A 56,894-nucleotide genomic window follows, 5' to 3' on the forward strand; every position below is an offset into this window, starting at 1 on the left:
GCGCGAAGCACCTGTGTTCGCGCTATTGGCTGTCCCGTGCGTTGTGGTGCTGGCCGCCGATGACGAGCCGAGCCTACTGAATGGGCACTGCGCACAACAGCCTTTCATGCGTGCCACCTGCGTGATCAAGGTTGAACGCAGATCGAAGCGTGCACAGGTTTTTTCATAAAAGTATAAAATTCAATCAACTCTATCAGAAGAAAATCTATGATCGTAAGAAACTTTGAATACTTGCTTGCTTTGCACCGTGAAGGCCATTTTGGCAACGCGGCAAAAAGCTGCAATGTTTCTCAGCCGACACTCTCCGCGGGCATCAAGCAATTGGAGGAAGACATGGGTGTCGAGATCGTGCGTCATGGCCGACGCTACGACGGGCTCACTTCTGAAGGAATGCGCGTACTGTCTTGGGCTCAGCAGATGTATGACGACTGCAAAGGACTGGAGCGAGAAATCTCCGCACTACGGCGGGGTATAGAGGGGAAATTCCGGCTAGGGATACTCCCAGGAACTGCCGGCGTAGCACCCACATTAAGCATCGCCCTTGCCGAAAAAACACCTTTACTTCAACAATCAATTCTGGTCTCCGGCGCTTCTTCCCTGCTGCAGGCGATTCGAGAAAACAATCTGGATATCGCACTCATGCATTTGGAGGATATTCCAGGGGAAGACTTCGATACTCACCTTCTGTACCGTGAACGCATTTTCCTTTTTCACGCCGCTAGAACACAGCAACCCCGAAGCACAACGTGGGACCATGTTCTTAATAGACAACTGTGCCTGCTGAACTCGGCAGTACCTGAATCCATTCAAGATAGACTGACGCAATGTACCGCACAGACTATTCGCACTGATTCAATTGACGTGCTATCGGCACACGTGGCGACAGGAAAATATTCGGCAGTTCTTCCGCAATCTCTCGCCGGCCAACTCGCACACATTCCGAATCTCCACGCAATCGGTATCAGTGGACCAATGTCACACTCAAATGTCGGATTCGTTGCTGGGAAAAATGCGTTCGAGGCACCGTCATCGCACGCATTGCTCGAAATGGTGCACACCCCAGAACTGGCCGCCGCTCTTCAATCCGTTATATCGATCCATCGTCGGTTCCAGCCCAAAGCAGACTCATCCCAAAGCCCCTTGAAATAGCGAGTCTCGAAGAGCAACGCTGTATTGCTTCAACCAGGCAAAGATGGCAGGCACGCCGTGTGCGCCGCTAACAGGCGCCACGTGCTGAGCAACCCATCGAAGGCCACCAGGTCTAGGGGCAACACGGGCGACAGGAGTACCTGCTGCATGCGGCCTCCTCATGTCTCGCTGGGTCAAGCTGACTATTCCTAGATCAAGCTAGGAGGCGCGATGTAGTGATGATCGTTGTCCTCTCCCAGCTAGGAGACGAGCACGGCTCGACGAGCCCGTGTAGATAGATCGTGTCTATCTGCACATAGATTATTCCAGTTTGACCACTTCTGAGCTTGATCCGATGCTGTCAAGACCGCAGAAGGAGACGCGGCCAACGGCTAGGCAGTACCACGATCGTTCTTCTTGACAGCGGTAAGTCTCGTTTCCCACTTCGATTTAGAAGATGGAAACATTAACGCACAGAGGTGACGAAATGACTCCGACCGGTAACCGAATCGTGACTTTCGAGAAGCCCTTGGAAATGAAGGTCAACACCTTCAAATTTCCAGAGCTGATAACCCCTCAAGGGAAAAGTGCACCCCACGGCGCTATCCTCAAAATAGTTACCACAAATATCTGTGGCAGCGACCTTCACATTTATCGCGGTTCGTTTGCTGTTCCCAAGGGAATGACCATGGGCCATGAAATGACCGGCGAAGTGATCGAAGTGGGATCAGACGTCGAAGTCGTGAAGAAGGGCGACATCGTTTCCGTCCCCTTCAATGTGGGTTGTGGGCGTTGCTACAACTGCAAGCATATGCGCTCCGATGTATGCGAGAACACCAACCCCGAAATCGACTGCGGAGCCTACGGGTTCAACCTCGGTGGCTGGACGGGGGGCCAAGGTGATTATCTCTTCGTACCGTATGCGGATTTCAATCTCCTGCGCTTTCCTGACAAGGATGCCGCCATGGAAAAGATCCGCGACCTGACCCTTCTCTCTGACGTACTACCCACAGCTTTCCATGGGTTCGCTGGCCCTGATTGGCCAGCCGCACCGGCCTACGTCGTCGGCGAAAACATCCTGATCTTCGGTGCCGGGCCGGTCGGCAGAGCGGGTGCCGCCTGCGCCAGACTTCTGGGTGCAGGCGCCATCATCGTTGCCGATTACATTCAAGAGCGGCTGGACCTTCTCAAGCCACACGGCGTGGAAACCATCAACCTTTCCGACGGCGTGCCGATCGAGGAACATCTCGAACGCATTACCGGGCACAGGGAGGTGGATCGCGTCATCGACTATGTTGGTGTGGACTGCCGCGGGTTTGGCGCGGAGGCTGACAAGATCGTGGAGAGCGCTGTTACCAACGCAATGCTCAAATATGTCCGCTTCGGCGGAATGACCAGCACGGTCGGTGTGTACTGCGCAAACCCGATCTCGAAAGACCCGAAAGCCAAGAAAGGCCATATGGATCTGGAATGGTCCAACGCCTGGATCAAGTCGCCGCGAATGTCGGCTGGTCAATCCCCGACGGCCAATTACAACCACGCGTTAATGCGGGCGATACTGAACGATCGCATGCCTTACCTTTCGCCGATGATGAACACTAAGTTCATCAAGCTCGAAGACGCGCCCGCCGCGTACAAAGAGTTCGACGCGGGTTCTGCATACAAGTACGTCATCGACCCGCATGGTTCAGTGCGGCAGTAAGTATCCGGCGCGGGCTACGCATCAGGATGTCTCACACTTTCTGGTGAGAGACATTCTGGCTCCTCTAGTCTCCGGCCAGCAACTGAAGCCGGCGAATATTTTCGCCGGCATTTGTCTGCTGCCCCAAGGCGTTGTGATTTTGACGGGGTGCTTGCCTTGGCTCGGGCCAGGAGCAGAACCTCAGCAATCCGCAGGTGATGATCAACCGCAGGCGTGTTCGAGCGCCTGGTTCGCAATCGGTCAAGGGTCGGACGGAGAAGATGCGCGGCATCCATTGATGTGCGTGGCTGAACATAGCCTTCGCCTGATCCTGACCACCCCACGGACTTGATCAGTCTCGCCTGGTGTTGTGCCGGCCTCGGGCCATCGCACGATCAGCCCAGCCCTGGCTCATTTAGCCAGAAGTTTCCAAAGACGTGGCCGAACTCGCCGCCGCCGAAATGGCAGTCACTTCTATAGGGAGATAGCACAGTGTTGGATAAGTCGGAACGGGAGGGTGGCCTATGGAGCTGCGCCATCTTCGCTGCTTCGTAGTTCTTGCTGAGGAGCTACATTTCACGCGGGCGGCTGAGCGCTTGCATATCGAACAACCACCGCTATCACGAGCCATCAAGGAACTTGAGGACGAGTTGGGCGTAGTGCTCTTCGACCGAAACCGACGAGGAACAGTTCTGACGGCGGCGGGTGCGGTCTTCTTGCAAGATGTACGCCGTCTATTCACTGTGCTGGAACAGGCTCGTGAAAATGCCAAGGCTGTGGCATCGGGCTTGCGCGGTAGCCTGCGCATCGCAGTATCAGATGGAGCTATCGATCCACGACTGTCGGCATTTCTGGCTCGTTGTCGCGCCGAGGAGCCGGAGATCGAAATACGCTTGTCAGAAGTGCCTCTGGCAGAGCAAGTGCGCGGTTTGCGCTCGGGCGACTTCATGATCGGGTTCGCGCACACGGCCGATGTCGGCGACGGTATCGCTGCCGAGGCAATCTGGCACGACCCGCTGGTGATTGCTGTGCCAGCTCGGCACTCATTGCTCACCTACAAGGAGGTGCCACTTCAAGAACTCCAAGGCCATCCACTTGTCCTGTGCGACCCGCAGGTATGCGAGGGTTATTGCCGCGAACTCAAGCGGCTGCTCAACACGTTGGAGCACAAGCTGAATGTTGTCGAGGAAGTATCCTCACTGGACATGATGCTCACCTTGGTCGGCGCCGGCTACGGCATCGGCTTCATGACGGCGACCAAGATTCCCATCTCTCAACGGCCGGATGTGGTGATCCGCCCCTTGGCGATGGATTCTGCCGTGATCACGACCTACCTGCTTCGGCCCGACGGCAGCAATTTATCGGCTTCGGTAGAGCGATTTGTCGTTCGCCTACGCGACTCATCGGACGGTTGACGGAGCCTGGCAAGCCAGACACTCAGGGATCGGTGTCGGCACGCAGATTGCGTTCGGTCGCCGTCATCAGGTCAGCCGCGCTTATTCCGAGTGCCGTAGAAATTTTCAGTATGAGCGGAAGCGTGGGCACGTGCTCACCACGCTCGATCTTACCCATGTGAGAACGCGAAATGCTTGCCCGAGATGCGAACTCGTCTTGCGCGACTCCTTGAGCGACGCGCGCAGCGCGCACGGCCTGTCCGAAGGCTAACGCCGACTCGGATTCATACGTCGATGTGCCAGAAGGACGGCCTGGCTGAATTGTTGATTTCTGCATTAGCAGAAGCGTCAAACAATCTGCCACAATTAACCACGTTAAAGATAACGACGTTAAACTTCACTCTTTACTGCGACGCTGGTTTGCCTTTCTGGACAGATCGCTTATTGGGGGCCCTCATGCATGACGCCACCAGCCAGTTTTCCCATTTCAGGCTTGCTATCGCACCTGGAGTGCCATCCTCTTGCCTCATAACGCTTCTTGCCCTTCAGCGCGCAGAGGAGCCTGAAGTCACCATCGCGTTCTTTGAGACCTCGGGCGACGACCTGATGACGGGCCTTGAGGAAGGCCGCTACGACGCCGGAATCTCGCTTCGGAACGCTGGTGCTCCAGCCGTGAAAAGCCAGCCGCTCTGGGTCGAGAACGTGGCCGTTGCAATGCCGCTGGGGTCCCCCTTACTTGCCCAGGCGAAGATCACGCTTGCCGAGCTTCTGGACTATCCGGTGTTTCGCTGGCCGGCGGAGGCATGCCTACTGCTCGATCAGCGACTGTCTTCCCTTCCGTTGAGCCAACAGAGCGTGCAGCATGTGACTTCGTTCGAGATGATGGCGCTTTGGGTCACCGCTGGCTACGGTGTGGGGCTCTCGGCGCAATCGCGCATGGAGCGTGCCCATGCGTGGGGGATCACTATGCGACCGCTTTCAGACGGCCCCTACGAGATCGTGACATACCTGCAGCGGCCCCACGGACGAGCCAATGCTGTTTCTGAGCGGTTCGAGCACAGGGCAATGCTGGTTGCCAGGGATAGGGCGGCTTGCTCGAATATCCCATAGCCCGCTCTCGCCGAGGCTGCGTTCGGGTAATTACCGCGGCACGCACCTGTTAGCGCGCCAGTGATAGCGCTTCCATCTTTGGCAATATGATGAATTAACATGGTCTTTGGAGGCACGAATGGTTGGAAGTGGTTGGGACCGAGTACCAATTGACTCGCAAAGCATCGATGCGCCGCTGTCGCGCGCGGCGGTGTTTCTCACGTTGACGGTCGCCGAGGGCCACGAGGCCCTTCAGGCGGTCGCCGGCATCTTGGACGGGCTGGACGACCTGATCAAAACGGTGGGCTTCCGCGATCTCAACGGCCGGCTGTCGTGCATCACTGCGCTGGGATCGGCGCTATGGGACCGTTTCCAGACCGGGAAGCGCCCGAAGGAACTACGGCCCTTCGTGCCCATCGAGGGTGCCAAGCACACCGCGCCTGCCACGCCCGGCGACCTGTTCTTTCACATCCGTGCCGAACGTGAGGATCTCTGTTTTGAATTCGAGCGCCTGCTGCTGGACCAACTGGGCAGCAGCGTGACGGTGGCCGACGAGGTGGTCGGTTTTCGCTACTTCGACTCCCGCGACCTGCTTGGCTTTGTCGATGGCACGGCCAACCCGACCGGGCACGACATCGGCGCCTCGACGCTGGTCGGCAGTGAAGATCAGGCGTTCGCCGGCGGTAGCTACTTGGTGGTGCAGAAGTATCTGCACCAAATGCAGCCGTGGGCTCGGCTCGCCAAGGACGAGCAAGAGCGGATCATCGGCCGGGAGATCGTCAGCAATGTCGAATTGCCCGACGCGACGAGCGGCCAGAAATCGCACAAGACCCTCGCCACAATCGTGGACGACGACGGCACCGAGCACGACATCCTGCGCGACAACATGCCCTTCGGCCGCCCCGGCCAGGGCGAATATGGCACCTACTTCATCGGCTACTCCAGGCATCTGTGGGTGACGCAGAAGATGCTGGAGCGCATGTTCCTCGGCGATCCGCCAGGCATGCACGACCGCCTGCTCGATTTCTCGACGGCGCACACCGGCGCCGTGTTCTTCGCTCCCGCACCGCGCACGCTGAGCGAACTCGTGGAGGCGGTGCAAGCGTAATGCAGGGGCCACAAGGCCCCTGCAAGGTTTGAGAGCCCTATGCTCCGTCTAGAACTACTGCGCTATCCACCAGCCGACGAACGCTTTGCCGCACATCCTCGGGGATGGGGTAAGGGGCAATGGCCTCGGGCATATCCGCATGGTGCTGGTAGTCGCCCATGATGACCCGGATGATCGCCGGCACGTTGGTCGGCGTGACCGCATCAATGGCCGCGCGGTCCCCCAGGTCAGGGTGCGGCTGGGTCAGCATGCGGTACAGATCCCACGAATCCGCGTGCAGGCACTGGTTCATGAGCACCTGGGCCAGCTTGTGCTTGAGCGGCACCAGTTGCCAATCGGGAACACGCTGCCCCCGATTACCCAAACTGATGGACAGCAACTTGCCCGCTTTCAGTTCGCGGTTGATCTGGTCCTTGGACTTTCCAGCCAGCTTGCCGAACAGCGGGACCGGCAAGCTGCTTGGAGACTCGTAGATGGTCAGCATTTCCTCGCGCTCGCGCTGGATCGCGGACACTTCCGGCTCTGGGGCATGCGTCGGAGGCGGCGGCACCTGAGACAGCCGCTGGAACGTGATCCCGCCGCTGCTCGGGGTTACGACAATAGGCGTGGCCACGACGGGCGGGACGCCGGGAGGAGTGGGCTCGGCCATCGTGAGGGTCGCATCCATCGTTTCCTCCACTTCTGCCATTGCCGGCACCCCGTCGATACGGATGGTCAGGTGCGCGCTCGCGGCTTCCACTTCGCCCTGTTCGAGCAGGTCGAGCCGATCGGCCCAGTCCTGCATCATCCGACGGCGCGGCTCAACGTACTTGGCGTGGTTGTAGGACGAACTCACCTTATTGGGGTCGGAATGGGAAAGCTGCGCGTCCACCCAAATCTTCGGGTAGCCAATCTCGTTGAGCGCCGTCGAGATGGTGCCGCGGATGCCGTGGCCGGTCAGGCGCCCCTCATAGCCCATGAGCTGCACGGCCTTGTTGAGGGTGTTCTCGCTGATGCGCTTCTTGAGTTCGCTGCGGTGTGACAGCAGGTACCTCTGCGCCGGCCGCATCACCCCCAGAAGATAGCGCACGATCTCGATGGCCTGCAGGGATAGCGGCACGATATAGGGGGGCACATCCTGCGGCCGCTTCCCTGCCTTGCGCATTTCATCCTGGAGCTGCTTGACGATCTGCGGCGGGATGATCCACAAGCCCCTGTCGAGGTCGAACTGTTCGGGTTCGGCCAACCGCAGTTCGCCGGTGCGCACCCCGGTCAGGAACAGCAGCCGGACGCCAAGCTGGGTCTGCCAGCCACGGGGGTTGTAGAGCCGGAGCTTCTGGAGGAACTCGGGCATCTCGGGCAGGTGCAAGTAGGGGTTGTGGGCTACCGGGGGCTTGGGTTCGGCTACCACGTCCAGGTCTGCGGCCGGGTTGACCTCCAGCCCCTCGGCGATGACCAGGGCATAACGGAACATCTGGTTGAACCAGGTGCGGACCTTTTCCGCAGTAGTGAACGCCTTGCGCTTCTCGATCGCCGCCAGGACGCCCAGAAGCTGAGGGCGGCGAATGTCATAGATCGACATCTTCCCCAGAGTGGGCAGCACGTCTTTGTTAAAGATGCGCAGGATCTGGGAAAGCGTGCTCTGACGGCCTTCCTTGAGTTCCTTACGGCGATGCTCGACCCAAGCATCGAAGACGGTCTTGAAGGTGTATTCGCCCGCCAGCTTGGCCGCGTGCCGTTTCTGGTCGCGCTCGACCTGGGGATCGATCCCCCTGGCAAGCAGGGCCTGGGCCTTGTCTCGCTCGGTCCGGGCTTCACGCAGGCTGAGGGCAGGATAGCCGCCCAGGCACAGGCGCTTTTGCTTGCCCAGCCAGTAGTAGCGGAATTGCCATGACTTGCCGCCTGCGGCTGAGACCATCAGGCCCAGGCAGTCGTTGTCGGAGAGGGTGTAGCGTTTTCCGGTGGTCTTCGCCTGCCGGACGGTCAGATCAGAGAGCGCCATTTCGAGACTCCTAAGTAATGACTTAGGCCCTATGCTCGTCATGGTTCCCGCTCAGCCCCAGCAACTATCCGGTAGCCGCCCCACCCGTATTCTTGTGCCTTATTTGGTCACTCAAAAACGGTAGCTGTGGGTGGATTTCCGTGGCACTCGCTGGAATGAAAAAAGGAGCCGAAGCTCCTTTTTTCAATGACCTACAGACCCCAGTAGAAGTCTGTGGATCAAAATTTGGAGCGGGAGACGAGTCTCGAACTCGCGACCTCAACCTTGGCAAGGTTGCGCTCTACCAACTGAGCTACTCCCGCATGGCTGCAAACTATGCGTCAGCAGCGAAGAAACGAGATTCTATATGGCTTTTTTTGGTTGTGCAAGTCGTGCGTTTGTTTCGAACGTGGGCCGTAGTGTGGACTGACGGGAAGCAGGCAGCCAGCCGAGCAGCGCAGCACGGCATTTACGGCAACGCCTTCAACGATTTGGACGCTTCCACCGCATATTTGATCAGCTCCGCCTGGCCCTCGATATTGAGTTTGCGCTTGATATTGAGCCGGTGGGTTTCCACCGTGCGCACGGACAGATTCAAGGCCTGGGCAATTTGCTTGTTCGCGTGGCCATCGGCGATGTGGCGCAGTACGTCGCGCTCGCGCTGGGTGAGCAGCAGGGCGGGTGAGCTGGTGGTAGACAGGCTGACCGTCGCGGCTGCACTGAAATACATGCGGCCGCTCATGACGGCGTGGATGGCAGTGATGATTTCCTGGGCAGGCTCGTGTTTGAGCAGGTAGCCTCGCGCACCGGCTTTGGCCGCCTGAACGATGTATTCGCCGTTGTCGTGCATCGTCAGCACCAGGACGGCGATTTGCGGGTATTGCTCGTGTAATTGCGCAATGAGCGACAGGCCGCCCATGCCTGGCATGTTCAGATCCATCAGCACGAGGTGAGGCAAGGTGTCGCCCGTGGGATCCTGCGCCAGGCAGTCCTGGAGAAACGCCAGCGCGGCCAACGCATGTCCGGCCTCGCCGATGACTTTCAGGCCCGGTACGGTTTCGAGACGCAGCCGCAGGCCATCGCGTACCAGAGGGTGGTCGTCGATGAGCAGCAGGCGGATGGTCTTGGAGGTGTGGGGCATGTCAGGTTGTTATGTCCGCGCTGTCTGGGGCGAGCGCTGTAGCCGGAAGCGGCAGCCACGCTTGCAGGCGGGTGCCTTGGTTATCGGCGTGGCACGTTAACGTACCCGCCAATGCCGCCATGCGCTCGCGCATGTTGCGCAGACCGATTCCGAGTTGTGGATCTTGTTGCACGTTCGCGTAATCAAAACCTACGCCATTATCCGCGATCGTCAAGCTCAGGCCCCGTTTGGCATAGTCGAGTGTGATGTCCGCGCGGCTGGCATGGGCGTGCCGCAGGACATTGGTCAAGGCCTCTTGTGTGATGCGGAATAGGGCGGTGGCATGCGCCTCGGGTAATGGGCGCACGTCACCCGTGGTATGCAGTCGGACCTGCAACGGCGGGGAACCATCCTCGTGTGCAACGGCAAATTCACGGCCCAGGTGTTCTAGTGCAGCGGGCAGGCCCAGGTCGTCGAGCACCGTCGGACGCAGATTGTGGGAAATCCGCCGGACTTCGCCCACGGCTGTGTTCAACCGCTCGAGCGCGCCGGACAGGGGGCGATCGATCAGGGCCAGCGTGTGCGGATCGCCCGCTTGTGTTTGCAGACGGTCCCGCGCTGCCTCGAGTGACAGTTTGATCGACACCAGGATCTGACTGATGCCGTCATGCAATTCACGGGATAAGCGGGCGCGTTCGTCTTCTTGCGAATGCACGACGCGTCGCGCCATGAGTTGCAGCTTGGCGTCGGATTGGCGGTGGTCGCTGATGTTCAGTGCGAGACCGCAGGCCGTCACGCCCAGGATGGCGGCGGCCACGATACCGCCCACCCAGGCAAACATATTGCGGATATTGGCTTGGGCGGCAGCGTCTATGTGAGCCAGGGCCTGTTCGACGTCGTCCAGGTAGATGCCGGTACCCAGCATCCAGCCCCAGCGCTCCATGATCACGACGTAACCCAGTTTCTCGACCATTTGGCCGGTGGAGGGTTTTTCCCAAAGATACCGGACGGCCTCTCCCTGGTTGCCGCCATGGCGGGCAGCGGCCAGCAGGTTTTGGATAACGGGTTGGCCTCGCGTATCGCGTAGATCCCAGAGGTTTTGTCCCACCAGCTCGGGCTGACGCGGATGCATCAGATTTTTGCCGTGCAGATCGTAGATGAAGAAATAGCCATCGTGGCCAAACTCCATCTGTTCCAGCAAGGCGAGGGCGCGCGCCTGCGTGGCCGGGTCGTCGCCCGCGTTCTGCAGCGGCGCGACAGCGCTATAGGCGAGGCTGACATAGTGGCGCAGTTCGCTTTCTTTGCTGGATAGCCAGGCTTGTTCTACGACCTGCTTTTCACGTTGGGCGAGCTGCATCCCCTGCACGTAGACCGCAACGGAGATGGCGGCGACGGCAATAAGCAAGGGCACAACGGCCAAGAGCAGGATTTTCAGACGGAGTTTCATAGGTTGGCAAAAAACGCCATTGATGCGCTGCGGGACGTTCGCAACTCCTTTGTTCAGCTACGAATTTTGCTTTGCATTTTAAGTGGTTGTCTAACGATTGTTGCGGTGCGATACGTAATAGTACGTAGTCAATTTACGTAGTTTCTCGCTTGTTGAGGCGCAGGGTAATCGAAATACTACGGCCTGCGCTGCAAGGGCGCATGGCTGGCGTATCTGCCGGCCGCCAGACAACAACGAGTCTGCCCACCCGCAAGACATCGGCATGGCCGCGCTTTACCCAGGTGGAAGGCTAAGAGGAGCATAGTTTATGCATACCAGCAGTAGAGGACTGGGGAACCACCTGGTCTGGCTGGCGATTGCTGTGCTGGGCGCATTTGCGCTCGGTACGGTGGCGCTTTCCCGTGGCGAAACCATCAACGCGCTGTGGATCGTGATCGCAGCCGTCTGTGTGTATCTGATCGCCTATCGCTATTACAGCCGCTTCATCGCGACGAAGGTGCTGCAGTTGGACGCCACCCGCATGACGCCGGCGTGGAAATACAACGACGGGCTCGATTTTGTGCCCACCAACAAACATGTGCTGTTCGGCCACCACTTTGCCGCGATTGCCGGTGCAGGACCCTTGGTCGGGCCTGTGTTGGCGGCGCAAATGGGGTATCTGCCCGGCGTACTGTGGCTGCTGGCTGGCGTAGTGTTTGCCGGCGCAGTGCAGGATTTCATCGTGCTGTTCATCTCGACGCGGCGCGATGGCCGGTCCTTGGGAGATCTGGTCAAGGCCGAACTGGGCACGGTGCCGGGCGTGATCGCGCTGTTTGGCGCGTTCATGATCATGGTCATCATCCTGGCCGTCCTGGCATTGATCGTGGTCAAGGCTCTCACGCATTCGCCTTGGGGCACGTTCACCGTAGCCGCGACCATTCCCATTGCCTTGTTCATGGGCGTGTATTTGCGCTATCTGCGTCCGGGCCGGATCGGCGAAGTATCCATCATCGGTTTTGTGCTGTTGATGGCTGCCATTGTGTTCGGACAAGACGTGGCGGCGCATCCGATCTTGGCCACGTGGTTCGATTTTGATGGCAAGGGCCTGACCTGGATTCTCATCGGTTACGGTTTTGTGGCTTCGGTGCTGCCGGTGTGGTTGCTGCTGGCACCACGTGACTATCTGTCGACGTTCCTCAAAATCGGCACGATTGCCGGGCTGGCAATCGGTATTTTGATCGTTGCTCCCGAATTGAAAATGCCTGCGTTGACGAAATTTGTCGACGGCTCGGGTCCGGTGTGGTCGGGCAATCTGTTCCCGTTCCTGTTCATTACGATTGCTTGCGGCGCGGTATCTGGTTTTCACGCGCTGATCGCGTCGGGCACCACGCCCAAGCTGATCGAAAACGAAACGCAGGCTCGCTATATTGGCTATGGCGGCATGCTGATGGAGTCATTCGTCGCCATCATGGCGCTGGTGGCCGCCTGCGTGATCGAACCGGGTATTTACTACGCGATGAATAGCCCTGCGGCTGTGATCGGCACCACGCCTGAGCATGTTGCACAGGTGGTGTCGAGCTGGGGCTTCGTGGTCACGCCTGCCGATTTGATTCAGACGGCGAAAGACGTCGGCGAAAGCACGATCATTTCGCGCGCAGGTGGCGCCCCGACCCTGGCTGTAGGCATGGCGCACATCTTGCACCAGGTCATCGGCGGCCAGGCAATGATGGCATTCTGGTATCACTTTGCCATCCTGTTTGAAGCATTGTTTATTCTGACCGCGGTGGATGCAGGAACGCGTGCAGGCCGCTTCATGTTGCAAGACCTGTTGGGCACATTTGCGCCGTCGCTCAAGCGTACAGAGTCACTGCCCGCCAGTCTCATCGCGACCGGTTTGTGCGTAGCGGCTTGGGGCTATTTCCTATATCAGGGCGTGGTCGATCCGCTTGGCGGCATCAATACGCTGTGGCCGTTGTTTGGCATTGCCAACCAGATGCTGGCGGCGATTGCATTGACGTTGGGTACGGTGGTGCTGTTCAAGATGAAGCGCGACCGCTACGCGTGGGTGACAGTGGTGCCGACGTTGTGGTTATTGGCATGCACCTTGACCGCCGGCTGGCAGAAAATGTTCGATGCCGATCCCAGAGTGAGCTTCCTCGCGCACGCGGCAAAATACAACGCGGCCATCGCGCAAGGCCAAGTCCTGGCTCCGGCCAAGGACCTCGCCGAAATGAGTCGTGTCGTATTCAACGACTATGTCGACGCGGCGTTGTGCGGCATCTTCATGTTTGTCGTACTGAGCATCGTGGTGTTTGGCATTCGTTCCGTATTGCAAGCCCGTGCCAAAGGCGCGGCCACATCCCGCGAAACCCCGTACGAGCCGCTGCCTGCAGCGGCTGGCGGACATTGATCAACGGAGGGCGCCATATGTTGTTTACCAATCTGGGCGCCGCGACCGGCAAAGCCGGTCGCTATCTGGGCCAGACGTTGCGTTTGATGGTCGGCGTGCCCGATTATGAAAACTACGTCGAGCATATGCGGCGTACGCACCCCGACCAAACGCCGATGACGTACGAGGAGTTTTTCCGAGAGCGTCAGGATGCCCGTTATGGCGGTAAAAAACGTCTGGGATGTTGCTGAAGCGAAAGCCGGTGCCTGCCTTGACCGAAGGCGGCCCGGTTGCTGTGAACGACCGTGCTAGCCGGGCCGCAGGCAACCAGGACGCGCCCAGGCTGCTGTTAACATGTGAGCGCCCCAGGTTTTAGCGTTCTCTTGTATTCATGCCGGATTTCCCTCAGGCGTCATCCACCGCCACGTTAACGCCCGCCCGTCAGGATCTTACCCAGCTCAATACGCTGGGCTTGTCTGCGTGGGCGGACGCTTTTGTGACTTTGCGTTCAGTTGATCAATTGGATGCCTTGTCCGATCTGGCAGATCAGTATTCCCATTTGTTGGTCTTGGGTGGCGGCAGCAATATGGTGCTGCCCCCCAGGATCGAGAGCCTTGTCGCACATGTCGCCGTGACAGGCGTGCGCTTGATCGAGGCGCGGCCGGATGCCTGGATCATCGAGGCGGGAGCGGGCGAGAGCTGGCATGGTTTTGTGACCGCCTGTGTGGAACAAGGATGGGACGGGCTGGAAAACCTGGCATTGATTCCAGGCACAGTGGGCGCCGCACCGGTACAGAACATCGGCGCCTATGGCGTCGAGCTGGCGGATCGTTTTCAGGGACTGACAGCATGGAATGTCCGTCAGCGCCGTTTGGTAGACATGACCGCAGCCGACTGTCAGTTTGCCTATCGAGATAGCGTTTTCAAACACGGCGAGCCCGGCGAGTGGATCATCGTCGCGGTGCGCTTCGCGCTGCCACGCCCCTGGCAGGCCGTGCTCGAATATCCGGATTTGCAGCGTCATTTTGGACTGTCTGGTGGTTCTGCGAATTCTGGTGCATACGCGTCCGGCGCACCGACCGCACGCGACATTTTCGACGCTGTTTGCGACATTCGCCGCCAAAAACTCCCTGACCCCGCCGTCATCGGCAACGCAGGCAGTTTCTTCAAAAACCCGCTCGTCGACGCCACCGTTCGCGACGCCTTGCTGGCGCAACATCCAGGCCTCGTATCCTACCCACAGCCCGACGGACGCTACAAACTCGCCGCGGGTTGGCTGATCGATCAATGTGGATGGAAAGGCAAGCAACTCGGCGCCGCAGGCGTGCACGACAGGCAAGCCTTGGTCCTGGTGAACAAAGGCAGCGCCACTGCTGCCGACATCATGGCATTAGCTGCGGCGATCCAGCGTGACGTTTCAATGCGTTATCACATCGAGCTAGAACCCGAGCCCCTCGTCTGGCAATCCTAAGCGCTGAGGCCCAACCCGCGTCGCAAACCAAGCTCGAATGCGATCTGTCGGCGCGCCCGTAGGCGCCGACAGATCGCGGCCCTGCAGGATCTTCTTTTTAACAAGACAGGGCGCCTACGAAGCCTAAGCAAGAAACTCGTCCCAGCGATGCAACGAGCTGGAGACATTGCGAGTCGATGCGGGGCAGTGGCCGCGTTGGGGCGCCTCGGCGTCGAGCGAGGGAAACCGAAGGAGCGCAGCGACGAGGTTGACGAAGCGATGTCGGCCGCGCAGGCGGCCGACCGACGCCGCGAAGCCCCAACGCGGCCACTGCCCCGCATCGACGCCAAAAGAACCCAACGCTCCCGCAGATCAAGGCCACGTCAGAGGCAGCAAGCCTACAACCCCAACACCGCCTGCATATCAAACACCCCGCGCCCCTTGTCGCTCAAAAACCGCGCCGCCCGCAACGCCCCCTGAGCATAAGTCGCCCGGCTGCCGGATCGATGCGTGATCTCGATACGCTCACCGTCCCCGCAGAAATACACCGTATGGTCGCCAACAATATCCCCCCCCCGCACCACCGAAAACCCGATAGTGCCAGGCTGGCGCACACCCGTATCGCCATGTCGCGTCCAGGTCGCGACGTCAGGCAGCGCAACATCCCAAGCCGAGGCAACCGTCTCACCCATCTTGAGCGCAGTGCCTGACGGAGCATCGACCTTGTTGCGATGGTGCGCTTCGAACACCTCCACGTCATACCCGGAGTTCAGAATACGCGCAGCGACATCCAGCAGCTTGAGCGTCGCATTTACCCCCACGCTCATATTGGGCGCGAAAACGATGCCGATCTTTTGTGCCGCCACCTCAATGGCGGCGCGCCCGGCATCGTCAAAACCCGTCGTGCCGATCACGATTCGAGTGCCGTGTTGCACGCAAGCCTGCAGATGCGCCAACGTAGCTTCAGGGCGAGTGAAATCGATCAGGCAGTCAGCATTGGCCAACGCGTCAAGTTGATCCGTGATGGTGACGCCAGTCTCGCGGCCCAGAAACGCGCCCGCATCTTGCCCCAGGTCAGGAGAGCCTGCACGATCCAAGGCAACAGCGAGTGTGATATCCGAAGCATTCAGGACGGCTTCGATGAGCATGCGGCCCATACGGCCGCCTGCGCCTGCAATAGCGATACGCATGTTTTTTCCTCTGGCAACCGCGATCAACGCAGCGGCTCGGCGCCACCGGTGGCGGGATTGGACGAGCCCGTGCTTGGCGCATTCAATCGCAACTCGCGCTGGCGAGCGGCATCGCTGGATGTATCCTGCGGCGGTAATGTGTCTGATTCGGACATGCTCGGTGCACGAATGCCGCTGCCTGAGTCGGAGGCCGGCTGAGACGCCGTGTCCGGTTGCGAGACCGCCGTATCTGCGCCGTTGGCGCCATTTGCGGGCAGGGCGCCGCCCGGCGGCGTCCCCAGCGCGGGCAACTGTGCCGCATCAGCCGGGACAGCGGGTTGAATAGCCCCCTCGGCATTCTGGCGAGCGGTTTCGGCGTCGATCTGCTCGTCAATCTTTTCCTCGGGTTTACCCTCTGCATTCAGTTGGAACGGTTGCAGATCGGGCTGCTTGTCGCCTTCCCAGCGTACCAGGCGGTCATTGTCGAACCACACCGTGAACTTGCGTTCTTGAGGGTCGCCGTAGCCAGGCTTGAAGTAATACGGATAGTCCCAGCGATCCGCGTGCAAGACACTGGTCAACGTAGGGCTGCCTAATGCAAAGCGGACTTGCTCGCGCGTCATGCCAGGCTGCAGCAGGGCGACTTGCTCTTGAGTGATCCAATTGCCCTGCTGGACAGGAGCTTTGTAGGGGAAGCCCCATTTGTCGGAAGAGCAGCCCGCCATAACGGCTGCGACGGCGGTGGCTGCCAGTGCGGTTTTCAGGAACCGGGTCGGAATACGTGCAATGATGGACACCAAGCGCCCCTATCTGTGATTTAAAGCGGGTAAAACCGTTATCATAAAGGTTTCACAATGCGGTAGCTCCGTGGGCAGCGGAAAAAGGGCGGCGCGCTGCTTCAGTTTGTGCGCCGCAATTTCTGCCCTTGCCACCGCGGACAGAGAGCGATTACACCATGACAGACCAAAGCGAACTGAAAAACATGGGTTTGAAGGCGACTTTTCCTCGTCTAAAAATCCTGGATATCTTCCGCAAAGCAGACCAACGGCACCTGAGCGCCGAGGATGTTTATCGCGCACTGATCGGCGAAAACGTCGAAATCGGCCTGGCGACGGTTTATCGCGTGCTGACACAGTTCGAGCAGGCCGGCATCCTGAGCCGCAGCCAATTCGACAGCGGCAAGGCGGTTTTCGAACTGAATGACGGCGATCACCACGACCACCTGATCTGCACCAATTGTGGCAAGGTAGTCGAGTTTTCCGATCCCGACATTGAGAAACGTCAACACAAAGTGGCAAAAGACAACAATTTTGCCTTGGAAAGCCACGCCATGGTGCTGTACGGCATCTGCGGCGACTGCCAAAAAACCCGCTAGGGCTGATAGGCTCGTGGCGGCACGTCCGAGGCTCATCAGGCCTCGTGCCGCCGCCCCGTTGCCCGCGAGGTCGGTCAGCAATCGTTACGTATTGTTCTGACTGTACCGAGTGTGCCGGGCTGCCCGAAAATCAAAACGCCCCCATGCAAGGGGGCATTTTCCGTCGATCGACTTAGCGCGCTGCTTGTTCGGCCAAACCACCCAGCATTTCGCGCGCGTGATCGCGCGTCGTCGCCGTGATCTTGATGCCGCCTAGCATGCGGGCAATTTCCTCGACGCGTTGATCGGCGTCCAATTCGGCAATCTGCGATCGCGTGGTGCCTGCCGTTTCTTTTTTGCTGACCCGATATTGCGCATTACCGCAGGCGGCGACCTGCGGCAGATGGGTGACGCACAAAACTTGATGGCGTTCGCCGAGCTCCTTGAGCAGTTGCCCGACGACCTCCGCAACGGCGCCGCCCACACCACTGTCGACTTCGTCAAAAATCAAAGTGGGCACGCGTGCCGCACGGCTGGCGATGACGGATAGCGCCAGAGATATCCGGGAGAGTTCGCCCCCCGATGCGACTTTGCCCAACGGACGCGGTGTGGTGCCGGCATGGCCGGCCACCAGAAATTCGACTTGGTCGCTGCCCTGTGCCGAGGGGGCGCCTGCGGTGACGATCGGCTCGAATCGGCCGCCTTGCATGGCGAGCGTCTGCATGGCCTGGGTGACTTGTTTGCCCAGGCTTTTGGCGACTTTGGCACGCGCTGCGGACAGTTGTTTGGCCGCGGCGAGATATTGCGTTTCGGCTGTTTCGGCGCGCGCGCGCAAGGCGTCTATATCGGCTGCGGCTTGCAGGTCGGCCAACTGGGCATGCACACTGTCGCGCAGCGCCGGCAAGGCCTCTGGATCGGTTTTGAACTTGCGCGCCATTTCAAACACCACGCTCATCCGGGTGTCGACTTGGGCCAGGCGTTGAGGATCGAGTTCGACGCGGCTGACGTAGTTGTTGAGATCCGAGACGGCTTCGGCCATGGCAATGCGCGCGGATTCGATTTCGTCGGCGACGCCTTGCAACCCGGCGTCGTGACGCAGCATGTTCTGCAGGCGATGCTGAGCCGTATTCAGACGATGGAGGGCCGAGTCGTCTTCGCCGTCGAGCGCCTCCAGGATCTGTCCAGCGCCGTCCAGCAAGGCTTGGGCATGGGCCAGGCGCGATTGTTCGGATTGCAGGCTGTCCCATTCGTCAGCCTGCAGCGCCAATTGGTCGAGCTCGTCGGCTTGCCATTGCAGGCGCTCGCGCTCGGCGGCAAGCCCTGCAGCGTCTTTTTCGGCCAGTTCCAATTGGCGGGCGACTGCCCGCCAGGCTTTCCATGTCTGAGCGACGGCTTGGCGCAGCTCGGCATGGCCGCCATGGGCGTCCAGCAGATCTCGCTGCGCATCCGGGCGCATGAGGCTTTGGTGTGCATGCTGCCCATGGATATCCACCAGGCTGTCGCCCAGCTCGCGTAATTGCGTCAGTGTGGCCGGCATACCGTTGATATAGCCGCGGCTGCGGCCTTGTGCATCCACGACGCGGCGCAACGCGAGCTCGTCTCCGTTGTCCAGGTCACGCTCCGTCAGCCAACTGCGCAGTGTTGCCGACGTATCAAACATGGCGGTGATATCTGCGCGAGCCGCCCCCTCGCGCAGGACGCTCGCGTCGGCGCGCCCGCCCAGTGCCAGGGCCAGGGCATCGATCAAAATGGATTTTCCGGCGCCGGTTTCGCCCGAAAAAACGGTAAAACCCGAGCCGAAATGAATCTCGGCCTGTTCGACGATGACAAAATCGCGAATATGCAGGGTGCGCAACATAGGTGATAGTCGGTACGGTTATTCCACGCTGTCAGACGCCTGAGGCATCAGATTCCAATGCAGCTTGCGGCGCAGGGTCGAAAAGAAGCTGTAGCCCTCCGGGTGCACAAAGCGGATCGTGTGCGGCGCACGCTGTACGGAAATACGATCGCCCGGCTGCAAATCGGACCATGTCTGCATGTCGAAATGCACGCTCGCGCCGGTTTCGACGCGGCCGATGGCTGTCAACGTCATGCTGAGTACTCCAGTGCCCGGGATGACGATCGGACGGTTGGACAGCGTCTGCGGCGCCACGGGCACCAGCACCATGGCGTCCAGGCCCGGATGCAAAATCGGACCATTGGCAGACAATGCATAGGCCGTGGATCCCGTCGGCGTGGCGATGATGAGGCCGTCGGCGCGTTGCGCATACATGAAGGCCCCGTCCACTTCGACACGGACCTCGATCATGCCGCCGCGTCCGGCGCGGTTGAGCACCACATCGTTCAGGGCAGGCGCGGTGTACATCAATTGATCACCACGCCAGACACAGCCCTCCAGGAGCATGCGGTCTTCGGCGCGATAATTGCCCTCGATGATGCGGGCCAGGGCGTTTTGCGATTCCTGTACGGGGATGTCGGTGATGAAACCGAGCCGGCCATGGTTGATGCCCACGATCGACAAGCCAAACGGGGCGAGCGTACGCGCGGCGCCCAGCACGGTGCCGTCGCCGCCCATGACGACGGCCAAGGAGGCGGTTTCGCCAATTTCTTTCAGGGTGGCTACGGGATAATCGCGCAGGCCTGTGTTCTGTGCAGTGTCTGCGTCGATCAATACCTGCCGGCCGGCTTTGATCAGCATTTCTGCCAGGGTGCGCAGCGGCGCGTCCAGGCCCGTATCCTGGTGTCTGCCAATCAGGGCAACAATGGGAAAATGCATGGCGAAAAGGACCGATAATCAATAGGAACGGCACATTGGCCGGGTCGATTCGCCGATTATATGGGGCGGCTTATCCGGCTGCAGGACAAAAATCGCCCATTTCTGAAAGTTTCCCTACAATAGCCCTCATGGATGATCGCGCCCGCGCATTACTTAAAGCCCTGATAGAACGTCACATTGCCGATGGACAACCGGTAGGGTCGCGCACGCTATCCAAGGTCTTTGATTTGTCGCCCGCCACGATACGCAATGTCATGGCGGACCTCGAGGACATGGGGCTCATACACAGTCCGCACACGTCGGCAGGCCGCGTGCCTACGCCGCGGGGCTATCGCATGTTTGTCGACTCGCTGCTGGCGGTGCAGCCGTACGAGTTTCAACCACAGCAATTCGGCGAGGCCGCCTTGACGGCCACCGAGCCTTCGCGGGCGGTCAACGCCGCGGCGGCGCTGTTGTCCAATCTGACGCAGTTCGCGGGCGTGGTGTTGACACCCAAACGTGCACAGGTATTTCGTCAAATTGAATTCATCCGCTTGTCGGGCAAACGGGTGTTGCTCATCATCGTCACGCCCGACGGCGATGTCCAGAACCGGATCTTGACCGTGCAGCGCGACTATTCCGAGGCCGAGCTCCTCGAGGCCGGGAATTTCTTCAACGTGCATTTCGCCGGTAAATCCTTCAATGCGGTGCGCCGTACATTGACGACCGAGCTGGCACAATTGCGTGAAGACATTTCGCGTCTGATGCAGGCTGCCGTCGAGGCCGGGGCTGAGGCAGCCGAGGATGGCGACGATGTGATTATTTCGGGTGAACGCAAGCTGCTCGACGTGACGGATATCGCATCCGATATGGATCGGCTGCGCAAAATGTTCTCCTTGTTCGAAAAGAAAACCGATTTGCTGCAATTGCTGGATACTTCCAGCCGTGCCCAAGGGGTGCAGATCTATATCGGCGGCGAGTCGCAGTTACTGCCCATGGAAGAAGTATCCGTGATCACCGCTCCGTATGGGGTTGACGGCAGGGTGATCGGCACCTTGGGGGTCATCGGACCCACCCGCATGTCCTACGAGCGCGTCATTCCTATTGTCGACATTACGGCGCGCCTGCTGTCCAACGCATTCAGCCATAATCATTAAGATTCAGCCGGATCATTGAGCCGGCTCTCCGGCAGCTTGGTTCTTGAGAGGTATTTCGTGTTTCTGCGCTTGTTCAAGTATTTATGGCCTGAGCGTTACCTGCCTGAACCCCCCCAGACGGATCCTTTCGATGACAATCCCGCGCCGCGAGACGCAGGGCCTGTCGGTGTCCTGCTGGTCAATCTGGGGACCCCGGCCAGTCCGACGCCGCGCGATATACGCCGTTACCTGGCGGAGTTTTTGTCCGATTCCCGTGTGATCGAGATTCCTCGCTATTTGTGGCTGCCGATCTTGCATTGCCTGGTGCTGGCCAGGCGCCCGAGCCGTTTGCAGCCGCGCTATGCGGGAATCTGGATGGAGGAAGGCTCGCCTTTGATGGTGTATAGCCGCCGTCAGGCCGAGGGCGTGCAGCGTGTGCTGCAGACGCGTGGCCGGGATGTACGGGTGGAGCTTGCCATGCGTTACGGCGAGCCGTCTATCGAGCAGGCCATTACGCGATTGCGGCAGCAGGGTTGCCAGCGCATCTTGACCGTCCCGCTGTACCCTCAGTATGCCGCCAGCACGACAGCGACTGTCGTGGATGCCGTCACGGGACATGTGGCCAAATTGCGGGATCAGCCTGAGCTGCGATTTATCAAGCGTTTTCATCAAGACGCAGGATACCTGGATGCGTTGGCGCGTCAGATCTCGGACTATTGGCAGACGAATGGCCGCCCGCAGAAACTGGTCATGAGTTTTCACGGCTTGCCTCGTTATTCGGTCGAATTGGGTGATCCGTATTACCGTGATTGCCTGGAAACGGCGCGCTTGCTGCGCGAACGCCTGGCGTTGACGCCCGATCAGGTCGAGGTGACATTCCAGAGCCGTTTTGGCGCCGCCCGGTGGTTAGAGCCCTATACGGAGCCCACACTGAAAGCCCTGGCGGGTCAAGGCGTTACCGAAGTTGACGTGGTGTGCCCGGGTTTCGTCGCCGATTGCCTGGAGACCCTCGAGGAAATCAGCCAGGAATGCCGTGATGCTTTCTTGGCAGCCGGAGGGCGTCAGTTCAGGTATATCCCGGCACTGAACGATCATCCCGATTGGATCGAGGGATTGGCGGCGTTGACCGACAATCACTTACAAGGTTGGACCCTGCCAATCACCCGAGGCCGTACACTAGAATAGAACGTGAGAGTCCCGTTGGCGCAGCGTCGGCGGGGCATGAGTGAACGGCAGCTTTCAGGGGATCTCGAATGAGCACATCCAATAAACCTGGGACGCAGGCGACGCCCCGGACCGAATCTCCCGCCAAACAGGACGAGCGCGTCGAAGGCGAACTCGACAAGGCGCTCGACGAGTCTTTTCCCGCGAGTGATCCCGCGGCCACAGTCGCGCCGAAGGCGGACGCTCAGGACGGAGAGGAAGACGCGCTGGACGAGGCACTGGAAGAAAGTTTTCCGGCCAGCGATCCGCCCGCACCCGCCCAGCCCAGGGAAAAGTAGCCCTATTTGCTGCATGGCCTCTTGAAATAGCCTATAAGGCCCCCATTATTGGGGCCTACGCTATTGTTTTTTGGAGGATCCCCCATGACGGCATCTCAAGAGCCTGTCGATCAAGCCCCCGAGTCCGAGGACCAAGGCGCCGCCGCGCCCGTCACCATCGAGTCGCTGCAGGCCGAAATTGCCGCGTTGCGCGCCGAGCTCGAGGCCGCCCAGGCCACCGTCACTGGACAGCAAGACCAATTGCTGCGTACCCATGCCGAGGCCGAAAATGTCCGCCGTCGCGCCCAAGAAGACGTGTCCAAGGCACGCAAGTTCGGTATTGAGTCCTTTGCCGAAAGCCTGGTCCCGGTGAAAGACAGCCTCGAAGCCGCGCTAGCCCAGGCAGACCAGACCCTGGAAGCCCTGCGCGAGGGTGTCGAAGTGACGCTCAAGCAGTTGAGCGGCGCATTCGAGCGCAATCTGCTCAAGGAAATCGCGCCGGTGCAGGGTGATAAGTTCGACCCGCACCTGCATCAGGCTATTTCCTCTGTGCCCGCCGAACAGCCTGCCAATACGATTGTGCAGACCTTGCAAAAGGGCTACGTGATCGCTGACCGTACCCTGCGGCCGGCCTTGGTGATCGTTTCTGCAGGCTGATCGGCACGCGACCATGTCTGGCTCCACATCCTTTGATCCGTCTCAGGTTTTTGAGGTGTTCGCCATGCGTGCTGTCGGCACCGCCGATATTGATCAGGCGGTGATCGAGGCGCCGGGCGATGACTTGCGATGCGTATTCTTGTGGGGCCAGGATTGTTACAACTGCAATTTATTCAAGCAGGCCGCGTTATTGCATCAGCGGGCCTTGCTGGATCTGGGATTGAGCTGGTTTCAGGCTGACGTTTACGCCGACGAGGCGTTAGGACGGCGATTTGCGTTGCACGGCGTGCCGACTTTTGTGTTTTATCGCGGCGGCAAGCGCCTGGGACGCATTACCAGTTGGCCCGGGCTGCCACAGTTCGCGGCAGCTGTCGGCCGCCTGCAGGGCGCAGAGTCCGCTGGCGAGCAGAAAAGCACGCCAGGGTCTTGAAAAACCCCATTGGCAGCCCCAGTTAGGTTGAGACTGAGTTTTTTCCCCAATTTTCTGTACTTACGAAATCAATATTCAAGGTATTCCAACCATGAGCAAAATCATCGGCATCGACTTGGGCACGACCAACAGCTGCGTGGCTGTCATGGACGGTAACCAGGTCAAAATCATCGAAAACGCCGAAGGTGCCCGTACCACTCCTTCCATCATCGCCTACATGGACGATGGTGAAACCCTGGTCGGCGCGCCCGCCAAGCGTCAGGCAGTGACCAACCCCACCAACACGCTGTATGCCGTCAAGCGTCTGATCGGCCGCAAGTTCGACGAAAAGGCCGTTCAAAAAGACATCGACCTGATGCCTTACAGCATCGTCAAGGCCGACAACGGCGACGCCTGGGTTGAAGTGCGTGGCAAGAAAATCGCGCCTCCTCAGGTTTCCGCTGACGTGCTGCGCAAGATGAAGAAAACCGCCGAGGACTACCTGGGCGAAGAAGTCACCGAAGCCGTGATCACGGTGCCGGCCTACTTCAACGACAGCCAACGCCAGGCGACCAAAGACGCCGGCCGTATCGCGGGCCTCGAAGTCAAGCGCATCATCAACGAGCCTACCGCTGCTGCGTTGGCGTTCGGTCTGGACAAGTCCGAAAAGGGCGATCGCAAGATCGCGGTGTATGACTTGGGCGGTGGCACGTTCGACGTGTCCATCATCGAAATCGCGGACGTGGACGGCGAAAAGCAGTTCGAAGTTCTGTCGACCAACGGCGACACCTTCCTGGGTGGCGAGGATTTCGACCAGCGCATCATCGACTACATCATCGGCGAGTTCAAGAAAGAGCAAGGCGTGGATCTGTCCAAGGACGTCCTGGCCCTGCAACGCCTGAAAGAAGCCGCTGAAAAAGCCAAGATCGAGCTGTCGTCCAGCCAACAGACCGAAATCAACCTGCCGTACATCACGGCCGATGCTTCCGGTCCCAAGCACTTGAACCTGAAGATCACGCGTGCCAAGCTGGAAGCCCTGGTCGAAGAACTGATCGAGCGCACGATCGAGCCCTGCCGTGTGGCTATCAAGGACGCTGGCGTCAAGGTCTCTGAGATCGACGACGTGATCCTGGTCGGCGGTATGACCCGTATGCCCAAGGTGCAGGAAAAGGTCAAAGAGTTCTTTGGCAAGGATCCGCGCAAGGACATCAACCCGGACGAAGCTGTGGCTGCTGGTGCCGCGATTCAGGGTTCGGTGTTGTCGGGCGACCGCAAAGACGTGCTGCTCTTGGACGTGACGCCTCTGTCGCTGGGTATCGAAACCCTGGGCGGCGTGATGACCAAGATGATCCAGAAGAACACCACGATCCCCACGCGTTTCTCGCAAACGTTCTCGACCGCTGACGACAATCAGCCGGCCGTGACGATCAAGGTGTTCCAGGGCGAGCGCGAAATCGCCGCGGGCAACAAGAGCCTGGGTGAGTTCAACCTCGAGGGTATTCCGCCCGCGCCGCGCGGTCTGCCGCAAATCGAAGTCACGTTCGACATCGACGCCAACGGCATTCTGCACGTCTCTGCAAAGGACAAAGGCACTGGCAAGGAAAACAAGATCACCATCAAGGCCAACTCTGGTTTGTCCGAGGACGAAATCCAGCGCATGGTCAAGGATGCCGAGGCGAATGCCGAGGAAGATCACCGGATTGCCGAGCTGGCTCAGACTCGCAACCAGGCCGATGCGCTGGTGCACGCCACCCGCAAATCGCTGACCGAGTATGGCGACAAGCTCGAGGCCTCTGAAAAAGAGTCCATCGAAGCCGCCATCAAGGAAGTCGAGGATGTGCTCAAGGATGGCGACAAGGCTGCGATCGACGCCAAGGTCGAAGCGCTGTCGACGGCTTCGCAGAAACTCGGCGAAAAGATGTACGCCGATATGCAGGCCGCCCAAGCTGCCCAGCAGGCTGACGGCGCAGAAGCCAAGCCGGCTGACGACAATGTGGTCGATGCTGACTTCAAAGAAGTCAAGCGCGATCAATAAGTCGGGCAATAACGGCCGTCTATGACGCCTGATCTCGCCCGGTACCCGGATTTTCCGGTTACCGGGCGGATTCGTTCTGTATCACCGAGGTTATAGCTCGTTTTCGGGCTGATTCAATATGGCAAAACGCGATTACTACGAAGCTTTAGGCGTGGCAAAAAACGCCACCGACGATGAGCTGAAAAAGGCCTACCGCAAGCTGGCCATGAAATACCATCCGGACCGTAATCCGGACAGCAAAGACGCCGAAGAAAAGTTCAAGGAAATCAAGGAAGCCTACGAAGTCCTGGGCGATGAACAAAAGCGTGCGGCTTACGACCGTTATGGCCATGCGGGCGTTGACCCCAATGCCGCGGGCATGGGCGGCGCCGGCATGGGTGGCGGCTTTGCTGATGCCTTTGGCGACATATTCGGCGAAATTTTTGGTGCGGCGGGTGGACGTCGCGGGGGCGGCGGTCCGCAGGTATACCGCGGCGCTGACCTCAAGTACGCGTTGGAAATCACGCTTGAGCAAGCCGCTCAAGGCTTTGACACTGAAATCCGCGTGCCGAGCTGGGAAAATTGCGACACCTGCCACGGCAGCGGCGCCAAGCCCGGCACCTCGCCCAAGACCTGCCATACCTGCGGCGGCTCAGGGGCTGTGCGGATGCAACAAGGCTTTTTCAGCGTGCAGCAGACTTGCCCGACCTGCCACGGCAGCGGCAAGGAAGTCACCGATCCTTGCGTGGCTTGCGATGGCGTCGGCCGCCTCCGCCGGAACAAGACCCTGCAGGTCAAGATCCCGGCAGGTATCGACGATGGCATGCGGATTCGATCGAGTGGCAACGGCGAACCCGGCATCAATGGCGGGCCGTCGGGGGATCTCTATGTCGAGATTCATATCAAGCAGCACAAGATCTTCCAGCGCGACGATGACGATCTGCATTGCGAGCTGACAATTCCGTTCACCACGGCGGCGTTGGGAGGCGAGCTGCAGGTGCCGACGCTTGGCGGCAAGGCCGAAATCTCTATTCCCGAGGGGACTCAATCGGGCAAGACGTTCCGCTTGCGTGGCAAGGGTATCCGTGGCGTTCGCGCCAGCTATCCGGGTGATCTGTATTGCCACGTGGTCGTTGAAACACCGGTGCGGCTGAGTGACGAGCAGAAAGCGATTCTGCGCCAGTTCGAGGCTTCGCTTGGCGATGGCGGTGAGCGCCATTCGCCGCAAAGCAAGTCCTGGACGGATCGGGTCAAAGAGTTTTTTAGCTGACCCTGGCTGACCCAGGCGCTGCATGAAGAAAGCCCCCTGTCACATCACATGACAGGGGGCTTTTGCCTTTGCGCTGCGTTCCGTACTACTTGCTTCACATCGCTCGGAACGCTTTGCAATTAGCGGGCAACAGGCGGGTAGTCCAGTTCACCGAACGTGTATTGGCCCGTGGCTTTGGCTTCGGCCAGCTCGGCACGTACTTGTTCGCGGGTCTTGCCGGACGTGGCGGAGACTTGAGGCGGATAGTCCTCTTCGCCAGAGGTTACGAGGCCAGCAGCTTTGGCTTGTGCCAGATCGGCTACGACTTGAGCGCGGGTCGGGGCGTTGGCGTCGACTTGGCCGTACACGCCTTGGAAAGGCACGTTGTTAGGTTCGATATTGGGGGAGGCGGCGTAGGCGCCGGCGCTCAACAGGCTGATCGAAACTAGCAGGGCAGAAGTTAGGGTTTTCATGATAAGACCTCCATTTGTCTGAGTTTGGGGTTGGAATCCGGCGGTCTTCCGTCGTGGTTCGTGTTTGCTTCCCGATGACTTCATTGTGCTCTTGCTGGCACCTGGGATAAACCCTGATTGGTTGGAAATATCTTTCCATTTTTATGCGTAATCAGATTTTCTTTAATGATTGTTGTTGAAAATGGAAGTGACGCGTTGGCCGAGGGGACAAAATGAAAGCCCCGCCACACGGATGTGACGGGGCCCGGCTTGCTGCTACAACGATCAGGACTGCAACTTCAACAGCTAAAACTACTGCTACATCAACTACTTACTGCGACTTCAACTACGTACTGCATTTCACTGCTTGGTACTGCTACTGCTACTGCTTCGTACTGCTACATCAACTGCAGGCACTGCTACCGCCGCACCTTGTGAGCGCGGTGGTGTTCACCGCTTAGCGAACAATGGGATAGTCCAGGTCGCCGAAGGAGTACTCGCCATTGGCCTTGGCTTGAGCCAGCTCGGCAACGACTTGGTCGCGGTTCTTGTTCGAGTGGTTGGCGATTGCTACGGGGTACTCTTGTTCGCCGTAGGTCACCAGGCCAGCAGCCTTGGCTTGGGCCAGGTCGGCTACGACCTGGGCGCGGGTCGGGGCGTTGGCATCGACTTGGCCATAAACGCCTTGGAAAGGCACGTTGTTAGGTTCGATATTGGGGGAGGCGGCGTAGGCGCCGGCGCTCAACAAGCTCATCGAAACTAGCAGGGCAGAAGTTAGGGTTTTCATGATAAGACCTCCATTTGTCTGTGAATTTGGGATGGAATCCGGCGGCCTTCCGTCGTGGTTCGTGTTTGTTTCCCGATGACTGAATTGTGCGCTTGCTGATGCCTGGGATAAACCCTGATTTTCTGAAAATATTTTTCCATTTAAACGAGTAATCATCGGAATAACTGGGATTTTTGGTGAAAATGGAATTGATATGTCGGCTTGCTGAACAAATAAAAACCCCGTCACGCGGACGTGACGGGGCTCTAGGCTGGTGGCGCCAAGCGACTTTTGAGGGGCGCGTTTGCTATTGAAAAAATGCCGGAATATCAGCTACTTGCCATACCCCAAGAGTGTTTTGAGCGTATCTCGGAGTTTGTCGATCAGCGACCCTCCACGAGTCGGTTCGTCTGGCTTGGTCGGGGCGGGCCGGGCGGGTGTCGCCGGGTATTCTTGTTCGCCATAGGTCACCAGGCCGGCGGCCTTGGCCTCGTTCAATTCGGCGCGTACCTGTTCACGGGTCTTGCCAGGGGCTGATGAAACTGCCGATACGGGATACTCTTGTTCACCGTAAGTGACTTGGCCGGCTGCTTTGGCCTCTGCGAGCTCAGCGATGACCTGCTGCCGACTTTTGCCGGGAACGGGGGACGCACGGGGCATGGGGTAAGGCTGCTCGCCGCGAGGGATCTCGCCTGCCTTGTTCGCTCGGACCGCCTCCGCGTGAACCTCTGCGCGGGTCGGGGCACGGGGGTCGACCCGGCCGTAAACCCCTTGGAAGGGCATATTGTTCGGTTCGATATTGGGCGAAGGTGTCTGGAGCTGGCTAGCCGAGGGCGCCTCACGGGCGGGGGGAGGGGGCGCCTCAATGTCGGCGTCTGCCACGTTGGTCGGAAGTGGCTGGCCTGAGGTTACGGGTCTCATGGGGTGACCTCCATTTGTCTTGGGCCTTAAAACAATTCAGCGGCTTTTCCGTGTCTCGCGCCTCGTGGCGTGTGATGACGAGGGTCTCGCCGCTTATCCTAGCCTGGAGACGATCAGGCTGCCTGAGAAATGTATTCCCGTTGCCCATGGTAAGGGATTTCATCGCGCGCCTTTGGCTGCGAAATCGGACGCTTCTTCTAAATGGTGTTGGGACGTCCCGGCAATAAAAAACGCCGGCATCGAGCCGGCGTTCCCAGATAGACAGACACTCCGATATAGACGGGTGTCCGGTTTAGAAAGCTAGGGTGCCTTCTTTTTTTGCTGAGCGGCAAAGTCCCCCGCCACGGCAGTGCTGAATGCCGAGGGTTGCAGATATTTGCGCAAAGCGGCATTGACCGAATCGGGGGTGAGTGCCTCGATTTTCTGGTCGAATTGCGCGGACCATTCGAACGTCCGGCCACGACTCAGGTAGTCGACCCAGGCTGAGGCCAGCACGCTGTCTTGGGCGCGAGACAGTTTGCGATAGTTCAGCAGGGCGGCGATGCCGTCTTCGATTTCCTTGGCCGTGAAACCGTCTTTCACGGCGCGGGCGAGCTCTTCTTTGATGGCAGTTTCCAGGCGCTCACGGTTTTGCGGCGCATAGATCGCATAGACCGTCCAACTGCCCGTAGGCTCGTACGAGGACACTGACAGATTGCTGCGTACGTTGTACGACAGGCCTTCTTTTTCGCGAACGCGGTCCCACAGGCGCGAGGTTTCCGAGGTGCCCAGCAGGAAATTAGCCAAATAAAGCGCGGGGAAATCCGGATCCGTATCCTGCAGCTTGAGGGGCAGCCGCGAAATGTAGAAGGCATTGGCCTTGTCGGGCGTTTCGATATCGAAGTTCTGCGCTTTGATGTCGTGATAAGGATCATCCAGGCGGGTGTACGCCGGTGCCTTTTGCCAGCCTTTCAGCCCTTCGGTCAGGGATTGTTTGACTGCGTTGACGTCAAACTCGCCGACGGCGGAGAACTTCACCGTGCCGGCGCCGTAGAACCGCTTGTGAAACGCCACCAGCGCATCACGCTTGATGCCTTCGGTCTGTGCCAGGGCCTCATCAAAGGTAGGCACATAGCGCACGTCGTCGGCAGGCCACGGGTTGTCCTGGCGCGCCAGCGCACGCGAGGCCAAGGCTGTGGGTTCGGTCATGGCGCTGCGTATCGAGGTCAGTGCCTGACGTTGATATTCCTCGATTTCGGCTTCCGGGAAATTGGCGTTGCGCACGACGTCCAGCACCAGGCTGATCAGCGCGGGCAAGTGCTCGCCAGCGGCTGACATCGAGACAGTCAGATCAGTGCCGGAGCCGCTGAACGAGACCTGCGCTTGCAGCGCGTCGAAACGGTCCTGAATCACTTGGCGCGACAGGGTAGGCGTACCGCGTTCGAGCAGATCGGCGACGGCCGCGGCGTTGATACGTTGGCCGCGCAGGCTGGCCGCATCGCCGAACTGGACGAGCAATTCGGCCTGGACCCGCCCGCCGCGGGTGGTTTTGGGCAGCAAAGCCAGTTGGACGGTGCCATTGGGCAGCTCCAGGCTGTCGCGCTGCGTCAGCTTGTCGATGTTGGCCGGCGACGGATCAAAGACATCGGCCTGCTTGAAGTCGGCATCGCCTTTGTAGTCTTTCAGTGCTGCGCCCAAGTCTGCACGCACCAATTGCGGTGCACGTTTGGGTTTTTCCGTCGGGATATAACGGCCTTCGGTACGATTGCTGGCGGTCAAATACTCGTTCGCGATGCGTTGTACGTCTGCGAGCTTGGCCTGACGAACACGGTCGCGATGCAAAAAGAGCAAGCGCCAGTCACCACCCGCGATGGCCTCTGACAGCGCGACGCCGATTTGCTCTGGGTCCGCATAGAGTTGTTGCCATGCGGTCAGCCACTTGCTGCGGGCGCGATCCAGTTCCTCTTGGGTAAAGGGCTTTTTATCCAGCGATTCCAGGGTCGAGGTGAGGGTTTGAAGGGCTTTGTCCTGATCCATGCCGGGCTGCAACTGGGCGCCGAACATGGCGACACCGGGATCGTGTTGATCCATGGTGAAACCGAAGACCTCCGCGGCCAACTTGGTCGGCACCAGGGCTTGGTACAGGCGGCCCGACGGGGTATCGGCCAGGATGGTCGCGGCCAGATCGAACGGGATGTAGTCGGGGCTGCCGGCCGCGGGGATGTGGTACATCGCGGCCACCAGCGGCGTGCCGCCCGCGCGTCGCAGGGTCACGGCGCGCTCGCCGTCCTGAACCGGCTCGACGGTGTATTCCGGCGGCAGCTTGCGTTCGGGCTTGGGCAGTTTGCCCAGGGTTTCGCTGATCGCCTCCAGCGTTGTTTGCGGGTCGAAGCTGCCGGCAACGATCAGGACGGCGTTATCGGGCTGGTAATACTCGTGATAGAAGGCGCGCAGTTGACCGACGTCGACATTTTCCACATCGGAGCGCGCGCCAATGGTGCTCTTGCCATAGCTGTGCCACTGGTAGGCAGCGGCCTGCATTTTTTGCATCAGCACGCGAAAGGGATTGTTTTCGCCGCTTTCCATTTCGTTGCGCACCACGGTCATCTCAGAGTCGAGATCTTCCTTGGCAATCAAGGAGTTGACCATGGCGTCGGCCTGCCAGCCCAGATACCATTTCAGCGTCTCGGGGTTTGCCGCAAAGCTGGCAAAGTAATTGGTGCGATCGCTCGAGGTCGAGCCGTTGGCCTGCAGGCCGCGGCGGGAGAACTCGCCCAGGGCATTACGGGTGGTGGGCGTGCCCTTGAACAGCATGTGTTCCAGCAAGTGCGCCATCCCGGTCTGGCCGTAGTTTTCCTGGCGCGACCCGACCAGATAGGTCATGTTGACCGTGGTGGTGGGCTTGGAGGCATCCGGCGCCAGCAGCACGCGCAGGCCATTGGATAGCCGGTATTCCGTGATGCCCTCGACAGAGGTGATCTCCGTGATCCCGGCGGGAGTGGGCGCGGCCCCCGCCTGAAAGGCGAGAAAGGACGTGACCAGCAGGGCGTTCAAGCGGGCGAATAGCCCCGAAAACGAAAAACGCATAGCAAGCATCCATAACGGGCGAAAGTCGTTGGAGTGTATACGCAACGGATGGTTCCTATCGCCACGGGGGAATCGAATTGCGTAGTTCCATATAAGACTGGCTGACAGTGCAGGGTATGCCGTTGTACGAGTTGCGTTGCTCTGCGGTCTGAGCGGCCCTGCAAACCTCGCCGTTATAATTTGCCCGAATCAGTATGGCGTCTAGCCCGGCTCAAGGCCGATATGTATGTCGTCTTTCACCCAGAAAGGCGAGCCCCCGGACTTTCCAATGAATCCCCTCCTGTCTCCTGCGTTGCCTGTTGGCGCCACGTTGGTCGAGTGTTCATACGAACGCCACGCTGCGGCCATCCTGGAACTTTTCAATGACGCGATCCTGACCTCGACGGCCTTGTACGACTACAAGCCGCGCACCTTGACCTCGATGCAGGCGTGGTTTCAGGCGAAAGCGGCGGGCGGCTTCCCTGTTGTCGGCTTTGAAAACGAGGCAGGCGAGTTGATGGGCTTTGCCAGTTACGGCTCGTTTCGCGCCTATCCTGCCAACAAATATACGGTAGAGCACTCGGTGTACGTCGAGAGCCGTTTTCGTGGAAGAGGGCTGGCCGAAGCCCTGATGCGTATCGTGATCGATCGCGCCCGGCAGGCGCAACTGCATGTGCTGGTCGGTGGCATTGACGCCACGAATGCGGGCAGTATCAGGCTGCATGAAAAACTCGGCTTCGTGCATGCCGGGACGATACGGCACGCAGGGTTCAAGTTCGGTCGCTGGCTGGATCTCGCGTTTTACCAGTTGATTCTGGATACGCCCGTCGAGCCCGTTGACGGTTGAGCGGAATCATTTCGATAACTGCCGCATCGCCTGTTCCAGGCCGGCTACCGTCACCGGGTACATGCGCTGTTGCATGATGTCGCGCAGCAGTGCGATGGACTGACGGTATTGCCACGATGCCGTGGGCTCGGGGTTGAGCCACGCGGCCTTGGGCCACGTATCAAGCAATCGCCGCAGCCAGACTGCGCCAGGTTCTTTGTTGTAATGCTCGACCGAGCCGCCTGGTTGCAGAATCTCGTACGGACTCATGGTGGCGTCGCCCACGATGATCAGCCGCCAATCGGGGTTGTATTTGCGCAGCACGTCCCAGGTGTCAAAGCGTTCGCTGTTGCGCCGACGGTTGTTTTGCCACAGCGTTTCGTAAGGGCAGTTATGGAAGTAATAGACCTCCAGATTGCGAAACTCGCTGCGCGCTGCAGAAAACAGCTCTTCGACGCGCGCGATATGGTCGTCCATGCTGCCGCCGACATCCAACAGCATGAGGACTTTGACCGTGTTATGGCGTTCGGGTACGAGCCGTAAATCGAGGTGGCCCGCATTGCGTGCCGTACTGGTGATGGTGTCGTCCAGATCCAGTTCCAGTTCTGCGCCCTCGCGTGCAAAACGGCGCAGCCGCCGTAATGCGACTTTGAAATTGCGCGTGCCCAGTTCGATTTGATTGTCGTAGTCGCGAAACTGCCGCATGTCCCAGACTTTCACGCCAGTGCGGTTGCCGGCGGAATCGCCGCCTACGCGAATGCCTTCGGGGTGATAGCCACTATTGCCAAAAGGGGACGTGCCGCCTGTGCCGATCCATTTGTTGCCGCCGGCATGGCGTTCCTTTTGTTCCTCGAGGCGCTCTTTGAAGAGCTCCATCAGTTTGTCCCAGCCGTGCTTTTCGATCGCGGCTTTTTCTTCGGCCGTCAGGCTTTTTTCGAATTGCTTGATCAGCCAGTCGAGCGGGATGTCCTTGTCGGCGGGCAACGCCGCCTCAATGCCGCGATAGTAGGCGCCAAAAGCGGCATCGTAACGGTCGTAGAGCGACTCGTCTTTTACCAGTGCAGTGCGCGCCAGGAAATAAAAGTCATCGAGCGTGGGCGACATGACCTGGTGCTGCAGGGCTTCCAGCAGCGTCAAGTATTCCTTGACCGACACTGGCAGCTTGTGCGCGCGCAGATGGTAGAAGAAGTCGATCAGCATGTCAGCGCCGGGTGTTGCCGCGAGTCATGGCCGCCAGACGTTCCAGCAACTGCACGTCCTGTTCGTTTTTGAGCAGTGCACCCGCCATCATCGGGACGGAGGCTGCAGCGTGCGCTTCGATTTGCGAGGCCGTTGCGCCTTCGGCCAACAGCAGGCGCAGCCAGTCCAACAGCTCGGAGGTGGACGGCTTCTTTTTCAGCCCGGGGGCTTCGCGCAGGGCGAAAAACGTGTCCAGCGCTGCACGCAAGACGTCTTGCTTCAGATCAGGAAAATGCACGTCGACAATGTCGCGCATCGTTTCGCGATCCGGGAAGCGGATATAGTGGAAAAAGCAGCGGCGCAGAAAGGCGTCAGGCAGATCTTTTTCGTTGTTCGAGGTGATGATCACCAGCGGCCGGTGGCGTGCGGCAATGGTTTGACGCGTTTCGTAAACATGGAATTCCATGCGATCGAGTTCGCGCAGCAGGTCATTGGGAAACTCGATATCCGCCTTGTCGATCTCGTCGATCAACAGCACCACGGGCTCGGGCGCGTCAAAGGCCTGCCATAGCGTGCCTTGCACGATGTAGTTGCGGATGTCGCGCACCTTTTCGTCGCCGAGCTGCGAGTCGCGCAAGCGCGATACGGCGTCGTATTCATACAGGCCTTGATGCGCCTTGGTCGTGGACTTGATGTGCCACTGCAGCAGCGGGCGTCCCAGCGCCAGCGCGACTTCTTCGGCGAGCATGGTCTTGCCGGTGCCGGGTTCGCCCTTGATCAGCAAGGGGCGTTGCAGCGTCAGTGCCGCGTTGACGGCCAATTTGAGATCGTCGGTCGCGACGTAGCGGTCGGTTCCTTCGAAGCGGGATGCAGCGGGACTCTGGGCAGCGGACATAGGCGATGGCAGCGAAAGAAGGGCGGAGCATGTCCGCGCGTGGGTTAGTATGGCTCAACGACAATTATCGTACAATCGACCGGGTTTGTAGCTGGGTTCAGGCCCGGCCGCTCATCCCGAGCACAGTTTTCAGCCTTACAAAGAGCCATTCCAATGAAGTTGAAAACCTTTCTGTCCTCGCTGGTTGTAGTGGTGTCCTGTGCGATCGCTGGTCAGGCGGCTGCTGCCGAGGCAGCACCGACTGGCAATATCCAGAACGCCAAAAGCAAAGTGTCCATGTGCATCGGGTGCCATGGCATTCCTGGCTACAAAGCCAGTTTTCCCGAGCTCTATCATGTGCCGATGATTGCTGGCCAGAACGCCAAATACATCGAAGCCGCCCTCAATGAGTACAAAAAAGGCGCGCGCAGCCATCCGACCATGGATGCCATCGCGGGCAGCCTGAGCGACCAGGACATTGCTGATCTGGCCGCCTATTACTCTAATCTCAAGTGATGCGAGGGCACATGATGAAACGCTATACGTTGATCTTGGCAGGGACTATGCTGGCCGCCGCCAGTGGCGGTGTGCAGGCCCAGGATCTGGCCGCCGGTAAAGCGGTATTCGATAAGTTCAACTGCGCCTCGTGTCATGGCGCCGATGCCAAGACATCCGTTGACCCGGCCTATCCTGTGTTGGCAGGGCAGCACGAGGATTATCTTATCCATGCGCTAAAGGCCTACAGGCGAGGTGCCGCCGGCACGGCCGCTACGGCCAACGTACGTAAAAATCCCATCATGGGGGCTTTTGCGGCGCAGTTGTCGGATCAGGACATCGAACACGTGGCGCAGTGGCTGTCCGCGCAGCCCAGCGATCTCGGTGTGCGCAAATAAAGCACGCCAGGTATCGCCGCACCTGCCCGGTTGATTTCTGTTGAGGGTTATGGTCGCCGTCGTTGACGGCGGCCGTTAACGCTCTGCGCGTTGACGAATCAGGTCGATGTAGACATCACTATCGAGTTCAGTGCCAAGTCGCTGGGCTTCCCAGACGACCTGGCCCAGACAGTCCATGATGTCGTGTGCGGCCTGATGCGCGTCGCTGCGCGCGACCAGCTTCTGGTAGGCGGCACGGATTCCGCGCGGGTGATCGATGGACAACTGCTCTGCGATGGCCAAATGCATCGACAGATGCAGAAACGGATTCGTGCGGCCTTTTTCGACCGGATACTCCGCCGTCATGGCCTCGGGGTGTTCCAGATCGCCGTGATATTCGGGGTGCTCAATGATCCAGTCCAGCGCCATCGATTCCAATGGCGTCAGAATTTCATTGGCACGGTGTTTGCGCCAGGTTTCGATAAAGAACTCGCGGACTTGATCCCGGGACGGGTTGAACATGTGACGTAACGTCTGTAGAGACAGAAAGGAAAGTCTTCATTTTACGCCTGCGGGATTTCATCCCTCCGCACGGGCGTCAGAATGGGCGCTAGAATGAGCTACGGTCCGCCGTCTGGCTCGGTGGCTGGCGATAATCATGCTGGCCGCTGCGATCTGGTGGCGAGCGAGCAACCCCCAGGAGCAACAGGAGCATTCATGTCCTACCAACATATCAAGGTTCCCTCTGCGGGCCAGAAAATCACGGTCAATGCTGATTTTTCCCTGAACGTACCTGATCAGGCCATCATCCCCTACATCGAGGGTGACGGTACGGGGGCGGACATTACGCCCGTGATGATCAAGGTCGTGGATGCTGCAGTTCAAAAGGCCTACGGCGGCAAGCGCAAAATCCACTGGATGGAGGTCTACGCTGGCGAAAAGGCCACCAAGGTCTACGGGCCGGATGTGTGGCTGCCTGATGAAACGCTGGATGTGGTCAAAGATTATGTGGTGTCAATCAAAGGACCGTTGACGACACCGGTGGGAGGCGGGATCCGCTCGCTGAACGTGGCGCTGCGCCAGCAGCTCGATCTGTATGTCTGCCTGCGCCCGGTACGTTATTTCAAGGGCGTGCCTTCGCCCGTACGTGAGCCGGAAAAGACCGATATGGTGATCTTCCGCGAAAACTCGGAAGACATCTACGCCGGGATCGAATACGAGGCGGACAGCGAGCAGGCCAAAGAACTGATTCAGTTTCTGCAGACCAAGCTGGGTGTCAAGAAGATCCGTTTTCCCAATACTTCGTCTATCGGCATCAAACCCGTGTCGCGCGAAGGCACCGAACGCCTGGTACGCAAGGCCATTCAATACGCGATCGATAATGACCGGGCATCGGTCACGCTGGTGCACAAGGGCAACATCATGAAGTTCACCGAGGGTGGCTTCCGTGACTGGGGCTATGCGTTGGCACAAAAGGAATTCGGCGCGCAACTGATCGACGGCGGTCCGTGGTGCAAATTCAAAAACCCGAAGACGGGCCGGGAAATCACCATCAAGGACTCCATTGCCGACGCCTTTCTGCAACAGATCCTGTTGCGGCCGGCCGAGTACGACGTTATTGCCACACTGAATCTGAACGGTGACTACATTTCCGACGCCTTGGCCGCGCAGGTCGGCGGGATCGGCATCGCGCCGGGGGCCAACCTGTCTGACTCGGTGGCCATGTTCGAGGCGACGCATGGCACTGCGCCCAAGTACGCCGGCAAAGACTACGTCAATCCGGGTTCAGAGATCTTATCCGCTGAAATGATGCTGCGTCATCTGGGCTGGGTCGAGGCCGCCGATCTGATCATTTCCAGTATGGAGAAATCGATCCTGTCCAAGCACGTCACCTATGATTTTGCCCGTTTGCTCGAGGGCGCGACCCAGGTTTCGTGCTCCGGTTTCGGTCAAGTGATGATCGACCATATGTGAAGCGCTATTCGCGAAACCATGGTTTCGCGGTTTGGATCTTCATGAAAAACCGCCCCTTTGGGCGGTTTTTTTGTTCCATAACATGGTTGTCCACCAGGTCTTCATCGACATGAGCAAATCCTGTCAGATGGTGACGATTTTGGGGTGAGAGAGGGCATTTATTGCGAATCTTTGCGATTCGATGTGTCATGTCATGAGTTATTACCCGGACATATTTAGCCAAAAACTCCCCTTATTCGGCAACATCTGCACTCTAAATAGGCTCAACCCGAAAATTCGAGTTCTTGCGCAAAGCGACCTCATAAGTCGGACTATGTCACCCCATGGTTGTTGTTAACACGCAATAAAGGCTCGATTTCTAAATGTGTCTTAAGTAACTTAATGATTTATTTGAAATCCACAATTTCCTTAAAAAACAACGAATTAATCGTTATGTAAGAAATATTTGGATTCTTTGTGTAGTTCCTGGTTTTGGGGTGGACAAAACGTTTCCCTAAGGTATGGGTTCTGGCGGTCTCCACGGGTGGGGACTAGCGGCTTTCTCTACTGATCGGGATGAGGATATGAAACTAACAAAAACTCTGCTGGCTGGCGCGATCCTCGCCGGCATGGCCGGCACTGCGTACGCTGAAACGCAAGTGACCTTGTACGGTTTGATCGACGTGGGTATCACCTATCAACGCAACAAGGTTGGCACTGAAGACAGCAACCGTGCTTTGTACGGCGGTAACTACCAGTCTCGTATCGGTATGACCAACGGCATCCAGAGCGGCTCGCGCTGGGGTCTGCGTGGTACCGAAGATCTGGGCGATGGCCTGCAAGCCGTGTTCGTGCTGGAAAGCGGTTTCGGTGCCAGCAATGGTAACAGCGCTCAAGGTGGCCGTCTGTTCGGTCGTCAAGCCACCATCGGTCTGCGCAGCGAATCTTGGGGTCAAATTGATTTGGGTCGCCAAACCAACATCGCTTCCAAGTACTTTGCCAGCATCGATCCGTTCTCGCTCAGCTACTTGAACTCGACGATGGGTACGGCGTTCAGCGCCGCCAACACCGTTCGCTACGACAACATGGTCATGTACCAAACCCCGTCGTTCAGCGGTTTCCAAGCCGGTATCGGTTATTCGTTCAACGTGGATGACGAAGAGCGTCCGGGCGAATTCAAGACTGGCGACAACAGCCGTGCGATCACCGCAGGTGTTCGTTACGCGAATGGTCCGTTGAACGTCGCTTTGACGTACGACCAACAGTTCTTGTACCCGAGCCAACCGCAACCGAAGCAATTCATCATTGGCGGTTCGTATGACTTCGAAGTGCTGAAGCTGGCGTTGGCCTATGGCCGCACCTCCGACGGCGTGTTCGCTGGTCAAGACTTTGACGTGATGGGCGGTCTGGGCAATCCCAACACCCCCGCCAAGGGCCAAGGCGGCACGAACGACGCCTTCACCTGGGACGGTCTGAAGATCAACTCGTACTTGGTCGGTGTCAGCGCTCCGATCGGCGGTGCCAGCAACGTCTTCGCTTCGTGGCAACGTGCTGATCCTAACAAGGGTCTGGAAGCCATGGACATCTACAGCCTGGGCTACACCTACGACTTGTCCAAGCGCACCAACCTGTATTCGGTCGCTTCGTATGCTGACGCTGCTGACTTCGTAGACGGCAACAAGGCGCTGACCGTTGGCGTTGGTATCCGTCACCGCTTCTAAGATCTAGGTACGGGTTGCCCTTTTCCGAGCGGAGTCGGGGCACCTTGTTCTTAGCCACCTACTTTGTAGGTGGCTTTTTTTTATCTTCGAAAGCGGTTTTCACGGGAAAACAAGGCCGACGGTTCTGGATGATTTTCTCCTCTAAAATGCACCGTATCGGTGCAAACATGGAGATGTATTTGCGCCACCTTAGGGCATTCCCCTAGTGTGACAATCCCGGTCATGGTGCACAATCATGTTCATGCAGGTGAGGAGACAAATAGCCCACAAAGGGCAACCGGCGGCACCGGTATAAATAACTGGCAGTACCCTAATAAGAGCAAAACGCACAACGGCCGGCACCATCAGGTGCCGGCCGTTGTCGCATATAGCGCTCCGAACGCCAGATGTTGCAAAATGGGCAGACTGCGGCAACGTGGATACCAATGAATAATATGCCGGATTCCCCGAGTTCCACTCCCCCTGCGATGCGGCGCTATTGGCGGCGCAATCTGATCTTGACCGGCGTGCTCCTCCTCTGTTGGATGGCGTTGACGTTTCTTCCTGCTTATTTCGCTCGTGAGCTGTCGTTTGATTTCATCGGCTGGCCATTTGCGTTCTGGATGGCTGCCTATGGGGCGCCGTTGTCTTATCTGGTGCTGATAGGTATCTATGCTCGCCTGATGAATCGGGCCGATGCACAGGCTCGCAGTGATGGCGAGCGGGGCAATTGATGCCATTTTCCGGAGATAACGCACGCGACTTCAAGATCCGGCTGCGCCGCATTTACGTGCTGTATACCGCGGGTTTCGCCCTGCTGATTGTGTTGCTGGCGTTAGCCGAGGTTGCCGGCATGGCACGCGACTGGATTGGCTATGTTTTCCTGCTGGTCACGGTCAGTCTCTACGCCGGTATCGGCATTGTGTGCAGGACGTCCGATCAGGTCGAATACTACGTGGCGGGCCGCCGCGTCCCGGCGGTTTATAACGGTATGGCAACGGCGGCCGACTGGATGTCGGTGGCCTCGTTCATCGGTGTGGCTGGAACGCTATACCTGACGGGATATGGCGGGTTGGCGTACATCATGGGATGGACAGGGGGCTACGTGCTGGTAGCGCTGTTGCTGGCGCCATACCTGCGCAAGTTCGGTCAATACACGATCCCTGATTTCATGGGCGCCCGTTATGGCGGTAATCTGGCGCGCCTGGCCGGGGTGGCGTGCGCAGTGCTGTGCTCGTTTACGTATTTGGTCGCGCAAATTTACGGTGTAGGGATCATCACGACCCGTATGACCGGTATTTCGTTCGAGCTCGGCATTTTTGTCGCGCTGGGCGGCATGTTGGTGTGTTCCTTCCTGGGGGGCATGCGTGCGGTGACGTGGACGCAAGTCGGCCAATACATCATCCTGGTGGTGGCGTATCTGGTGCCCGTCGTGTGGTTGTCGATGAAACACACAGATATGCCGCTGCCGCAGCTGTCGGCGGGAAAGGTGCTGCAAGAAATCACCGAGCGCGAAGCGCAAATGGGCAAGGATGTGTCCGAGTTGCAGGTACGGCAATTATGGAAAGCGCGGGCCGATGAAATGACGCAGCGGCTGCAGGCTCTGCCGCAATCATGGGCCCAAGAAAAAGACCGGTTGCGCAGCCGCCTGGCGCAGTTGGCCGCCGCGAACGCGCCCATGATCGACATCCGTACGGTGGAGCGCGAACTCGAAACCTATCCGGCGAGTGTCGAAGAAGCGCGTGCCGCCTGGTCGCAGGCCAGGGCGATTTACGAGGCCCGTGGCTCGCCGCCTGTGCCTCATGCAGAGCCTTTCCCGTCGAAAGATCCTCAAGAGCGGCAGGATATGCGCACCAATTTCTTGGCGCTGGTGTTATGCCTGATGTTGGGGACAGCCGGCATGCCGCATATCTTGATGCGTTCATACACCACCTCGTCGGTCGTCGAGGCGCGGCGTTCGGTGTGCTGGTCGTTGCTATTTATCCTGCTGCTGTATTTCATGGCGCCAGCGCTGGCGCTGCTGATCAAGTACGAGGTCTACACGCAAGTGGTGGGGTCGAAGTTCGCGTCGTTACCGAGTTGGGTGCATGCCTGGAGTGCGGTGGACGTCAATCTGCTTGATCTGGTCGATGTAAATCGCGATGGCACGGTGCAGTTGGGCGAACTCAGCATGGGCGCCGATGTGGTGGTGTTGGCCATGCCCGAAATCGGCGGCCTGCCCTATGTGATTTCCGGGTTGGTGGCGGCTGGCGGATTGGCTGCGGCGCTGTCGACGGCCGACGGTCTGTTGCTGACTTTGTCGAATTCCCTGTCGCACGATATGTGGTATCGAGTGGTCTCGCCACGTATGTCGGCCGCGCGTCGCGTCATGGTGTCCAAAATACTGTTGCTGGTCGTGGCGTTCGGCGCGGCTTGGGTGGCGGCGCGCAAGCCTGCGGATATCCTGTTTATGGTGTCGGCGGCTTTTTCATTCGCCGCGTCATCGTTTTTCCCCGCATTGGTCATGGGCATCTTTTGGCGCCGGGCCAATAAATGGGGAGCGACGTTCGGCATGGTCGTCGGATTGGCGGTGACATTCACTTATATGGCCCACACGCATCCTTGGCTGCGGGAGTGGGTGTTCGGGATTGACCGGGCCCAGCCGATGGAGTTGTGGTGGGGGATTCAGCCGATTGCGGCAGGTGTATTCGGCGCGCCAGCGGCGTTCTTGACGATCATCGTCGTGTCATTGTTGACGCCGCCGCCCGATCGGGCGACGACGATGTTGGTGCAGTATTTGCGTGAGCCGGATGGCAAGCCGCCCGCATCACCGTGAGCGCACGAGGCGCTTAATAGCCCTTTGACCATGCCATTGTTCAGAGAGCGGCGTGGCGCGTGGATCTGCGCTCCGTTGCCACGTGTCAGTGGCTGACCGATTTCGAGAACACATTCATGATCACCACACCCGCGATGATCAACGCAATGCCCAGGATTGCCGGTGCATCGAGGTGCTGTTTAAAAAACAGCGCGCCCACCAGTGAAATCAGCACGATGCCCACGCCAGACCAGATGGCGTAGGCGATGCCGACGGGTATTTCGCGCAGGGTCAAGGCCAGGAAGTAAAAGGCCACGGCATAACCTGCCACGGTGATCACGGACGGAACCAGCCGAGTAAAACTGCTGGAGCTTTTCAGTGCGCTCGTGGCTATGATTTCAGCCACGATGGCGATGCCCAGATAAACCCATTTCATGTTTGATTCCGAGAAAACCCGGCAACCAGGCCGGAAAGGAAAGCCGCGAGGCGCGGCGTTGCCGGATTGCTCTGATCAGCGTCTGGCCCCGGTCTGGCGCAGCAGGACCAGCAAAGCCCCCGCACCTCCCTCGCGTTCCGAAGCTTGAGAAAAAGCCATGACTTCGGCTTTCTGGACCAGCCAGGTACGCACTTTGTCTTTGAGTACCGGCTCCAGGCCTTGCGACCCGTGGCCCTTGCCGTGCACGATGCGCACGCAACGGATGCCATGTTCCAGGCATTCGTCTAAAAAGGACAGGACGGCATGGCGAGCCTGCTCGACACGCAGGCCATGCAGATCCAACTCTGCGCCGGCGGGCCATTGGCCTCGGCGCAGGTTGCGAGCCGTATCGGGCGCTGCGTCAGCACGCACAAAAGCCGTGCCGCCCTCCGAGAGCAGATGGGCGACTTCGGCCCCATCAGAAAAACCGGCATCGGCGCGGTTAGGTGTCTCGCCCATGGCTGCTGCGCGGCGCATGGCAACGGCAGCGCTGATCGGGGCAAGTCCGTCAGGGGGCTTCCCATGCTGAGGCGAAGCGGCAGGACTGGCCGGCTCGGGTACGCGACGCCCGGATTGTTTGAGTGGCGTGACGGTCTTGGTCGCACGACGGAACGCGTCGGGATCGCTGTCCGCAGCACGGGCCTGCGCCGCCTGGCGCGCAACCCGTGTCGCCTGCTCGGCCCGCGCGCGGGCTTGTTGCGAGGCCTGGTGCAAACGTTTCAGATCACCCAGGCCGCCTTTGCTATTGCGCATTCTCCAGCCACCGCTGTGCGTCCAGAGCCGCCATGCAACCCGTGCCGGCGCTGGTGATGGCTTGGCGGTAGACGTGGTCTTGTACGTCGCCCGCGGCAAAAACGCCGGGCACCGAAGTCATCGTTGCCATGCCTGACAGACCGCTTTTGGTCACGATATAACCGTCTTTCATTTCGAGTTGCCCTTCGAAAATGCCGGTATTCGGTTGATGGCCGATCGCAATGAAGGCGCCCATGACGTCCAGATCTTGGGTTTCGCCGGTTTCGGTGCTGCGAATACGTACGCCAGTCACGCCGCTATCGTCGCCCAGGACTTCGTCCAGCGTATGGAACAGCTTGAGCTCCATATTGCCGTTGGCGACCTTGTCCATCATCTTGTCGACCAGGATAGGTTCGGCGCGGAATTTGTCACGGCGATGAATGACGGTGACCTTGCGGCAGATGTTGGACAGGTAGAGGGCTTCTTCGACTGCGGTATTGCCGCCGCCCACCACGACGACGTCCTTGTTGCGGTAAAAGAACCCGTCGCAGGTCGCGCAGCCCGACACGCCGCGGCCCATGAAGGATTCCTCAGAGGGCAGGCCGAGATATTTGGCCGAAGCGCCTGTCGCAATAATCAGCGCGTCGCAGGTATACAGATTGCCGGTATCGCCTGTCAGCGTGAAGGGGCGCTTGGACAAATCCACCTTGGCGATATGGTCAAACACCATCTCGGTGTTGAATCGCTCGGCATGCTGCTGAAAGCGCTGCATCAGGTCGGGACCTTGTACGCCGTCGACGTCAGCAGGCCAATTATCGACGTCGGTAGTGGTCATCAACTGGCCGCCTTGGGCCAGACCTGTAACCAGGACGGGGGACAAATTTGCCCGTGCCGCATAGACGGCAGCCGTGTAACCGGCGGGGCCGGATCCTAGTATCAAAACTTTAGCGTGTTTGGGCGTGGACATAGATGATTATCTTTAAGGGGATGCCCAATTATAATGAGCCCTATGCCGCGTATTTCAACTGCTTCTCCGCGCGCCTCGCGCAACACCCGTAACGGCCCTTCGCCGCTGCAAACGCGTATTTCCGCGTTGCTGCGCGAGGCTCGCTGGATTCTGTTCGCCGCCCTGGCCGCCTGGCTGACACTGGTGCTGGCCACCTGGTCGCCGTCCGATCCGGGATGGTCACATTCTGTGACCAATGGTGCGATTCACAACCGGGGAGGCACGTTCGGGGCCTATCTGTCGGACATTTTGTTGTATTTGTTCGGGTATTCTGCCTGGTGGTGGGTGGTGTTGCTGTTGCATCGAGTGCGGGCCGGCTATCGCCGCCTGGCCAGCCAGCTGCGCGCCGATGGCAAGCAGCCCGAGGTCCTGCCGCGTGTCCACTGGGAAGAAGGCGTCGGATTTTTCCTGGTATTGATCGGTTCGCTGGGGATCGAGGCATTACGGCTGTATAGCTGGGGCATGCATTTGCCGGGCGGCACCGACGGCGAAAGCGGGGCGGGCGGCGTGATCGGCCAGATGTTGGCCAGCAACCTGGCGCAGGGCGTGGGGTTCACGGGGGCGACGCTGGCGCTGCTGGTATTGATAGCGATTGGCCTGAGCCTGTTTTTCTCATTCTCGTGGCTGCATGTGGCCGAGCGCGTCGGCACCTGGCTCGAGGGCGTAATGCGTCGTATACGTGAGTCCTATACCGCCCGTCAGGACCGCAAGGTCGGTGAGGTCGCCAAGGCCGTCCGTACCGAGCAGGTCGAAGCCAAGCACGAAAAACTGACGCACGAACAACCTGTGCGCATCGAGCCCGCGATCACGGTGGTGCCGCGCTCGGATCGGGTCGAAAAGGAAAAGCAGCAGACTTTGTTCGCTCCGCCGTCGGGCGAGGGCGATCTGCCCGCGATCAGTCTGCTCGATCCTCCTACGCAGAACCAGGAAACGGTGTCGGCCGAGACCATCGAGTTCACGTCTCGCCTGATCGAAAAGAAGCTCGCCGATTTTGGCGTGAGCGTGACCGTGGTGGCGGCCCAGGCCGGACCAGTTATTACTCGTTACGAAATTGAGCCAGCCACCGGCGTGAAAGGCAGCCAGATCGTCAATCTGGCCAAAGACCTGGCGCGTGCGTTGAGCCTGGTCAGCATCCGGGTGGTGGAAACCATCCCGGGCAAGAACCTGATGGGGCTGGAGCTCCCCAATCCACGCCGTCAGATGGTCAAGCTGTCCGAAATCCTGGGCTCGCAGACCTATCATGCCAGCCACTCTGTCGTGACGATGGCGCTGGGCAAGGACATCGCCGGTAATCCGGTGGTCGCTGATTTGGCCAAAATGCCCCACTTGCTGGTAGCCGGTACGACAGGCTCGGGTAAGTCGGTCGGTATCAATGCCATGATCCTGTCGCTGCTGTACAAAGCCGGTGCGGCCGACACGCGACTGATCCTGATCGATCCCAAGATGCTGGAAATGAGCGTCTACGAGGGCATCCCGCATCTGCTGGCACCCGTGGTTACGGACATGCGCCATGCTGCCAACGCGCTGAACTGGTGCGTGGGCGAAATGGAAAAGCGCTATCGCCTGATGAGCAAAATGGGCGTGCGCAACCTGGCCGGCTACAACACCAAGATCCGCGATGCGATCAAGCGTGAGGCTCCGATTCCCAACCCATTCTCGCTGACGCCGGATCAGCCCGAGCCGCTCTCGCCGCTGCCCACTATTGTGGTGGTCATCGACGAGCTGGCCGACCTGATGATGGTGGTCGGTAAAAAGATCGAAGAACTCATCGCTCGCCTGGCGCAAAAGGCCCGGGCGGCCGGTATTCACTTGATTCTCGCGACACAGCGTCCCAGCGTGGACGTGATCACGGGCCTGATCAAGGCCAACATTCCCACGCGTATTGCATTCCAGGTGTCGTCCAAGATCGACTCACGCACCATTCTCGATCAGATGGGCGCGGAAACGCTGCTGGGGCAGGGCGATATGCTGTACATGCCTCCCGGCACAGGTTTGCCAGTGCGGGTGCACGGCGCCTTTGTGCATGACGACGAGGTTCACCGCGTGGTCGAACACCTGAAGGCGCAGGGTGAGCCCAACTATATCGAAGGCTTGCTCGAGGGCGCTCTCGAGGGTGAGACGGGCGATGGCGTGGGCAGTGTCACGGGCATGAGCGACGCCGAAAGCGATCCGATGTATGACCAGGCATGCGAGATTGTCTTGAAGCATCGCCGCGCGTCGATCTCGCTCGTGCAGCGCCATCTGCGAATTGGTTACAACCGTGCGGCCCGGTTACTGGAGCAAATGGAGCAATCGGGTATGGTGTCTGCAATGCAATCCAACGGTAATCGGGAAATCCTGGTGCCGTCCAAAGAGGAAGCCTGATGCTCGGTTCACGTCGTCCTTGGGCTGTCGCCATTGCGACGGCCACTGCTGCCGTCTGGTTGTCGCTCAGCCCCCTGGCTGCGCTGGCTGCCGATGCGCGCACGCAATTAAAAGCCTTTGTCGCGAACGTCAACAGCGCGACGGGTACATTCACGCAAACTACCACCGGGCCACAAGGTGGCGCTCAGCGTGCGCAGAGTGGCAATTTCGCCTTTCAGCGCCCCGGCAAGTTCAAATGGGCGGTGAGCCAGCCCTATGAGCAACTGGTCGTGTCCGATGGACAACGCCTGTTCCAATATGATCCTGATCTGGCTCAGGTGACCACGCGCCAGGTGGATCAAGCGATTGGCACGTCGCCCGCCGCCATTTTGTTTGGCTCAGGCGATCTGGAGCAAGCCTTCGACGTAACGCCGCTGCCGGACCGCGATGGTCTGCAGTGGCTGCGCGCCAAGCCGCGCAATGCCGATGCGGGCTTTGCACAGGTTGACATCGGCATGCAAAGCAATCTCCCGTCGCGAGTCGAACTGCTCGATTCGTTTGGGCAGACAACGCGCGTCGAGCTTTCCCAGATTCAATCCAATCCGTCCTTGCCGGCTAACGAGTTTCGCTTTACCCCGCCGGCGGGAGTGGATGTGGTCAAGATGTAGCGACGGCGGCTCAAGGTCTTTTATACGCCACGCAGTCGACCTCCACCTTTGCATCCACTACCAATCGCGATTGCACACAGGCGCGTGCAGGAGGATGCTCGCCGAAGTGTTCCTTAAATATCTTGTTGAAGGCAGCGAAGTCGCGCGGGTCGTCCAGCCAGACACCGCAACGCACGACGTGTTCAGGGCCATAGCCGGCTTCGGCCAGAATGGCCAGCACGTTGCCGATGGCCACGCGGGACTGCGCGACGATGCCGCCGTCGATGACTTCGCCGTTTTGCATGGGTACCTGGCCCGATACATAGAGCCAGCCGTCGGCCTGCACGGCACGGGCGAAGGGCATATGTTGATCACCCTGGCCGGTGCCTCCGGCAATACCGTAGCGAATGATGCCGTTGGTGTCGGCAGTTTGGGACGTGCTCATGGCTGTTCCTGAGAAGTGGAAAGAGAAGAAAACGCAGTAAATCCGGCGCGCAGGTCGCCGCTGCGTCGTAGCCAGCGGCCCGTGCGAGCGCCGGTCAATTGGCCATCGCGATACGACAGTACGCCGTTGACCCATACGGCCGTGATCCCGACGGCGGTCTGTTCGGGGTCGGCATAGCTGGCGCGGTCGGCGACTCGGTGCGGATCGAATAACACCAGGTCGGCATGATAGCCAGTGCGCAGCAGGCCTCGCTCGTGCAGTCCAAAGCGCGAGGCAGACAGGCCGGTCATTTTGTGCACCGCCTGTTCCAGCGAAAATAATTTCAACTGACGAGCGTAGTGGCCAAGCACACGCGGAAATGTGCCCCACAGGCGGGGATGCGGCAGCGGATCATTCGGCAGACCGTCCGAGCCGACCATTGTCAGACGGTGCGCCAGTATGCGACGCACATCGTTTTCCTGCATGCCGTGATAAACCGCGCCGGCAGGTTGCAGCCGGCGCGCCGCCTCGTGCAGCGGTACCTGCCAATGTGCGGCGATGTCCGCCAGCTTGCGGCCGGCTGCTTCGGGATGCGAGTTCGACCAGGTGATATCGATGTCGAATTCGTCAGTGACTTGTTTGAGGTCCAGCGTGGACGAACTGGCGGAATAGGGATAGCAGTCGCAGCCGATGGGCTGGTAACGGCTTGCCGTATCCAGACTGGCCAGGACTTCGTGGCTGCGGCCCCAGTTGCCCGCGCCGGCACATTTCAGATGCGACACGATCAGGGGTACGCGAGCATGTGCGGCGATATCGTAGGCCTCGTCCATGGCTTGCAGGATTTCGGCGAACTCCGAACGCAGGTGCGACGTATATAGCGCGCCGAACGCGTCCAGTTCCTCGGCCAGTGCTTTGACTTCGGCGGTGTCGGCATGAAAGGCTGAGGCATACGCCAGGCCTGTGCTCAGGCCGATGGCGCCGTGTTGCAGCGCCTCGCGCAATTGTGCGCGCATGGCGGCGATTTCACTGTCTGTGGCACGGCGATCCAGGCGATCCATGTGGTTGTTGCGTAGCGCCGTGTGCCCCACCAGCGCCGCTACGTTCACCGTGGGCTGCGCCGCAGCCACCGCGCGGGTGTAATCGGCAAAGCTCGGGTAGAGGAAATCTTCGCGGTTGCCCAAAAGGTTCATCGGGTCGGGCGGATGGCCTCGCAACGTGACCGGTGCGGCGCTGATACCGCAGTTGCCTACCACGACGGTGGTCACGCCTTGCGAGAGCTTGGGCAGCATGTCAGGCGTACGGATGACATTGGTATCGTCGTGGGTATGCACATCGATGAAGCCGGGTGCCAGGGCCAGGCCCGTGCCGTCGATGACCTCGCGCGCTCTGTGGGCATGGCCGTGGCCGTCAATCGTGGCGATACGGCCGTCGGCCAGCGCCACGTCGGCCTGGATACCGGGCGCGCCACTACCGTCGAGCACCAGCACGCCGCGGATCAGGGTGTCATACATCACGGATCAATCCCCCAGGGGTAAACGGTTGGGGCCGCCGCGATACTCGTCCAGCGCCAGCTTGATGCGTCGCAACCGCTCCTGGGTGGCCTCTTGACGGGCAAGCGCCAGCTCGGTAGCCAGGATATCGATGGCTAGCAGTATGGCGTAGCGTGACGATGAGGGTTTGTAGATGAAATCCGTCTCGGCCGTGCGGATAGGCAGCACCACGTCGGCTAATTCGGCCAACGGCGAAGTTGGATCCGTCAGCACCACCATGCGTGCACCATACTGTTTGACGATGCGTGCACTAGCCAGAATCTCCGGCGTGAGGCCGGAGGTGGACAGGGCCACAACGACATCGCGTTCGTCCAGCGTCGCAGCCACCATGCGCATCAGCACGGCGTCGCTGTATGCGGCCACCGCATATCCCAGCCGCACCAGGCGCGATTGCAGTTCTTGCGACAGCACCGCCGAGGCGCCGCCCATACCGAATACATAGGTCATGCGCGCATCGCGCACGATACCGGCGGCCTGTTCAAACAGCGATTCCGAAAACAGGGGCAAGTGTTCACGCAAGGTGGCTTCGATGTCGGCATACAGCCGCGCATAGAATGTGCTTTCCTCAGGTGCGGACGGGTCCAGGAAGCGTTCGCCCACAGCGCTTGCCTGCGCGAGTTTCAGTTTCAGGTCGCGTGTGTCGTCACAGCCGATCGAGCGGGCGAATCGTGAAATGGTGGCGATGCTGACGCCGGCCTTGTGCGCGAGCTGGTCAACCGTCGCGGCCGCAGCCGCGGCGACGTCGTCCAGGATCGCGTCGGCCACCTTGCGTTCAGTGGCACTCAGACCGTCGCGGCGACTGCGTATCTGATAGACGATATCGCGTGGGGTGGGCAGGTCGGAGGTTCCGGCGCCCGGGAAAGCTGAAAGGGTCATGAGGTGATCTCGTCCAAACGTACACAGGCGGCATGATGTCCGTCGCCGAGGTCGCGAGGCGACGGTACGGCGCTGGCACAGATTTCGGCGGCATAAGGGCAGCGGGTACGAAAGACGCAGCCTGATGGCGGATTCACTGGACTGGGAATCTCGCCCTTGAGCAGGATGCGCGAGCGCGCGGCGCGCGGGTCTGGTACGGGTGCTGCGGACAGCAGCGCCTGGGTATAGGGGTGGCGCGGCGCATCATAGACGCGCCGGGTAGGTCCGCGCTCCATGACGCGGCCCAGGTACATCACGACGACTTCATCGCACAGATAGTCGACGACCGCCAGGTCATGCGCGACGAATAGCATGGTCAGACCCAGGTCGCGTTGCAGATCCTGCAGCAGATTCAGCACTTGGGCTTGAACCGACACGTCGAGCGCCGAGACAGGCTCGTCGGCCACGATGAAATCGGGTTCGACCGCGAGCGCTCGGGCAATGCCGATGCGCTGGCGCTGTCCGCCTGAAAACTCGTGTGGATAGCGTCGGCGCTGTTCGGTGTTCAGGCCCACTCGTTCCAGCAGTTCGCCGATACGGGCGTCGCGCCGTGTTTGCGCCAGGCCGTGCGTATCGAGCGCTTCGCCCAGTATCTCGGCCACGGTCATGCGCGGGTTCAGGCTGGCATAGGGATCTTGAAATACGATCTGCATGCGGCGGCGCCAGGGCAGCATGCGGCTTTCATTCAGGTTGGTGATGTCGGTGCCATCGAACAGGATGCGGCCGGCCGTCGGCGCGAACAAGCGCAGCAGCGCACGGCCTGTCGTCGTTTTGCCCGAACCGGATTCTCCCACTAGTCCGACGATGGATCGGCGCGGTACGTCGAAGCTGACGTCCTCGACGGCACGCACCACCTGTTCGCGGCGCGCCGCCCCGGTGGGAAAGTGCACCGTCAGGCCTTGTACACGCAGTAATGGGTTAGCGGATATGGTGGTTGTCATTGCGGCGTTACCTTGATACAGCGGGCCAGGTGCGCGTCGCGCACCACCGCCAATTCGGGTATGGCGCGCGTACAGTCGGTGTCGGCCAGCGCGCAGCGTGGTGCGAATGTACAGCCGGACGGCAAGGCAAGTATGCTGGGCACGTTGCCGGGGATCGGTTGCAAGCGTTGACGTGACGCCAGCAATGCGGCAGTGGGAATGCATGACAGAAGGCCGCGCGTGTAGGGATGTGTGGGACGATCAAAAAGTTCATGTACACCCGCATCCTCGACGACGCGGCCGGTGTACATCACCGCTACGCGATGCGCGATCTCGGCCACGACGCCCAGGTTGTGCGTCACAAACAGGATGCTCATGCCCGACTCGGCCTGCAGCCGGCGCAACAGGTCGAGGATTTGCGCCTGCACCGTGACGTCCAGAGCCGTCGTGGGTTCATCAGCGATCAGCACCGAGGGGTTGCAGGCCAGTGCCAATGCAATCATTACACGTTGGCGCATCCCGCCTGACATTTGATGTGGGTATTCATGGATGCGGCGGTCCGCGGCTGGAATCTCGACGCGTTCGAGCATCTCTCGTGCGCGTTGCAGCGCGGCAGCATACGAGCCGCCCTCGTGCTGCCGTACGGCCTCCGCAATTTGGTCGCCTACCGTATACAACGGATTCAAGCTGGTCATGGGTTCCTGGAAGATCATCGCGATCTCCGCCCCACGCAGGCGGCGCAGCGTGGCGGGCGACGCCGTTGCCAGATCGTGCTCGATGCCGCGGCGGTCGCGAAACCGGATACTGCCGGCTTCGATCCGTCCGGCGGGCTTGGGTAGCAAGCCCATGATCGACAGGCTGGTGACGGACTTACCCGATCCCGATTCGCCCACGATCGCCAGCGTCTCGCCGCGCGCGAGTTCGAAGCTGACGCCATCGACCGATTTGGCGATGCCGTCGCGGCTGTGGAACCAGGTCTTTAACCCATCCACGGCCAGAATGATGTCTCGTTGACTCGCAGTCATGCCCTACAGCTCCTTGCGCAGACGGGGGTCCATTACATCCCGCAAGCCGTCGCCGACCAATTGCAACGACAGCACCGACAATACGATGGCGATACCCGGGAATACCATGATCCAGTCGGCCGAACCCATGTACTGCTGACCGGCGCTGATCATGGTGCCCCAGGTCGGGATATCGGGCGATACGCCTACGCCCAGGAATGACAGACCCGCCTCGGCCAGAATGGCATATGCAAAAATGAATGTGCCCTGCACCAGGATGGGTGAGACCAGGTTGCGCAATACATGCACTGTCACGATGCGCCACGTCGGTACGCCCAGCGCGCGGGCGGCCTCGACGAAAGGCAGCTCGCGGATCACCAGCGTGGATGCCCGCACGATACGGGCCAGGCGCGGCGCATACACGATGCTCAGTGCGATAACCACGTTCAGCAACGAAGGCCCGAGGGCCGCGACTAGCGCAATCGCCAGCAGAATATCGGGAAAGGCCATCAGGGCGTCGATGACGCGCGACACCACTTTGTCGGCGCCGCGAAAAAAGCCGGCCACCAAGCCCAATGCAATGCCCAGCGCGCTGGACAGCAACACCACCAGGAATCCCACCATCAACGACATTCGCCCGCCATAGATGACGCGGCTGAGCACATCGCGCCCGAAGTCGTCGGTGCCGAACCAATGCGAGGCACCGGGTGCCTGCAAACGATTCATGATGGACAGTTTGTACGGATCAAATGGGCTGATCCACGGCGCCAGCAATGCCGCCAGCACCAGCACTGCCAGCACCATCAGGCTGATCAACACCGTCTTGCGCGCCACCAGCAGACGCAGCATCTGCCAGCGTTCGGCGCCGGCTACGGATTGGATTGCAATGGCCATATCAGTAACGCACTCGCGGATCGACTAGCAGATACAGCAAGTCGATGAATAGATTGATCAACACATAGATGGCGGCGATGACCAGCAATGCGCCTTGGATCACGGGGTAGTCACGCCGCAGCACCGCCGACACCACCAGGCTGCCCACGCCAGGCAGGCCAAAGACCGTCTCGGTCACGACCGCACCGCTGACCAGCAGGGCCGTGGTCAAACCCAGCACCGTGAGGATAGGAATCAACGCGTTGCGCACGGCGTGCTTCAGGATGACTTTGCGTTCTGGCAGGCCTTTGGCGCGTGCCGTGCGCACATAGTCATCGCGCAGCACATCCAACATGCTGGCGCGGATGAATCGTGTAATCAGCGCGGAGTTCACCAGACCCAGCACCACTGCTGGCAATATCAAGTGCGACAGCCGTGTCGCGACGCTGGCGTCTGGTCCGCCATATCCCGCCACGGGTAACCAGCCCAGCTTGACTGAGAAGATCTGCATCAGCAGCAGCCCCAACCAGAAACTGGGCACACTAGATGCAAACATGGAAAACGTCACGACCGATTGATCGAGTGTCGATCCCCGCCGCACGGCCGACAGGATGCCTACCGGCAGGGCGATAACGGTGGCGATGGCCAGCGACATCAACGTCAGCCAGAACGTCGGCTCGGCGCGATCGGCCAGCGCGGACAACACTGGCTTGTCCAGAAAAATCGACTGTCCCAGGTCGCCGCGCGCCAGTTGCCCCAACCACGTGGCGTATTGCATGGGCAAGGGTTCATTCAGGCCCAACCGGTCTCGCAGGGAATCGATGTCCTGCTGGGTAGCCTGAGGGCCCAGCATCACGGCGGCTGGATCGCCAGGCGTGATGCGCAGGATCACGAAGACGATGGTCGCGACGATGAACATCACGGCCACCAGCCCCACCAAGCGGTTCAACAAGTAACGCCACACAATCGTATCCTCGGTGTTTCGACAGTCGTATTACTTGACGGTTTTCCAGGCGTTCCAGAAGTATGGCCAAGGGGTGGGTTGGACACCTTGGAGCGCCGGCGATTTTGCCGCTAATGCGTTGAAGTCGCCTACCTTGATGAACGGCACTTCGTCCAATACCGCCTTTTGCACGTCTGCCCAGCGTTTGATACGTTCTTCCGGCGTGGAGGCCTGATTAAAGGCGTCCAGCACCTGATTGCGGCGCGGCGTATTCCACCAGCCTGGCGCGTCTTTCGACGGAAAGTCGATCAGCGCCGGCTCTGGCAGGAACGGGCTGTGCGTGATGAAAATATCCCATAGCGCCGGGTCCTGGCGGCGTTGCGTCAGAGTGGCCCAGTCCACGACCTGCATATCCACCTTGAATCCGGCTGCCTTCAGATACTCGGCGGCCACCAGCGCCATCTTGTAATGGAACTCATATTGCTGGCTGGTCAGAATGCGCAAAGTGCGGTCTTGGACCCCAGCCTCGTCCAGCAGTTTTTTGGCGCCCGCCGCATCCCCCAGGTTGTAGACCTGCTTGCCCAGATCCGTGGCCCATGGATAGCCCTTTGGATAGAGGTCGGCGTTCAAAGCATAAAACTCCTTGTTGCCGAAGGCGGCGTACAACATGTCTTCTTCGTTCAGGGCGCGCTGCACGGCCTGGCGTGCCGGCAGGCTGGCCATGATGCCTTGCCGTGTATTGAGTACCAGGCGCGGCCAGCCGAACGGCTTGAGCAACGCGGGCTCTGAACGGCTGTCCTTCAGTTTGCCGATCGATTCGACCGACAACGAATCGACGTAGTCGTACTGCCCCGCCGCGGCGCTCTCGATTCGAGTGTTGGCATTGCTGACTGGCGCGAAGCGGATCTCTTCCAGATACTGCTTGCGTGCGCCGCCATAGCCATCGGGCTCGCCCGTGCGCGACTGATAACCGTCGTAGCGCACCAGCTGGATGTACTGATCGGGCACGCGTGCCTTCAGTTGATAAGGGCCAGTACCGATGAATTCCTTCAACGGCGTGGCGAGCTTCTCTTGGGGCATAACGGCCGCAGCACTGTTGTTCATGGCCAGCAGTGCGGTCAACGGGGCATAGGGTTGCTTCAGGACGATACGGACCGTATTCGCATCGGGCGCTTCGATGGCGGAGATGAGTGCAGCCGCCTGCTTGCCGCGCGAGGCCGTCTGCGTCCAACGCTTGAGCGATGCCACGACATCGGCAGAGTCCATGGCCGATCCGTCGTGAAAGGCAATGCCCTTGCGCAAGGCAATCGTGTAGGTCAGGCCGTCCTCACTGATTTGCGGCAGCGTTTCGGCCAGCAGCGGGGTGATGTTCCACTTGGCATCGAACGTATATAGCGTTTCGAAAATGTGCTGCGTCAGGATCCCGACCAGATCGGCCGTACTGGCCATCGGATCCAGCGTGGGTGGTTCGCCGATCGTGGCAATCACGGCGGTGCCGCCTTTGACCGGGGTGGCGCCCAGCGCCGGGATCGAGATGGCTGACAAGCCGATCGTGCAGGCGGCCAGCAGGACTCGCAGCTTGTCGCGACGCTGCAACGTACAGAAGTTCATGAGTCTGTCTCCAGTGAGGGTCTGCATCTCGTCGTGGCGTTCAGAAATAGGTAGGCGCCACGCCTGTGATTTGGTACTGCTCATCGATCAGCAATATCTGCCGCCATTTATCGAAAGTCAGGCAGGGATGCGAAATATCAAAGGCGATCATGTCGCCCACTTGCAGGTCGTCGTCGGCGTTGATGTCTAGGAATGCGTGCTGGTCCATCATGGCGCGTAGCCTCCAGTGGCCCGGCGCGGGTAGCGGCACCGCGGTTCCTGGCCGGTAGTGCATGGCGGGTGTCGGCAGCCCGGCATCGAAGGCCGCGTCGCGTTTGCCCATCGCCACGATGGCGCGCCCGGGTTCGGGTATGGACTGCACATAAGCCCAGACTTGCAGGGCAGGGAGCAGACCAGGCTCCAGTCGCCGTGCCACCGGGTTATGGGCTGCAATGCGCTCGGCCGCATTGCGATAGATACCGACGTCATGCGACAGGTAACAGCCAGGACGCAGCACAATATCGAGCGGCACCCCAATATCGAGTCCCGTAAATTCGTCTGCCACGACGTCGAACCAGGCCGAGCCCGCGCCCGTCAATATTGCGGGTCCGTCTTGGCGCAAATGGGCATGTGTTGCCAGCGTGCGCAGCGTATCGACGGCGCGGCGCAAGAAGGCACGGATGGCATCCTCATCGGTCAGCACGCCCTCATAGACCTCGATTCCCGCCAAGGCCAGCGCCTGGGGCCAGCGCGCCAGTTCCGACAACAGCGCTTGCAACTGTTCCTCGTTGCGCACACCGGTGCGCCCGCCCTGGACACCCAATTCAATCAGGACCGGCAGACGCAGGCCCTGTTCTGCAAAATAGCTCCCCAATTGGGCGGCGTTGGCGGGCGAGTCGAGCAGACAGTAATAGGTGAACGTCGGGTCGCGTAGCAGTTCCGCGACTATTGCCATGTTGGCTCGGCCAATCAATTGGTTGGCCATCAGTACGCGCCGCACGCCGTGATGATATGCGGCACGGACTTGCGGCGCCGTGGCCAACGTGATGCCCCAGGCGCCTTCATTGAGCTGCCGATGAAACAAAACCGGGCTCATGGTCGTCTTGCCGTGCGGCGCCAAC

At 59.6% G+C, this 56,894-nt stretch carries 51 protein-coding genes, 1 tRNA gene and 1 pseudogene (1 of these 53 running past the window's edge); 25 read left to right on the plus strand and 28 right to left on the minus strand.

The features are described from left to right. The first annotated feature begins 207 nt into the window (after positions 1-207). From ACYVIT_RS25760 to ACYVIT_RS25770, 3 genes are all read left to right on the plus strand, one after another. A complete protein-coding gene (locus tag ACYVIT_RS25760) occupies positions 208-1,149 on the plus strand; it encodes a LysR family transcriptional regulator (protein WP_009459599.1) in 942 nt (313 codons plus the stop codon). Positions 1,150-1,615: 466 nt separating this feature from the next. Continuing rightward, positions 1,616-2,830, plus strand: coding sequence for a glutathione-independent formaldehyde dehydrogenase (locus ACYVIT_RS25765; RefSeq protein WP_009459598.1), 1,215 nt, complete (start codon positions 1,616-1,618; stop codon positions 2,828-2,830). A gap of 503 nt (positions 2,831-3,333) precedes the next feature. Next, entirely contained in the window at positions 3,334-4,224 is an 891-nt protein-coding gene (locus ACYVIT_RS25770; protein ID WP_019726376.1) for a LysR family transcriptional regulator, read from the plus strand. Between the two features lie 22 nt (positions 4,225-4,246). On the opposite strand, the gene ACYVIT_RS25775 is transcribed toward ACYVIT_RS25770, so the two are convergent. After that, on the minus strand, positions 4,247-4,540 hold the full coding sequence (locus ACYVIT_RS25775; RefSeq protein ID WP_009459591.1) for a helix-turn-helix domain-containing protein: 294 nt from the start codon (positions 4,538-4,540) through the stop codon (positions 4,247-4,249). Here ACYVIT_RS25775 and ACYVIT_RS25780 point away from each other — a divergent pair. Both ACYVIT_RS25780 and ACYVIT_RS25785 read left to right on the plus strand, forming a co-directional pair. Next, the gene (locus ACYVIT_RS25780) at positions 4,498-5,313 is read left to right on the plus strand and encodes a substrate-binding domain-containing protein (protein ID WP_023095485.1); all 816 of its coding nucleotides are present in this window, start codon (positions 4,498-4,500) and stop codon (positions 5,311-5,313) included. The genes ACYVIT_RS25775 and ACYVIT_RS25780 overlap by 43 nt on opposite strands. Positions 5,314-5,431: 118 nt before the next feature. Next, complete coding sequence (locus tag ACYVIT_RS25785) at positions 5,432-6,400, plus strand: Dyp-type peroxidase (protein WP_009459580.1); 969 nt, start codon at positions 5,432-5,434, stop codon at positions 6,398-6,400. Positions 6,401-6,437: 37 nt separating this feature from the next. Here ACYVIT_RS25785 and ACYVIT_RS25790 read toward each other — a convergent pair whose 3' ends face one another. From ACYVIT_RS25790 to ACYVIT_RS25805, 4 genes are all read right to left on the minus strand, one after another. Beyond that, entirely contained in the window at positions 6,438-8,381 is a 1,944-nt protein-coding gene (locus ACYVIT_RS25790) for a tyrosine-type recombinase/integrase (protein ID WP_009459572.1), read from the minus strand. Positions 8,382-8,607: 226 nt separating this feature from the next. Next, a tRNA-Gly gene (locus ACYVIT_RS25795) sits at positions 8,608-8,683 on the minus strand. Between the two features lie 146 nt (positions 8,684-8,829). After that, positions 8,830-9,501, minus strand: a complete 672-nt coding sequence (locus ACYVIT_RS25800; RefSeq protein WP_415805783.1) for a response regulator — start codon at positions 9,499-9,501, stop codon at positions 8,830-8,832. 1 nt (position 9,502) lies between these two features. Next, positions 9,503-10,927 (minus strand): cache domain-containing protein, encoded by a 1,425-nt coding sequence (locus tag ACYVIT_RS25805; protein ID WP_415805784.1) that lies wholly within the window; start codon positions 10,925-10,927, stop codon positions 9,503-9,505. A gap of 307 nt (positions 10,928-11,234) precedes the next feature. Between ACYVIT_RS25805 and ACYVIT_RS25810 the strand changes: the two genes are divergently transcribed. The 3 genes from ACYVIT_RS25810 (at position 11,235) to murB (ending at position 14,766) form a co-directional block, all read left to right on the plus strand. Then, a complete protein-coding gene (locus tag ACYVIT_RS25810; protein WP_415805785.1) occupies positions 11,235-13,316 on the plus strand; it encodes a carbon starvation CstA family protein in 2,082 nt (693 codons plus the stop codon). A 17-nt stretch (positions 13,317-13,333) separates the two neighbouring features. Continuing rightward, positions 13,334-13,546, plus strand: a complete 213-nt coding sequence (locus ACYVIT_RS25815; RefSeq protein ID WP_415805786.1) for a YbdD/YjiX family protein — start codon at positions 13,334-13,336, stop codon at positions 13,544-13,546. Positions 13,547-13,686: 140 nt separating this feature from the next. Continuing rightward, positions 13,687-14,766 (plus strand): UDP-N-acetylmuramate dehydrogenase, encoded by a 1,080-nt coding sequence (gene murB / locus ACYVIT_RS25820; RefSeq protein WP_415805788.1) that lies wholly within the window; start codon positions 13,687-13,689, stop codon positions 14,764-14,766. 377 nt (positions 14,767-15,143) lie between these two features. On the opposite strand, the gene dapB is transcribed toward murB, so the two are convergent. Both dapB and ACYVIT_RS25830 read right to left on the minus strand, forming a co-directional pair. Beyond that, positions 15,144-15,935, minus strand: a complete 792-nt coding sequence (dapB, locus tag ACYVIT_RS25825; protein ID WP_460478307.1) for a 4-hydroxy-tetrahydrodipicolinate reductase — start codon at positions 15,933-15,935, stop codon at positions 15,144-15,146. Between the two features lie 269 nt (positions 15,936-16,204). Continuing rightward, a pseudogene (locus ACYVIT_RS25830) lies at positions 16,205-16,705 on the minus strand (outer membrane protein assembly factor BamE); the annotation flags it as partial. A gap of 164 nt (positions 16,706-16,869) precedes the next feature. Between ACYVIT_RS25830 and fur the strand changes: the two are divergent. Then, positions 16,870-17,289 carry a ferric iron uptake transcriptional regulator gene (fur, locus tag ACYVIT_RS25835; protein ID WP_415805789.1) on the plus strand — a complete coding sequence of 140 codons (420 nt, stop codon included), beginning with the start codon at positions 16,870-16,872 and terminating at the stop codon, positions 17,287-17,289. A gap of 172 nt (positions 17,290-17,461) precedes the next feature. Here fur and recN read toward each other — a convergent pair whose 3' ends face one another. Both recN and ACYVIT_RS25845 read right to left on the minus strand, forming a co-directional pair. Next, the gene (gene recN / locus ACYVIT_RS25840; RefSeq protein WP_415805790.1) at positions 17,462-19,126 is read right to left on the minus strand and encodes a DNA repair protein RecN; all 1,665 of its coding nucleotides are present in this window, start codon (positions 19,124-19,126) and stop codon (positions 17,462-17,464) included. Positions 19,127-19,144: 18 nt separating this feature from the next. After that, on the minus strand, positions 19,145-20,044 hold the full coding sequence (locus ACYVIT_RS25845; protein WP_415805791.1) for an NAD kinase: 900 nt from the start codon (positions 20,042-20,044) through the stop codon (positions 19,145-19,147). Between the two features lie 128 nt (positions 20,045-20,172). Here ACYVIT_RS25845 and hrcA point away from each other — a divergent pair, with 128 nt between their 5' ends. The 7 genes from hrcA (at position 20,173) to dnaJ (ending at position 26,990) form a co-directional block, all read left to right on the plus strand. Further along, a complete protein-coding gene (gene hrcA / locus ACYVIT_RS25850) occupies positions 20,173-21,180 on the plus strand; it encodes a heat-inducible transcriptional repressor HrcA (protein ID WP_415805792.1) in 1,008 nt (335 codons plus the stop codon). A 57-nt stretch (positions 21,181-21,237) separates the two neighbouring features. Further along, entirely contained in the window at positions 21,238-22,344 is a 1,107-nt protein-coding gene (gene hemH, locus ACYVIT_RS25855) for a ferrochelatase (RefSeq protein ID WP_415805793.1), read from the plus strand. A gap of 68 nt (positions 22,345-22,412) precedes the next feature. Next, positions 22,413-22,661: a hypothetical protein gene (locus tag ACYVIT_RS25860; RefSeq protein ID WP_415805794.1), complete on the plus strand. Its 249-nt coding sequence runs from the start codon at positions 22,413-22,415 to the stop codon at positions 22,659-22,661. Positions 22,662-22,745: 84 nt separating this feature from the next. Then, a complete protein-coding gene (gene grpE, locus ACYVIT_RS25865; protein ID WP_094820068.1) occupies positions 22,746-23,297 on the plus strand; it encodes a nucleotide exchange factor GrpE in 552 nt (183 codons plus the stop codon). A gap of 13 nt (positions 23,298-23,310) precedes the next feature. Next, positions 23,311-23,727: a thioredoxin family protein gene (locus ACYVIT_RS25870; RefSeq protein WP_415805795.1), complete on the plus strand. Its 417-nt coding sequence runs from the start codon at positions 23,311-23,313 to the stop codon at positions 23,725-23,727. A gap of 91 nt (positions 23,728-23,818) precedes the next feature. After that, on the plus strand, positions 23,819-25,741 hold the full coding sequence (gene dnaK, locus ACYVIT_RS25875; RefSeq protein WP_415805796.1) for a molecular chaperone DnaK: 1,923 nt from the start codon (positions 23,819-23,821) through the stop codon (positions 25,739-25,741). Between the two features lie 118 nt (positions 25,742-25,859). Beyond that, positions 25,860-26,990: a molecular chaperone DnaJ gene (gene dnaJ, locus ACYVIT_RS25880; protein WP_415805797.1), complete on the plus strand. Its 1,131-nt coding sequence runs from the start codon at positions 25,860-25,862 to the stop codon at positions 26,988-26,990. Between the two features lie 119 nt (positions 26,991-27,109). Here the strand turns inward: dnaJ and ACYVIT_RS25885 are convergent, their stop codons facing one another. The 4 genes from ACYVIT_RS25885 to ACYVIT_RS25900 all read right to left on the minus strand — a co-directional run bounded on the left by ACYVIT_RS25885 (position 27,110) and on the right by ACYVIT_RS25900 (position 32,174). Next, entirely contained in the window at positions 27,110-27,442 is a 333-nt protein-coding gene (locus ACYVIT_RS25885) for a DUF4148 domain-containing protein (RefSeq protein ID WP_415805798.1), read from the minus strand. 436 nt (positions 27,443-27,878) lie between these two features. Beyond that, positions 27,879-28,208: a DUF4148 domain-containing protein gene (locus tag ACYVIT_RS25890; RefSeq protein WP_415805799.1), complete on the minus strand. Its 330-nt coding sequence runs from the start codon at positions 28,206-28,208 to the stop codon at positions 27,879-27,881. 312 nt (positions 28,209-28,520) lie between these two features. Beyond that, positions 28,521-29,108, minus strand: a complete 588-nt coding sequence (locus ACYVIT_RS25895; protein ID WP_460478308.1) for a DUF4148 domain-containing protein — start codon at positions 29,106-29,108, stop codon at positions 28,521-28,523. A gap of 300 nt (positions 29,109-29,408) precedes the next feature. After that, a complete protein-coding gene (locus ACYVIT_RS25900) occupies positions 29,409-32,174 on the minus strand; it encodes a M16 family metallopeptidase (protein ID WP_415807036.1) in 2,766 nt (921 codons plus the stop codon). A gap of 268 nt (positions 32,175-32,442) precedes the next feature. Between ACYVIT_RS25900 and ACYVIT_RS25905 the strand changes: the two genes are divergently transcribed. Beyond that, positions 32,443-33,000, plus strand: coding sequence for a GNAT family N-acetyltransferase (locus ACYVIT_RS25905; RefSeq protein WP_415807037.1), 558 nt, complete (start codon positions 32,443-32,445; stop codon positions 32,998-33,000). Positions 33,001-33,006: 6 nt separating this feature from the next. Here ACYVIT_RS25905 and ACYVIT_RS25910 read toward each other — a convergent pair whose 3' ends face one another. Together ACYVIT_RS25910 and ACYVIT_RS25915 are read right to left on the minus strand one after the other, a co-directional pair. After that, complete coding sequence (locus tag ACYVIT_RS25910; RefSeq protein ID WP_415807038.1) at positions 33,007-34,179, minus strand: vWA domain-containing protein; 1,173 nt, start codon at positions 34,177-34,179, stop codon at positions 33,007-33,009. Position 34,180: 1 nt separating this feature from the next. After that, complete coding sequence (locus ACYVIT_RS25915; RefSeq protein ID WP_415807039.1) at positions 34,181-35,053, minus strand: AAA family ATPase; 873 nt, start codon at positions 35,051-35,053, stop codon at positions 34,181-34,183. Positions 35,054-35,206: 153 nt separating this feature from the next. Between ACYVIT_RS25915 and ACYVIT_RS25920 the strand changes: the two genes are divergently transcribed. After that, complete coding sequence (locus ACYVIT_RS25920; protein WP_415807040.1) at positions 35,207-35,548, plus strand: c-type cytochrome; 342 nt, start codon at positions 35,207-35,209, stop codon at positions 35,546-35,548. Positions 35,549-35,562: 14 nt separating this feature from the next. Then, complete coding sequence (locus tag ACYVIT_RS25925; protein ID WP_415807182.1) at positions 35,563-35,925, plus strand: c-type cytochrome; 363 nt, start codon at positions 35,563-35,565, stop codon at positions 35,923-35,925. A 75-nt stretch (positions 35,926-36,000) separates the two neighbouring features. Here the strand turns inward: ACYVIT_RS25925 and ACYVIT_RS25930 are convergent, their stop codons facing one another. After that, positions 36,001-36,426 (minus strand): DUF1841 family protein, encoded by a 426-nt coding sequence (locus ACYVIT_RS25930; protein WP_094820078.1) that lies wholly within the window; start codon positions 36,424-36,426, stop codon positions 36,001-36,003. A 195-nt stretch (positions 36,427-36,621) separates the two neighbouring features. On the opposite strand from ACYVIT_RS25930, the gene icd reads away from it, so the two are divergent. From icd to ACYVIT_RS25950, 4 genes are all read left to right on the plus strand, one after another. Next, positions 36,622-37,878, plus strand: coding sequence for an NADP-dependent isocitrate dehydrogenase (icd, locus tag ACYVIT_RS25935; RefSeq protein WP_415807042.1), 1,257 nt, complete (start codon positions 36,622-36,624; stop codon positions 37,876-37,878). A 563-nt stretch (positions 37,879-38,441) separates the two neighbouring features. After that, positions 38,442-39,578, plus strand: coding sequence for a porin (locus tag ACYVIT_RS25940; protein ID WP_415807043.1), 1,137 nt, complete (start codon positions 38,442-38,444; stop codon positions 39,576-39,578). A 434-nt stretch (positions 39,579-40,012) separates the two neighbouring features. Beyond that, complete coding sequence (locus tag ACYVIT_RS25945; RefSeq protein WP_415807183.1) at positions 40,013-40,291, plus strand: DUF4212 domain-containing protein; 279 nt, start codon at positions 40,013-40,015, stop codon at positions 40,289-40,291. Then, positions 40,291-42,372 carry a sodium:solute symporter family protein gene (locus tag ACYVIT_RS25950; protein WP_415807044.1) on the plus strand — a complete coding sequence of 694 codons (2,082 nt, stop codon included), beginning with the start codon at positions 40,291-40,293 and terminating at the stop codon, positions 42,370-42,372. The genes ACYVIT_RS25945 and ACYVIT_RS25950 overlap by 1 nt, the downstream gene beginning before the upstream one ends. Before the next feature lie 85 nt (positions 42,373-42,457). Here ACYVIT_RS25950 and ACYVIT_RS25955 read toward each other — a convergent pair whose 3' ends face one another. The 3 genes from ACYVIT_RS25955 to trxB form a co-directional block, all read right to left on the minus strand. Next, positions 42,458-42,787: a DMT family transporter gene (locus ACYVIT_RS25955; protein WP_415807045.1), complete on the minus strand. Its 330-nt coding sequence runs from the start codon at positions 42,785-42,787 to the stop codon at positions 42,458-42,460. Positions 42,788-42,862: 75 nt separating this feature from the next. Continuing rightward, positions 42,863-43,579 (minus strand): Smr/MutS family protein, encoded by a 717-nt coding sequence (locus tag ACYVIT_RS25960; protein WP_415807047.1) that lies wholly within the window; start codon positions 43,577-43,579, stop codon positions 42,863-42,865. Continuing rightward, the gene (trxB, locus tag ACYVIT_RS25965) at positions 43,569-44,525 is read right to left on the minus strand and encodes a thioredoxin-disulfide reductase (RefSeq protein WP_415807048.1); all 957 of its coding nucleotides are present in this window, start codon (positions 44,523-44,525) and stop codon (positions 43,569-43,571) included. The genes ACYVIT_RS25960 and trxB overlap by 11 nt, the downstream gene beginning before the upstream one ends. A 42-nt stretch (positions 44,526-44,567) precedes the next feature. On the opposite strand from trxB, the gene ACYVIT_RS25970 reads away from it, so the two are divergent. Beyond that, complete coding sequence (locus tag ACYVIT_RS25970) at positions 44,568-46,928, plus strand: DNA translocase FtsK (protein ID WP_415807049.1); 2,361 nt, start codon at positions 44,568-44,570, stop codon at positions 46,926-46,928. After that, a complete protein-coding gene (gene lolA / locus ACYVIT_RS25975) occupies positions 46,928-47,575 on the plus strand; it encodes an outer membrane lipoprotein chaperone LolA (protein WP_415807050.1) in 648 nt (215 codons plus the stop codon). The genes ACYVIT_RS25970 and lolA overlap by 1 nt, the downstream gene beginning before the upstream one ends. 10 nt (positions 47,576-47,585) lie before the next feature. Here the strand turns inward: lolA and ACYVIT_RS25980 are convergent, their stop codons facing one another. The 9 genes in view from ACYVIT_RS25980 to ACYVIT_RS26020 are tightly spaced (at most 40 nt apart) and all read right to left on the minus strand, a layout consistent with a single transcriptional unit that may run on beyond the window. Beyond that, positions 47,586-47,999, minus strand: coding sequence for a RidA family protein (locus ACYVIT_RS25980; protein ID WP_415807051.1), 414 nt, complete (start codon positions 47,997-47,999; stop codon positions 47,586-47,588). Continuing rightward, a complete protein-coding gene (locus ACYVIT_RS25985) occupies positions 47,996-49,489 on the minus strand; it encodes an N-acyl-D-amino-acid deacylase family protein (RefSeq protein WP_415807184.1) in 1,494 nt (497 codons plus the stop codon). The genes ACYVIT_RS25980 and ACYVIT_RS25985 overlap by 4 nt, the downstream gene beginning before the upstream one ends. A gap of 6 nt (positions 49,490-49,495) precedes the next feature. Beyond that, the gene (locus ACYVIT_RS25990) at positions 49,496-50,404 is read right to left on the minus strand and encodes a MurR/RpiR family transcriptional regulator (RefSeq protein WP_415807052.1); all 909 of its coding nucleotides are present in this window, start codon (positions 50,402-50,404) and stop codon (positions 49,496-49,498) included. Then, complete coding sequence (locus ACYVIT_RS25995) at positions 50,401-51,384, minus strand: ABC transporter ATP-binding protein (protein WP_415807053.1); 984 nt, start codon at positions 51,382-51,384, stop codon at positions 50,401-50,403. Before ACYVIT_RS25995 ends, ACYVIT_RS25990 begins: the two co-directional genes overlap by 4 nt. Then, positions 51,381-52,388: an ABC transporter ATP-binding protein gene (locus ACYVIT_RS26000; RefSeq protein ID WP_415807054.1), complete on the minus strand. Its 1,008-nt coding sequence runs from the start codon at positions 52,386-52,388 to the stop codon at positions 51,381-51,383. Before ACYVIT_RS26000 ends, ACYVIT_RS25995 begins: the two co-directional genes overlap by 4 nt. A 3-nt stretch (positions 52,389-52,391) precedes the next feature. Beyond that, entirely contained in the window at positions 52,392-53,261 is an 870-nt protein-coding gene (locus ACYVIT_RS26005) for an ABC transporter permease (RefSeq protein WP_415807055.1), read from the minus strand. Position 53,262: 1 nt separating this feature from the next. Further along, positions 53,263-54,204: an ABC transporter permease gene (locus ACYVIT_RS26010; RefSeq protein WP_415807056.1), complete on the minus strand. Its 942-nt coding sequence runs from the start codon at positions 54,202-54,204 to the stop codon at positions 53,263-53,265. 30 nt (positions 54,205-54,234) lie between these two features. Next, the gene (locus tag ACYVIT_RS26015; RefSeq protein WP_415807058.1) at positions 54,235-55,794 is read right to left on the minus strand and encodes an ABC transporter substrate-binding protein; all 1,560 of its coding nucleotides are present in this window, start codon (positions 55,792-55,794) and stop codon (positions 54,235-54,237) included. Positions 55,795-55,834: 40 nt separating this feature from the next. Beyond that, positions 55,835-56,894: the 3' portion of an amino acid deaminase gene (locus ACYVIT_RS26020; RefSeq protein ID WP_415807059.1), read on the minus strand. The gene runs 209 nt beyond the window's last position; the window shows 1,060 of its 1,269 coding nt (coding positions 210-1,269); the start codon falls outside the window, past its right edge — the gene reads right to left on this strand; the stop codon is at positions 55,835-55,837.

It is taken from the genome of Bordetella muralis, assembly GCF_054781015.1.

Coding starts and splice junctions, on each gene's coding strand:
- ACYVIT_RS25760 (WP_009459599.1), top strand. CDS start 208: ATGATCGTAAGAAACTTTGAATACTTGCTTGCTTTGCACCGTGAAGGC.
- ACYVIT_RS25765 (WP_009459598.1), top strand. CDS start 1,616: ATGACTCCGACCGGTAACCGAATCGTGACTTTCGAGAAGCCCTTGGAA.
- ACYVIT_RS25770 (WP_019726376.1), top strand. CDS start 3,334: ATGGAGCTGCGCCATCTTCGCTGCTTCGTAGTTCTTGCTGAGGAGCTA.
- ACYVIT_RS25780 (WP_023095485.1), top strand. CDS start 4,498: ATGTGCCAGAAGGACGGCCTGGCTGAATTGTTGATTTCTGCATTAGCA.
- ACYVIT_RS25775 (WP_009459591.1), bottom strand. CDS start 4,540: ATGCAGAAATCAACAATTCAGCCAGGCCGTCCTTCTGGCACATCGACG.
- ACYVIT_RS25785 (WP_009459580.1), top strand. CDS start 5,432: ATGGTTGGAAGTGGTTGGGACCGAGTACCAATTGACTCGCAAAGCATC.
- ACYVIT_RS25790 (WP_009459572.1), bottom strand. CDS start 8,381: ATGGCGCTCTCTGATCTGACCGTCCGGCAGGCGAAGACCACCGGAAAA.
- ACYVIT_RS25800 (WP_415805783.1), bottom strand. CDS start 9,501: ATGCCCCACACCTCCAAGACCATCCGCCTGCTGCTCATCGACGACCAC.
- ACYVIT_RS25805 (WP_415805784.1), bottom strand. CDS start 10,927: ATGAAACTCCGTCTGAAAATCCTGCTCTTGGCCGTTGTGCCCTTGCTT.
- ACYVIT_RS25810 (WP_415805785.1), top strand. CDS start 11,235: ATGCATACCAGCAGTAGAGGACTGGGGAACCACCTGGTCTGGCTGGCG.
- ACYVIT_RS25815 (WP_415805786.1), top strand. CDS start 13,334: ATGTTGTTTACCAATCTGGGCGCCGCGACCGGCAAAGCCGGTCGCTAT.
- murB (WP_415805788.1), top strand. CDS start 13,687: ATGCCGGATTTCCCTCAGGCGTCATCCACCGCCACGTTAACGCCCGCC.
- dapB (WP_460478307.1), bottom strand. CDS start 15,935: ATGCGTATCGCTATTGCAGGCGCAGGCGGCCGTATGGGCCGCATGCTC.
- fur (WP_415805789.1), top strand. CDS start 16,870: ATGACAGACCAAAGCGAACTGAAAAACATGGGTTTGAAGGCGACTTTT.
- recN (WP_415805790.1), bottom strand. CDS start 19,126: ATGTTGCGCACCCTGCATATTCGCGATTTTGTCATCGTCGAACAGGCC.
- ACYVIT_RS25845 (WP_415805791.1), bottom strand. CDS start 20,044: ATGCATTTTCCCATTGTTGCCCTGATTGGCAGACACCAGGATACGGGC.
- hrcA (WP_415805792.1), top strand. CDS start 20,173: ATGGATGATCGCGCCCGCGCATTACTTAAAGCCCTGATAGAACGTCAC.
- ACYVIT_RS25860 (WP_415805794.1), top strand. CDS start 22,413: ATGAGCACATCCAATAAACCTGGGACGCAGGCGACGCCCCGGACCGAA.
- grpE (WP_094820068.1), top strand. CDS start 22,746: ATGACGGCATCTCAAGAGCCTGTCGATCAAGCCCCCGAGTCCGAGGAC.
- ACYVIT_RS25870 (WP_415805795.1), top strand. CDS start 23,311: ATGTCTGGCTCCACATCCTTTGATCCGTCTCAGGTTTTTGAGGTGTTC.
- dnaK (WP_415805796.1), top strand. CDS start 23,819: ATGAGCAAAATCATCGGCATCGACTTGGGCACGACCAACAGCTGCGTG.
- dnaJ (WP_415805797.1), top strand. CDS start 25,860: ATGGCAAAACGCGATTACTACGAAGCTTTAGGCGTGGCAAAAAACGCC.
- ACYVIT_RS25885 (WP_415805798.1), bottom strand. CDS start 27,442: ATGAAAACCCTAACTTCTGCCCTGCTAGTTTCGATCAGCCTGTTGAGC.
- ACYVIT_RS25890 (WP_415805799.1), bottom strand. CDS start 28,208: ATGAAAACCCTAACTTCTGCCCTGCTAGTTTCGATGAGCTTGTTGAGC.
- ACYVIT_RS25895 (WP_460478308.1), bottom strand. CDS start 29,108: ATGAGACCCGTAACCTCAGGCCAGCCACTTCCGACCAACGTGGCAGAC.
- ACYVIT_RS25900 (WP_415807036.1), bottom strand. CDS start 32,174: ATGCGTTTTTCGTTTTCGGGGCTATTCGCCCGCTTGAACGCCCTGCTG.
- ACYVIT_RS25905 (WP_415807037.1), top strand. CDS start 32,443: ATGAATCCCCTCCTGTCTCCTGCGTTGCCTGTTGGCGCCACGTTGGTC.
- ACYVIT_RS25910 (WP_415807038.1), bottom strand. CDS start 34,179: ATGCTGATCGACTTCTTCTACCATCTGCGCGCGCACAAGCTGCCAGTG.
- ACYVIT_RS25915 (WP_415807039.1), bottom strand. CDS start 35,053: ATGTCCGCTGCCCAGAGTCCCGCTGCATCCCGCTTCGAAGGAACCGAC.
- ACYVIT_RS25920 (WP_415807040.1), top strand. CDS start 35,207: ATGAAGTTGAAAACCTTTCTGTCCTCGCTGGTTGTAGTGGTGTCCTGT.
- ACYVIT_RS25925 (WP_415807182.1), top strand. CDS start 35,563: ATGAAACGCTATACGTTGATCTTGGCAGGGACTATGCTGGCCGCCGCC.
- ACYVIT_RS25930 (WP_094820078.1), bottom strand. CDS start 36,426: ATGTTCAACCCGTCCCGGGATCAAGTCCGCGAGTTCTTTATCGAAACC.
- icd (WP_415807042.1), top strand. CDS start 36,622: ATGTCCTACCAACATATCAAGGTTCCCTCTGCGGGCCAGAAAATCACG.
- ACYVIT_RS25940 (WP_415807043.1), top strand. CDS start 38,442: ATGAAACTAACAAAAACTCTGCTGGCTGGCGCGATCCTCGCCGGCATG.
- ACYVIT_RS25945 (WP_415807183.1), top strand. CDS start 40,013: ATGCCGGATTCCCCGAGTTCCACTCCCCCTGCGATGCGGCGCTATTGG.
- ACYVIT_RS25950 (WP_415807044.1), top strand. CDS start 40,291: ATGCCATTTTCCGGAGATAACGCACGCGACTTCAAGATCCGGCTGCGC.
- ACYVIT_RS25955 (WP_415807045.1), bottom strand. CDS start 42,787: ATGAAATGGGTTTATCTGGGCATCGCCATCGTGGCTGAAATCATAGCC.
- ACYVIT_RS25960 (WP_415807047.1), bottom strand. CDS start 43,579: ATGCGCAATAGCAAAGGCGGCCTGGGTGATCTGAAACGTTTGCACCAG.
- trxB (WP_415807048.1), bottom strand. CDS start 44,525: ATGTCCACGCCCAAACACGCTAAAGTTTTGATACTAGGATCCGGCCCC.
- ACYVIT_RS25970 (WP_415807049.1), top strand. CDS start 44,568: ATGCCGCGTATTTCAACTGCTTCTCCGCGCGCCTCGCGCAACACCCGT.
- lolA (WP_415807050.1), top strand. CDS start 46,928: ATGCTCGGTTCACGTCGTCCTTGGGCTGTCGCCATTGCGACGGCCACT.
- ACYVIT_RS25980 (WP_415807051.1), bottom strand. CDS start 47,999: ATGAGCACGTCCCAAACTGCCGACACCAACGGCATCATTCGCTACGGT.
- ACYVIT_RS25985 (WP_415807184.1), bottom strand. CDS start 49,489: ATGTATGACACCCTGATCCGCGGCGTGCTGGTGCTCGACGGTAGTGGC.
- ACYVIT_RS25990 (WP_415807052.1), bottom strand. CDS start 50,404: ATGACCCTTTCAGCTTTCCCGGGCGCCGGAACCTCCGACCTGCCCACC.
- ACYVIT_RS25995 (WP_415807053.1), bottom strand. CDS start 51,384: ATGACAACCACCATATCCGCTAACCCATTACTGCGTGTACAAGGCCTG.
- ACYVIT_RS26000 (WP_415807054.1), bottom strand. CDS start 52,388: ATGACTGCGAGTCAACGAGACATCATTCTGGCCGTGGATGGGTTAAAG.
- ACYVIT_RS26005 (WP_415807055.1), bottom strand. CDS start 53,261: ATGGCCATTGCAATCCAATCCGTAGCCGGCGCCGAACGCTGGCAGATG.
- ACYVIT_RS26015 (WP_415807058.1), bottom strand. CDS start 55,794: ATGAACTTCTGTACGTTGCAGCGTCGCGACAAGCTGCGAGTCCTGCTG.